35 protein-coding genes, 10 tRNA genes and 1 pseudogene (1 of these 46 running past the window's edge) are annotated in these 57,671 nt (G+C 45.0%); 43 read left to right on the forward strand and 3 right to left on the reverse strand.

Annotated elements, in window-relative coordinates; all coding sequences use genetic code 11:
- Positions 1-4 precede the first annotated feature (4 nt).
- From ACWXW9_RS10510 to yajC, 18 genes are all read left to right on the forward strand, one after another.
- A tRNA-Ser gene (locus ACWXW9_RS10510) sits at positions 5-96 on the forward strand.
- Between the two features lie 17 nt (positions 97-113).
- Positions 114-185: transfer RNA gene (locus ACWXW9_RS10515), tRNA-Glu, on the forward strand.
- A 6-nt stretch (positions 186-191) separates the two neighbouring features.
- Positions 192-267, forward strand: a tRNA-Val gene (locus ACWXW9_RS10520).
- A gap of 32 nt (positions 268-299) precedes the next feature.
- A tRNA-Met gene (locus tag ACWXW9_RS10525) sits at positions 300-376 on the forward strand.
- A gap of 28 nt (positions 377-404) precedes the next feature.
- Positions 405-481, forward strand: a tRNA-Asp gene (locus tag ACWXW9_RS10530).
- Between the two features lie 28 nt (positions 482-509).
- A tRNA-Lys gene (locus ACWXW9_RS10535) sits at positions 510-585 on the forward strand.
- Positions 586-620: 35 nt separating this feature from the next.
- A tRNA-Gly gene (locus ACWXW9_RS10540) sits at positions 621-695 on the forward strand.
- 5 nt (positions 696-700) lie between these two features.
- Positions 701-777: transfer RNA gene (locus ACWXW9_RS10545), tRNA-Arg, on the forward strand.
- Positions 778-790: 13 nt separating this feature from the next.
- A tRNA-Leu gene (locus tag ACWXW9_RS10550) sits at positions 791-870 on the forward strand.
- A 7-nt stretch (positions 871-877) separates the two neighbouring features.
- A tRNA-Pro gene (locus tag ACWXW9_RS10555) sits at positions 878-951 on the forward strand.
- Positions 952-1,068: 117 nt separating this feature from the next.
- Positions 1,069-1,773, forward strand: coding sequence for a BofC C-terminal domain-containing protein (locus ACWXW9_RS10560; RefSeq protein ID WP_494929360.1), 705 nt, complete (start codon positions 1,069-1,071; stop codon positions 1,771-1,773).
- A gap of 236 nt (positions 1,774-2,009) precedes the next feature.
- On the forward strand, positions 2,010-2,513 hold the full coding sequence (gene ruvC / locus ACWXW9_RS10565) for a crossover junction endodeoxyribonuclease RuvC (protein WP_014282985.1): 504 nt from the start codon (positions 2,010-2,012) through the stop codon (positions 2,511-2,513).
- Positions 2,510-3,124, forward strand: a complete 615-nt coding sequence (ruvA, locus tag ACWXW9_RS10570) for a Holliday junction branch migration protein RuvA (protein WP_494929361.1) — start codon at positions 2,510-2,512, stop codon at positions 3,122-3,124. Before ruvC ends, ruvA begins: the two co-directional genes overlap by 4 nt.
- Before the next feature lie 50 nt (positions 3,125-3,174).
- Positions 3,175-4,182: a Holliday junction branch migration DNA helicase RuvB gene (ruvB, locus tag ACWXW9_RS10575; RefSeq protein WP_025681892.1), complete on the forward strand. Its 1,008-nt coding sequence runs from the start codon at positions 3,175-3,177 to the stop codon at positions 4,180-4,182.
- A gap of 276 nt (positions 4,183-4,458) precedes the next feature.
- The gene (locus tag ACWXW9_RS10580) at positions 4,459-6,552 is read left to right on the forward strand and encodes a SpoIID/LytB domain-containing protein (protein WP_494929362.1); all 2,094 of its coding nucleotides are present in this window, start codon (positions 4,459-4,461) and stop codon (positions 6,550-6,552) included.
- 7 nt (positions 6,553-6,559) lie between these two features.
- The gene (gene queA, locus ACWXW9_RS10585; protein ID WP_494929363.1) at positions 6,560-7,588 is read left to right on the forward strand and encodes a tRNA preQ1(34) S-adenosylmethionine ribosyltransferase-isomerase QueA; all 1,029 of its coding nucleotides are present in this window, start codon (positions 6,560-6,562) and stop codon (positions 7,586-7,588) included.
- 20 nt (positions 7,589-7,608) lie between these two features.
- Positions 7,609-8,748, forward strand: coding sequence for a tRNA guanosine(34) transglycosylase Tgt (tgt, locus tag ACWXW9_RS10590; RefSeq protein WP_494929364.1), 1,140 nt, complete (start codon positions 7,609-7,611; stop codon positions 8,746-8,748).
- Between the two features lie 35 nt (positions 8,749-8,783).
- Positions 8,784-9,119 (forward strand): preprotein translocase subunit YajC, encoded by a 336-nt coding sequence (gene yajC / locus ACWXW9_RS10595; protein ID WP_013311574.1) that lies wholly within the window; start codon positions 8,784-8,786, stop codon positions 9,117-9,119.
- An 80-nt stretch (positions 9,120-9,199) separates the two neighbouring features.
- Here yajC and ACWXW9_RS10600 read toward each other — a convergent pair whose 3' ends face one another.
- Complete coding sequence (locus tag ACWXW9_RS10600; protein WP_025681897.1) at positions 9,200-9,589, reverse strand: TIGR04086 family membrane protein; 390 nt, start codon at positions 9,587-9,589, stop codon at positions 9,200-9,202.
- A gap of 206 nt (positions 9,590-9,795) precedes the next feature.
- Between ACWXW9_RS10600 and ACWXW9_RS10605 the strand changes: the two genes are divergently transcribed.
- Entirely contained in the window at positions 9,796-10,575 is a 780-nt protein-coding gene (locus tag ACWXW9_RS10605) for a YetF domain-containing protein (RefSeq protein WP_494929486.1), read from the forward strand.
- Between the two features lie 5 nt (positions 10,576-10,580).
- On the opposite strand, the gene spoVB is transcribed toward ACWXW9_RS10605, so the two are convergent.
- Positions 10,581-12,155, reverse strand: coding sequence for a stage V sporulation protein B (gene spoVB / locus ACWXW9_RS10610; RefSeq protein ID WP_494929365.1), 1,575 nt, complete (start codon positions 12,153-12,155; stop codon positions 10,581-10,583).
- Between the two features lie 307 nt (positions 12,156-12,462).
- On the opposite strand from spoVB, the gene ACWXW9_RS10615 reads away from it, so the two are divergent.
- From ACWXW9_RS10615 to ACWXW9_RS10645, 7 genes are all read left to right on the forward strand, one after another.
- Complete coding sequence (locus ACWXW9_RS10615) at positions 12,463-12,720, forward strand: post-transcriptional regulator (protein ID WP_013311570.1); 258 nt, start codon at positions 12,463-12,465, stop codon at positions 12,718-12,720.
- A gap of 90 nt (positions 12,721-12,810) precedes the next feature.
- A complete protein-coding gene (gene secD / locus ACWXW9_RS10620) occupies positions 12,811-14,067 on the forward strand; it encodes a protein translocase subunit SecD (RefSeq protein ID WP_494929366.1) in 1,257 nt (418 codons plus the stop codon).
- The gene (secF, locus tag ACWXW9_RS10625) at positions 14,057-14,974 is read left to right on the forward strand and encodes a protein translocase subunit SecF (RefSeq protein WP_431087318.1); all 918 of its coding nucleotides are present in this window, start codon (positions 14,057-14,059) and stop codon (positions 14,972-14,974) included. Before secD ends, secF begins: the two co-directional genes overlap by 11 nt.
- A 133-nt stretch (positions 14,975-15,107) precedes the next feature.
- On the forward strand, positions 15,108-16,064 hold the full coding sequence (locus ACWXW9_RS10630; RefSeq protein ID WP_494929367.1) for a cation diffusion facilitator family transporter: 957 nt from the start codon (positions 15,108-15,110) through the stop codon (positions 16,062-16,064).
- 34 nt (positions 16,065-16,098) lie between these two features.
- Entirely contained in the window at positions 16,099-18,495 is a 2,397-nt protein-coding gene (gene recJ / locus ACWXW9_RS10635) for a single-stranded-DNA-specific exonuclease RecJ (RefSeq protein ID WP_494929368.1), read from the forward strand.
- Between the two features lie 69 nt (positions 18,496-18,564).
- The gene (locus ACWXW9_RS10640; protein WP_494929369.1) at positions 18,565-19,077 is read left to right on the forward strand and encodes an adenine phosphoribosyltransferase; all 513 of its coding nucleotides are present in this window, start codon (positions 18,565-18,567) and stop codon (positions 19,075-19,077) included.
- 218 nt (positions 19,078-19,295) lie between these two features.
- On the forward strand, positions 19,296-21,353 hold the full coding sequence (locus ACWXW9_RS10645) for a methyl-accepting chemotaxis protein (RefSeq protein WP_494929370.1): 2,058 nt from the start codon (positions 19,296-19,298) through the stop codon (positions 21,351-21,353).
- A gap of 137 nt (positions 21,354-21,490) precedes the next feature.
- Here the strand turns inward: ACWXW9_RS10645 and uraA are convergent, their stop codons facing one another.
- Complete coding sequence (gene uraA, locus ACWXW9_RS10650) at positions 21,491-22,801, reverse strand: uracil permease (RefSeq protein WP_494929371.1); 1,311 nt, start codon at positions 22,799-22,801, stop codon at positions 21,491-21,493.
- Between the two features lie 269 nt (positions 22,802-23,070).
- Between uraA and ACWXW9_RS10655 the strand changes: the two genes are divergently transcribed.
- From ACWXW9_RS10655 to ACWXW9_RS10735, 17 genes and pseudogenes are all read left to right on the forward strand, one after another.
- The gene (locus ACWXW9_RS10655) at positions 23,071-25,248 is read left to right on the forward strand and encodes a RelA/SpoT family protein (RefSeq protein ID WP_494929372.1); all 2,178 of its coding nucleotides are present in this window, start codon (positions 23,071-23,073) and stop codon (positions 25,246-25,248) included.
- Between the two features lie 138 nt (positions 25,249-25,386).
- Positions 25,387-25,833 carry a D-aminoacyl-tRNA deacylase gene (gene dtd / locus ACWXW9_RS10660; protein ID WP_494929373.1) on the forward strand — a complete coding sequence of 149 codons (447 nt, stop codon included), beginning with the start codon at positions 25,387-25,389 and terminating at the stop codon, positions 25,831-25,833.
- A gap of 41 nt (positions 25,834-25,874) precedes the next feature.
- Positions 25,875-26,099, forward strand: coding sequence for a hypothetical protein (locus ACWXW9_RS10665; protein WP_134913063.1), 225 nt, complete (start codon positions 25,875-25,877; stop codon positions 26,097-26,099).
- 160 nt (positions 26,100-26,259) lie between these two features.
- Positions 26,260-26,766: a type 1 glutamine amidotransferase domain-containing protein gene (locus tag ACWXW9_RS10670; protein ID WP_483872951.1), complete on the forward strand. Its 507-nt coding sequence runs from the start codon at positions 26,260-26,262 to the stop codon at positions 26,764-26,766.
- 62 nt (positions 26,767-26,828) lie between these two features.
- Complete coding sequence (locus tag ACWXW9_RS10675; RefSeq protein WP_494929374.1) at positions 26,829-27,302, forward strand: hypothetical protein; 474 nt, start codon at positions 26,829-26,831, stop codon at positions 27,300-27,302.
- A gap of 437 nt (positions 27,303-27,739) precedes the next feature.
- A complete protein-coding gene (locus ACWXW9_RS10680) occupies positions 27,740-30,097 on the forward strand; it encodes a PEP/pyruvate-binding domain-containing protein (RefSeq protein WP_494929375.1) in 2,358 nt (785 codons plus the stop codon).
- A 296-nt stretch (positions 30,098-30,393) separates the two neighbouring features.
- A complete protein-coding gene (locus tag ACWXW9_RS10685; protein WP_494929376.1) occupies positions 30,394-30,993 on the forward strand; it encodes an acyl-CoA-like ligand-binding transcription factor in 600 nt (199 codons plus the stop codon).
- Positions 30,994-31,446: 453 nt separating this feature from the next.
- Positions 31,447-32,058 carry an antiterminator LoaP gene (loaP, locus tag ACWXW9_RS10690; protein ID WP_494929377.1) on the forward strand — a complete coding sequence of 204 codons (612 nt, stop codon included), beginning with the start codon at positions 31,447-31,449 and terminating at the stop codon, positions 32,056-32,058.
- 318 nt (positions 32,059-32,376) lie between these two features.
- On the forward strand, positions 32,377-35,751 hold the full coding sequence (locus ACWXW9_RS10695) for a condensation domain-containing protein (protein ID WP_494929378.1): 3,375 nt from the start codon (positions 32,377-32,379) through the stop codon (positions 35,749-35,751).
- A 36-nt stretch (positions 35,752-35,787) separates the two neighbouring features.
- Entirely contained in the window at positions 35,788-39,576 is a 3,789-nt protein-coding gene (locus tag ACWXW9_RS10700) for a non-ribosomal peptide synthetase family protein (protein WP_494929379.1), read from the forward strand.
- A 131-nt stretch (positions 39,577-39,707) separates the two neighbouring features.
- Positions 39,708-40,442, forward strand: coding sequence for an aspartate/glutamate racemase family protein (locus ACWXW9_RS10705; protein WP_494929380.1), 735 nt, complete (start codon positions 39,708-39,710; stop codon positions 40,440-40,442).
- Positions 40,424-41,470 carry a methyltransferase gene (locus tag ACWXW9_RS10710; RefSeq protein ID WP_494929381.1) on the forward strand — a complete coding sequence of 349 codons (1,047 nt, stop codon included), beginning with the start codon at positions 40,424-40,426 and terminating at the stop codon, positions 41,468-41,470. Before ACWXW9_RS10705 ends, ACWXW9_RS10710 begins: the two co-directional genes overlap by 19 nt.
- A 133-nt stretch (positions 41,471-41,603) precedes the next feature.
- A complete protein-coding gene (locus ACWXW9_RS10715; protein ID WP_494929487.1) occupies positions 41,604-42,563 on the forward strand; it encodes an acyltransferase domain-containing protein in 960 nt (319 codons plus the stop codon).
- The gene (gene fabD / locus ACWXW9_RS10720; protein WP_494929382.1) at positions 42,557-44,857 is read left to right on the forward strand and encodes an ACP S-malonyltransferase; all 2,301 of its coding nucleotides are present in this window, start codon (positions 42,557-42,559) and stop codon (positions 44,855-44,857) included. The genes ACWXW9_RS10715 and fabD overlap by 7 nt, the downstream gene beginning before the upstream one ends.
- Entirely contained in the window at positions 44,838-47,858 is a 3,021-nt protein-coding gene (locus ACWXW9_RS10725; RefSeq protein WP_494929383.1) for a type I polyketide synthase, read from the forward strand. The genes fabD and ACWXW9_RS10725 overlap by 20 nt, the downstream gene beginning before the upstream one ends.
- Entirely contained in the window at positions 47,834-52,486 is a 4,653-nt protein-coding gene (locus tag ACWXW9_RS10730) for an SDR family NAD(P)-dependent oxidoreductase (protein ID WP_494929384.1), read from the forward strand. Before ACWXW9_RS10725 ends, ACWXW9_RS10730 begins: the two co-directional genes overlap by 25 nt.
- A gap of 512 nt (positions 52,487-52,998) precedes the next feature.
- Positions 52,999-57,671 (forward strand): annotated as a pseudogene (locus ACWXW9_RS10735) (SDR family NAD(P)-dependent oxidoreductase); its annotated part runs 901 nt beyond the window's last position; the annotation flags it as partial.

Consider the following 57,671-nt stretch of genomic DNA (forward strand, 5'->3'; position numbering starts at 1 on the left):
ATATGGAGAGGTGTCCGAGCTGGCCGAAGGAGCACGATTGGAAATCGTGTAGGCGCCAAAAGCGTCTCGAGGGTTCGAATCCCTCTCTCTCCGCCAGATATTATTTATTGTAAGGCCCGTTGGTCAAGCGGTTAAGACACCTCCCTTTCACGGAGGTAACAGGGGTTCGATTCCCCTACGGGTCATAATATGGAGGCTTAGCTCAGCTGGGAGAGCATCTGCCTTACAAGCAGAGGGTCGGGGGTTCGAGCCCCTCAGCCTCCACCATTTATTTCTTATATAGTATTCCCTAATATTATCGCGGGGTGGAGCAGTTCGGTAGCTCGTCGGGCTCATAACCCGAAGGTCGCAGGTTCAAATCCTGCCCCCGCAACCAATTAATTTTCTTAATGGAACATTGTTATGGAACTGTGGTGTAGAGGCCTAACATGCCTGCCTGTCACGCAGGAGATCGCGGGTTCGAATCCCGTCAGTTCCGCCATTTTTACAAAGTTATACTACCCTGTTGGGAGCCATTAGCTCAGTTGGTAGAGCACCTGACTTTTAATCAGGGTGTCGAAGGTTCGAGTCCTTCATGGCTCACCATTCATGAACTCATATGTCATGGATATCATTGTATTGCGGACGTGGCTCAGCGGTAGAGCATCGCCTTGCCAAGGCGAGGGTCGCGGGTTCGATTCCCGTCGTCCGCTCCATATTTGCGCCCTTAGCTCAGCTGGATAGAGCGTTTGACTACGAATCAAAAGGCCGGGAGTTCGAATCTCTCAGGGCGCGCCATTTAACTTCATAAGCCGGTGTGGCGGAATTGGCAGACGCGCGCGACTCAAAATCGTGAGGGAAACCGTGGAGGTTCGAGTCCTCTCACCGGCATGTATTTCGGGATGTAGCTCAGCTTGGTAGAGCACCTGGTTTGGGACCAGGGGGTCGCATGTTCAAATCGTGTCATCCCGATTCAAAAGGAAAGTCGCTTGAAGAAGCGGCTTTTTTGTTGTATTTGTTGTCTTTTTTTGTATAAATCAGTAATCGTCAGGCCACACTAACACAAAAAGTGGGACGGAAGGGATTACTGTGAAGCGATTAAGCTGGAAAAAACAAATTAAACGACGCTGGAAGCAGTGGAGAAGAACGGTGTGGGCCTGTACTATTTTTGGATCGGCTTGTTTGCTGGCAGGTTTCGGTATTCTGTTTTCACGTCATATGCAAACTATGCTGTCACAGCCCCTCGCTACTACCGTTATGGCGGACGTTGATTCGGAGGAGCCTTCACACACGAGTCCGGCCGAAGTGCATTCCTCGCAGGTGCAGTTATTGCAAAGTATCCGTGCTTCGGGCATCAGTAGGAAGGCTCATTTGTTAACCACCTATGTGTGTGGCACAGAGACGCTTTCCTTGGGAATGTTAAGTTCGCAGCAGTTAGAGAGCTTGCTGAAGCAGCATCCCGATTGGAAGGGACGGTTAAATACCAGAGGCGAGGTGTGGCTGGAGCGTAAGGTGGAGGATTTGTCGGAGTTATGCAAACAGCACGCCTACATGGGGATGAGTATGGATGGACAACTTACTTTGTTTGAAGGGCCGCCTAAAAAAGAAAAAGTAATTCGGACTTTCTTTCAGCTGGATGTGGGATCAATGGAGACGGCTCTGCCCGAGGGAGTGTATGAGCAGCTCCAGCAGGGAATCCGTGTGCAGGATATGAACGAATACAACAGTGTGATCTCTACTTTTAGTGATTTTGCAGTGGAGCGAACACAGCGGGTATTGAAGCAGCAATATTGATTATATGCAAGAAAGAGGCGTGTAGGCTTTGCCCGGGGGGGTGAGGCGTATAACGTCTCTTTTTTGTGTTGAACTTAGGATTAAACTTTTTACTCTATTAGATGCAAAGTTTTGTTATAATGAAATGAACGACACATATGTTCGCTTTGTTTAGCATTTGGCAATGATTATGGTTTTGATATTAAATCGTTGATGGCTAGTTAACGCCGTATTTTGGCGATAGGGGAGAGATTTTTTTGCGTTTTCTAGGAATTGATCCGGGTATTGCAATTGTGGGCTTTGGATTTGTGGACAAGATCGGCAGTAAGGTGGTTCCTGTTCAATATGGCTGTATCCAGACGGAGGCCCATACACCGGAAGAAGAGCGATTGCTTCATGTATATGAAGGCATGCTGCAATTGATTGATAAATATAAGCCTGATGCGGTAGCACTGGAGAAGCTTTTTTTTAATCGTAACGTAACTACTGCGATGTCTGTAAGTCAGGCACGCGGCGTGCTGGTACTGGCTGCGAAGCAACGTGGTTTGCCTATAGGGGAATATACACCTATGCAGGTGAAGCAGGCCATTGTAGGGTATGGAAAGGCTGAGAAGAAGCAAGTACAGGAAATGGTAAGAATGTTTCTGAAGCTTCAAGTCGTGCCCAAACCGGATGATGTGGCGGATGCTTTGGCAGTGGCTATTTGCCATGCGCATTCATATGGACTAAATTCAAAATTAAATGAGGTATTGCGAAAATGATAGATTTCTTGCGTGGTTCTGTGGCTCACTTGGAAAATGAATATGTCGTATTGGATGTACAAGGGGTCGGGTACCGGGTATTTTGTCCGAACCCGTATGCCTTTGCTAAAACAGAAGGGCCGATTGTCATCTATATTCATCATCATGTAAGGGACGATGCTACTTTACTGTTCGGGTTTGCGACTCGTGAGGAACAGCAGTTGTTCCGTAAGCTGATTGATGTATCCGGAATTGGGCCGCGTGTGGCGCTTGGTATTTTGGGAGGCGGTACGCCCACTCATGTGGTAACGGCAATCTATCAAGAGAACATCGCGTTTCTCACCAAGCTGCCGGGCATCGGTAAAAAGACGGCGCAACGCATGATTCTGGATTTGAAGGACAAGCTGGACGGCATCGGCTCAGTCGGGATCGCGACCGGATTGTTTGCGGAGCCTGTCGTGGAGGAAGGCGAGGGTTCCTATTGGAGCGAGGCACGAGAAGCACTTAAGGCGCTGGGCTACACAGATGTGGAGCTGGATAAGGTATGGAGCAGAATGAAGAAAGACGCGAAACCTGATGAATCTGCCGATATTTTGATGAAACGGGCTTTGCAACTGTTGTTTGCCGGATAGGGCGATGATGTCCATTAAAAGAAGTCTGGTGAAAAGAGGAGCGATGGAATATGGATGACCGGATTATTTCCGCCAATTTGATGATGGAAGACCAGACGGCGGAGCTAAGCCTTCGCCCCCGTTATCTGAACGAATATATCGGGCAAAATCAGGTGAAAGAAAATTTGAAAATATATATTGAAGCGGCCAAGATGCGTAAAGAGGCGCTGGATCATGTGCTGCTGTACGGTCCGCCTGGATTGGGCAAAACGACGCTCGCCAATATTATCGCCAACGAGCTGGGTGTTAATTTACGCACGACCTCAGGCCCAGCAATTGAAAGACCCGGAGATTTGGCAGCGTTGCTGACCAATCTTCAAGAGGGCGATGTTTTGTTCATTGACGAGATACATCGCCTGCACCGTACGGTGGAAGAAGTCATGTATCCGGCAATGGAGGATTTTGCGCTGGACATTATGATTGGTAAAGGCCCAAGTGCACGTTCAGTCCGTCTGGATTTGCCGCCCTTTACGCTTATCGGGGCTACTACGCGCGCTGGGCTGCTTTCTGCGCCGTTGCGTGACCGATTTGGTGTCATTAGTCGGTTGGAGTTCTATACGACAGACGAGCTGGCCTACATCGTATCAAGGAACGCAGATATTATGGAGATTGAGATTGTCGGGGATGCGGCCGAGGAAATTGCATTGCGTTCACGGGGGACACCGCGGATTGCGAATCGGCTGTTAAAAAGGGTACGTGATTTTGCCCAAGTTGCAGGAGACGGTATTATTCATTCGGAGCTGGCCGCAGAGGCGTTAAAGAGACTGCAAATTGATCCGCGCGGACTGGATGAAATTGATCATAAAATGCTTAAGGCGATGATTCATTCATTCCGTGGCGGACCTGTGGGATTGGATACAATTGCAGCGACCATTGGTGAAGAAAGTCAGACGATCGAGGACGTGTATGAGCCATATTTGTTGCAAATCGGCCTTCTGCAAAGAACGCCGCGGGGTCGGATGGTGACTCCGGCGGCCTATGCTCATCTCGGAATTCCCATGCCAACGGATTCACGGTGAGCAGGGAGTGTGTACTTTTATCACATGAGAACAGGCAGTATCGCCTCATACACAGAAAAATGTAGCTGAAATTAGTTCTTGACGTGGTTACACGGCTATGTACTCGTATGATATTGCTAGACGAATGGTATGGAAAAAGAGTGCGTGAATTAAGATTTGAGCGGGTTCAAGTTTAGGCGTATTTCGCCGATGTATTAAAAGGGACAGGTATGAGTCAAGTTCCCGCCAAATCATGCAGTATGCGTGCTATGACATCCAGAAATGGGGGAGCCAGAAATGAGTGAAAAAGCGTTGAATCGAAACACAATTTTCGGCGTATGGGCGGGTCGGGCCAAACGGGCAGCGGTGGCTATGGTATTAGCTGTAGTTTGCTTGCCTTGGTCTATAACTGTTCATGCCGCTGCCGCCCAAGAGGATATTCGTGTAGTGATCTTTGCGGATCTGGGCAGCAAATATAAAGCGACTGTACCCGCTGTAGCCTTGAAATCATCAGGGGGCCTGAGTGTCGGACAAAACATTGGGGGTAGCTTTCAGTCTTGGACAGGGCTTCCAGACAGTACGGCCCGTTTTAGCGTAGACAGCTATCGGGTGAAGGTACTTGAAGGAAATGAAGCGGCTGCGATAAAAGCAGCTCAAGCATTGCAGAAGACCAATGATAAACCGACGGTTTTTATTGGCTCGAAAAACGGCAGCTCTGTCTATCAGGTGTATGCAGGAATATATGCGAGTGAACAAGCGGCGCAAGCTGCTGTACAGCGTATTTCTACTGCAACGGGAGCACAGGCCGAAGTTACCGGGAATAAGCATTGGTCTACGGGAAACTACGGAAGCGAACAAGAGGCTAATCTCGTTCGAACGACGATTGCTGCCGCAGGTTTTGATGCTTTTACCGTAATTCAATCGAGAGGTCAATATGCTGTGTGGGTTGGTGAAGAGAGTAATGACAGCAAGTTGTCCGCTTTGAAAACAGAACTGGAAAGCAAGCAACCGCGACTTACGCTCTCTAAAGTCGACGCTGCTCAAACCAGACTGATTGTGAGACAGGAAGCAGGAGTAACGACAGGCTCCCAGGTGATGACTCATTACGTGCTGAATGGTTCTGATAATAGCAAGGTAATTGTCAACGGAGGCAACGATGGAATTCAAGTGGTCGAGAGATCACAGCGTACATACCGTGGCGACATGGAGATCGGTATGACGTCAGGACAGCTGGCGCTTGTAAACGAAGTGCCGTTGGAGCAGTATTTGTATTCCGTGGTAGGAGCTGAAGTCTATTCCTCATGGCCGGATGAAGCACTCAAGGCTCAAGCGGTGGCGGCTCGCAGCTATGCGCTTGCCCAAGGCAATCGTTTTCAGATCGGGAACGTGGTGGATGGAACGTTAAGCCAGGCTTATAACGGCAAAGGCTCGGAGCATGCGAATGTTAGCGAGGCTGTAGATGCAACCGCTGGCGAAGTGATTAAAAGTGGTGGCAAGGTGGTCGAAGCTGTATTTTCGTCCAATGCGGGCGGCGTTACAGCGGATGCTTCCGAGGTGTGGAACAGTGGCGGCGAAGCGTTTGCCAGTGTAGATAGCTCAGGGGATATTTCGGCGCAAAAAGGAGCACAGGAGTGGTATCACGTGCTTCTCTCCAGCGGAAAGACAGGCTATATCCGAGAAGATAACGTTAAGGAGCTGGAGGGAGTCACAGAGGCGGGGCTAGACAAGGTCACCGTGACAGCTGAAAATACCAATGTGCGTCCCATTCCTCAAATTCAATCAAACGTGACAGCAGTAGCCAAGGCACAACCGGGTGAAGAAATCATTGTATTGGAAAAGGTACCTCAATCCGGAGACTACGCATGGGTGCGGGGACCCTTTACAGCTGCTCAGCTTGTAAAATCCTTGCAAGGGAAAGTGACAGGCACAGTACCGTCCTCTATTGACCATCTCGATGTCACCAAGCGTGGTCCGTCCGGGCGTGTGCTGGAGGTTGAAGCGAACGGGTCGCCTTTAAAGGTGAAATATCCTGATATGTATCGTTCAGCAATGGGCGGATTGCCGAGCACGCTGTTTGATATTGCGAGTACTGGCAGTTATACTGTATTAGGCGCTGATGGGGCTACTACACATGTAAATGGTGCACAGGGAACTACAATCCTGTCGGCATCAGGGAGCAGCACTTCCAGTGGTAACGGGGTGATCGTCATGAATGAAGATCGTCATGCGCGAGTCATCGATAAAACGCAAAGCTTTATTTTTACAGGCAAAGGGAATGGTCACGGTTTGGGCTTGTCACAATGGGGAGCCAACGGTTTGGCTGATCAGGGGTATGATTACAAGAAAATTTTGCAACACTATTACAAAAATGTGGATATAGTTAAGGACTGACCAATATATGAACGTAAACGACTACGATTTTGAATTACCTGAAACATTAATTGCACAGACACCTTTGCTTGATCGAAGTGCTTCCAGATTACTAACACTGAGCAAGGATAGCGGTGAAGTGGGTCATCATACATTTTCAGATATTGTGCAGTATCTTCAACCCGGCGATACGCTGGTGCTAAATGATACGCGAGTGATTCCTGCACGTTTGTTCGGTATCAAGGAAGACACGGGAGCTAAGGCCGAGGTGTTACTGCTCAAGCAACTGGAGGGTGACCGATGGGAAGCATTGGTAAAACCCGGCAAGAAGCTGAAAAAGGGCGCGGTTATCGTTTTTGGTGATGAGCTGAAGGCGGTCATTGAGGAAGAAGGAGATATGGGCGGAAGAGTGCTCTCATTCTCATATGAAGGTATTTTTCAGGAGATATTGGATCGTCTTGGACAAATGCCGCTTCCACCGTATATCAAGGAGCAACTGGATGACCGTGAGCGTTATCAGACGGTTTATGCCCGGCATGAAGGCTCAGCCGCAGCTCCAACCGCAGGGTTGCATTTTACAGAGGAATTGCTAGATCAAATTAGAGAAAAGGGTGTTTCCATTGCCTTTGTCACACTTCATGTCGGTTTAGGAACGTTCAGGCCCATGTCTGTGGATACGATTGAAGAGCATGTGATGCATGAAGAATATTACTCATTGTCACAGGAAACGGCAGATGTGCTGAACGAAACCAAAACGCGCGGTGGGAGAGTCGTGGCGGTGGGGACAACCAGTTGCCGGACGCTGGAGACGGTGGGCAATACATTCGGTGACGGATTATTACAGGCCAGCAGTGGCTGGACGCAGATTTTTATTTATCCAGGTTATGAATTCCGTGTGGTGGATGCGATGATTACGAATTTTCATTTGCCTAAATCCACATTGGTTATGTTGGTCAGTGCACTGGCGGGCAGGGAGAATATTATGCATGCTTACCAGGAGGCGATTGACCGGGAATATCGGTTTTTCAGCTTTGGGGACGCAATGTTCATTTATTAATTAAGGATGGTAGAGAAAATATGGCACCAGCAATAAGATACGAACATATTAAAACCTGCAAGCAGTCGGGAGCCCGTCTTGGGCGTGTGCATACACCTCACGGGGTTATTGAGACACCAACCTTTATGCCTGTAGGGACACAAGCTACAGTTAAAACGATGAGCCCTGAGGAACTGAAGGAAATGGATGCTCAAATTATTTTGAGTAATACGTACCATCTATTTCTTCGTCCTGGTCACGATATTATTCGTGAAGCGGGTGGGCTGCACAAGTTTATGAACTGGGATCGTCCTATTTTAACGGACAGCGGCGGATTTCAAGTGTTTTCATTGAGTGAAATGCGTAAAATTACGGAGGAGGGCGTTCATTTCCGCTCTCATTTGAATGGAGATAAGTTGTTTCTTTCGCCGGAAGTGGCCATGGAAATTCAAAACTCGCTCGGCTCGGATATTATGATGGCCTTCGATGAATGCCCTCCTTTTCCTGCTGAATATGAGTATGTGAAAAAGTCGTTGGAACGTACCAGCCGTTGGGCTGAGCGTTGTCTGGAGGCGCACGTGCGCCCTCATGATCAAGGGTTGTTTGCCATTGTTCAAGGGGGCATGCATGAAGATCTGCGTAAGCAGAGCGCGGCGGATTTGACTTCCATGGATTTCCCGGGGTATGCTATTGGTGGACTGAGCGTAGGTGAACCGAAGCATTTGATGTATGAAGTGCTGGATTATACGCTTCCTCTGCTTCCTACTAACAAGCCACGCTATTTGATGGGCGTAGGTTCACCGGATGCCTTGATTGAAGGCGCTATCCGTGGTGTGGATATGTTTGATTGCGTACTTCCAACACGAATTGCTCGCAATGGGACAACGATGACCAGCCAAGGTCGTCTTGTCGTTCGCAACGCCAAATATGCAAGAGATTTTGGCCCGCTTGATCCGGCTTGTGATTGCTATACCTGTCGTAATTATTCACGTGCTTACTTACGACACTTGATTAAAGCGGATGAAACCTTCGGGCTCCGACTGACAACGTATCATAATTTGCATTTCTTAATTCAATTGATGCGCAATGTCAGACAAGCGATTATGGATGACAGGCTGCTTGATTTCCGCGATGAATTTTTTGAGCAGTACGGTCTTCATGATAATGATAAAGGCTTTTAAGTTTTTGGGGAGAGTATACGAAAGGGGGATTTAACATGTTTCATTTTGCTACAGCTGCTGCTGCACCCGGTGGAACTGGAGGACTTTTTCAAATGATCTGGCCACTGGCGCTGATGTTTGTAATCTTCTATTTCTTGCTGATTCGTCCGAATCAGAAAAAACAGAAGCAGCGTCAAACGATGCTTCAAGCCTTGAAAAAAGGTGATAAAGTGATTACGATCGGAGGTCTTCATGGTACAATTGTGGAGATTACGGACGATGTGGTCGTTTTACGTGTGAATGATGTTACAAAGCTGACCTTTGATCGCAGCGCGATCAGCAATGCGATTGCAAAAGATACAGCTTCCGAGGAAGTTGTTTCCAAGTCATAGAATATTAGCAGTAACCATGCAAAAAACCGAGCCTTTTCAAAGGCTCGGTTTTTTGTGTTGTTTCGCCACATACATTTTGATTATTTGCTCAGGTTAATTCCAAACATCCCGCCCCCTGCTCCAATGATAAAGGCAATTCCCAGATGCAAAAGATCTTTGGCGTTCATGCCTGCATCCAGCGCCAGAAAACCGACCAGTAGCACGATTAGCCCATACAGGATGCCTGTAATACCGCCTTGATACCAGCCTTTGTTCGTGGATCTTTTACCGGCGACGAAGCCGCCGGATACCATGGCAAATGCATGAACGATGTACGTATACAACGATAAATCCTGTTCCTGCATCTGTGTCAGCCACAAGAGTAGCGAAAGGATAAATGCGCCAAGCAACATCCATGCAAAAGCATAAAACAAGCCGGATAAAATGGGATGGGCCAGACGAAACGAACACCAGCGGCGAATGAGCTCCATTGATAATTCCTCCTGTACCAAGGTTTGAACTATTATCATTCTATGGCCAAGCCTCCCGGCTTAGTACCAAGTCGTAAGCAGTCTTTGTCTTTATTTCAATAATTTAACCTTTTGTTTTTTGTATGGTTGATATGAGGAACGGTCAGAATACGTGTACAATGAACGGCGAATGTCTTGTCGCAAGTGCAGGAGAGGAGGCGGACATGTTGGGTCACGAAATTTTTGCTCATATATTTCGAACGTTGCTCATGTATTTTATTGTTTTTCTGGTGATGCGCTTAATGGGTAAACGGGAGATCGGAAAATTGTCTGTTTTTGACCTCGTGATATCCATTATGATTGCGGAAATCGCTGTATTCAGTTTGGAAGATATAAAACGACCGTTGTATGAAGGGTTGATTCCTTTGGGCGTACTGCTGATTTTGCAGATCGGTATTTCGTATTTCAGTCTTAAAAGTCGTCGCCTGCGGCTGTTGTTCGATGGTAAGCCCAGTGTATTATTCTCCAATGGACAAATAAACAAGGAAGAAATGCTGAAGCAACGCTACAATTTAGATGATCTGCTGTTACAACTTCGGGAACAAAATATCGAAGGCTTGGACAATGTAGAATATGTTATTTTGGAAACAACAGGTAAGCTTACGGTCATACGTAAAGATGATAACGTTGGAGATACTGAATCTGAAAAGCAAAAATCGAATGTAAACCAAACGAATTTGGCAAACAGCGATCAACAGGAAAATAAAGTCCATCCTTCGCCTAAAATCGGCGGGAAGTTTAGATATGAGGGTCTTCCTATTCCGCTGATTATGGATGGCAAGGTGCTGGATCGAAATTTGGAGCGTATGGATATGAATCGTTTTTGGCTTAAAAATCAGATCCAAGCTCAAGGGCATAAAGATTTTAAGGATGTTTTCTTGTGCTCGGTTAACCATAAAGGCGATGTATATATTACGCCACCAGCCTTCGGTGAATCGTCGGATTAAAACTGTTAAGCTTTAAACCATCTTCTCAGAATAGGGATGCGGGTAAGATTGTCCCAGACGATCATTTTGGTCAGAGTCATCAAAAAAAGGTACAGTATAATGCCCAAACCTGCAGCAAAAAGAAATTGCAGCCACATTTGATCGAAAACCGTTAGATGTCTGTAAGCATATAAGACTGCAGCTGCCATGATGATCATGCCCACACCGGTTTTCCAGAAATCAAGCAATCGCACACGAAACCGAAGCAGTCTGCTTACACTGAAGCCATGCAGAAGGGTGACTATGGCGCTGTTGATACAAATGGCAATGACTGCTCCATAGATACCGTATTGGGGCTGGGAAGCAAGCCAGACAATAAGCGCGATTTTGATAACGGCTCCGACAAAGGTATTGAATAAGGCACTTCCGGGACGATCCAGAGCCTGAAGTGCTGCCTGAAGCGGGGCCTGAATGTACATAAAAAGAGCAAAGGGAGCCATGAGCTTAAGCATGCCCGCAATGTCGCCATTATTGTAGAGTAGCAGGCACAGAGGCTCTGCCAATACGTACATAATGACAGCAAACGGGGCTCCTGCAACCAAAGCAAGCCGAAGTGATTGATGCAATCGCTTATGAATCGCTGTGATTTGTCCCTTGGCAGCAGCTTCGGATAAGGAAGGAACGAGGGAAACAGCCAGTGAACTGGTGAGAACACCGGGCAGTAATAACACTGGAATGACCATACCCTGCATGGCCCCGTATTGGGCGGTTGCCACTCCGGTGGCAATACCTGCTACGGCCAGGCTGCGCATACATAGAATGGATTCAAGCAAATAGGACAACGACCCCACAAGTCTTCCGGCTGTTACGGGAACCGATATAGACAGAAGTCGGGACAACACAGACGGTTGTTCGGAATGAGCTGCTGAAGGTGAAGATACCTCCGGTTGTAGGGGGACATGATCTTTTCGCTGGTTCCATTTGTATTGCCATAGAAGCACAATCATGCCGATGAGTTCACCCGCCAGTGCACCGAGCATCGCCCCTGCAGCAGCGTAGGCCACGCCATGCGGAAGGAGCAGGAAAGCAAACCAGATGACGCAAAAAATGCGCATGACAGTCTCGGCAATGGAGGAGCTTGCGGACGGAATCATATTTTGTTTCCCCTGAAAATAGCCTCTGTAAGCAGAGGAAACAGCAACAATGACAATCATTGGACTCATGCTGACAAATGTATAATATACACGGCTGTCTGTCAGCAGGTGGCTTGTAATCCAGGGGGCAAAGAGAAGACAGAGCACCATAGCAAGCAGGCTGAGTGTAACAGTGAAGCGCAGGCTGGTGTGCAAAATACGCCGTGACATTTCGGGTTGACCCGCAGTTTCAGACTCGGCTACTAGCTTGGCTACGGCAAGCGGTATGCCCCCGGTAATAAGGGTTACCAACACGATAAAAAAGGGATACCCCTGTTGGTACAAGCCGACTCCTTCGGGACCGATAATACGCGGGAGCGCGATTCGCGGAATAAAACCCAGCAGCCGATTGATAATTCCAGCTGCTAATAAAATAATTGCTCCATGGATGAATGTCTGCTTTTTCAATCGCAACTCCCTCTTCCCCAAAAATGAATTCCGCGTCTATGTGTTACTGTAAAAGATATGCCGGACCTGTCCATGTTCATGACAAGCTTTTCCGACTGAAAGCAGATGGATCAGGACAACAAGAGGGGGAGTGGTGAATTCTGCTATTGACGATCGAAATGAATGCATATATTGTTGGTTTACGGCTATTTTCGACGAAAAAGAAGGGTTTTCCAGGATCAGGGCAGAAATGTTCTATAAAGCAGTCAATAACCCCGCTAATTGCTGATCTGCGGAACCGGAGTCGCTGGGAGGAGGAACGGCCATCGTGGGTATGGAAGAGCTGGATGAGCAGGATTGGGATGACGCAATTGAGATGCTGTGTCAAAGCAAGGCGGACGAGTTGATTCTCGTAGGCTATGAGCATGTCACAAGCAAGGACGTGTGGAATTGCGTCAGCCATAAATATGAAAAGGAGGGTATTCCTCCGCTGCACAAGCTCGTTAACGATATACTTTCCCTTAAAGCGACGAGCTTTATGAACTATTTGACAATGTCCGCATTACGGGGCTCCACTTTCGAATAGAAGGGGGTCTTTTTTTGCGTTCAAATTGACTGCTTTTTGAGGGGTAGCTATAATAGGAATATTGAGAATGAAAGGGGAACATGGGACGGAATGAAGAGAATTCTAAGTTTCATCGTGGTCGTGCTCATAACCACTGGTGTTATGGTCGGGACAAGCCCGGGCCTGCTGAACAGTTTAAAACTAGGCCTCGATTTAAAGGGAGGCTTTGAAATCTTATATGAAGCCCAGCCTTTGGAAGCCGGGCAGAGTGTAACCAAACAGTCTCTCATACAAACAGCTCAAAGTCTGGAGAGACGGATTAATGCGCTCGGTACGACTGAGCCGGAAGTAACAACGGAGGGTAACAACCGTATTCGTGTGCGGCTTGCGGGTGTCTCCAATGAAGCAGAAGTTCGCTCCATGCTGAAAAAGCCTGCCGAGCTGACGTTCCGCAGTGCAACGGCGGCAGATGCCAAAAAGCCGGGTCAATACAGCAAAATTGAGCTTCGCGGTAACGATTTTGTGGAGAATGGAGCTGTTGTCGGCTTCGACCAGCTGAATCAACCTGAAATTAGTATCAAAGTGAAAGACAAAGCCAAGTTTGCAGAGATCACAAAGCGACTTCTGAACAAAGAATTGGCTATTTTCCTGGATCAGGAATTACTTTCTGCACCTACGGTACGTGGAGAACTGACGGATGGCAGTGCGTCGATCACAGGTAGCTATACTCGTGATGAAGCGAACAAGCTGGCCGATACGATTAACCTGGGGGCACTTCCGCTCAAACTGACGGAAAAATATTCCCAGAGTGTAGGAGCTACACTGGGTCAATTGTCACTCAATCAAACGATCCATGCCGGTTTGATCGGTTCGATCATTATTCTGATATTTATGATTTTTATGTTCCGTGTACCGGGACTGGTTGCCAGCTTCTGTCTCATCGTTCATACCTGGCTGGTGCTTGCCATCTTCTACTTAGGCGGGTTTGTACTCACGCTTCCGGGTATCGCAGCGTTCGTGCTGGGGATCGGGATGGCGGTTGATGCCAATATCATTACGTATGAGCGGATTAAAGAAGAAATCAAGACAGGGAAAACGATTCGTTCTTCTGTTATCGCAGGTAGTAAGGCCTCGTTCCGTACCGTAATGGATGCCAATATTACGACAATTATAGCGGCTGCTGTTATGTTCGGTCTGGGAACAGGCTCGGTTAGAGGTTTCGCTCTGGTGCTCATCGTTGATATTGTCACCAGTATTTTGACGAATATCTTCTTCTCCCGTTTCTTGCTCAATCTGCTGGTTAAAGCGGATGCTGTGAAGAAGCCCAAGTATTTTGGTGTGAAGGAGAGTGATATCAGTGCGCTTTAATTGGGACTTTAAATATATCAAGATGAGCAAGTGGTTTTACACGTTCTCGATTATTATCACGCTGCTTGGTATTTTGAGCTTGTCGATTTTCGGTTTGAATTACGGTGTTGATTTCCGTTCCGGTTCCAATGTGGATGTCAATTTGACCAAAGCAGTTACACAGGAACAGATTCAAACTTTGCTGGACAAGAAGGGTATCGGCAAAGAGGTGGATTATACGCCGGGTAAAGAGCGCTTTGGTATTCGCTTTTCGCAGGTATTGACGGATCAGCAAGTGAATGATTTTAAAACATCTTTTAATAAAGAGCTTGATCCGAAGGCTTCCTTTGAGGTTAATACGGTAGATACGGAAATGGCGCAAGAGCTGGAGCGAAATGCAATATGGGCGATTTTGTTAGCCTGTGTAGCCATTGCTGCTTATATCTCGATCCGGTTTGAATGGCGGTTTGCCATCGCAGCCATTGTTTCGCTGTTGCATGATGCCTTTCTCGTTATCAGTATTTTCTCGATCTTCCGACTTGAGGTGGATTTGACCTTTATTACAGCAATTCTGACGATTGTCGGTTTCTCCATCAATGACACCGTCGTTATTTTTGACCGCATTCGGGAAAATTTACGATTTGCGAAGAAGAAGTCCAGGGACGACTTGGAGCAGGTGGTCGATCACAGTATTGCACAGACGATGACTCGTTCCCTTGCAACGGTGTTTACTGTGTTTGTTGCCTCCTTGTGCTTGTTCATTTTTGGTGGCGAGTCGATTCGGATGTTCTCGCTTGCGATGGTTATCGGTTTGCTGTTTGGTGCTTATTCTTCTATTTTCATTGCCAGCCCGCTGTGGGTGGCCTTGAAAGGAAAACAAAAGTCTCCGTCAGCTGGCGGCGGCGCGGCCAAGATTGCAAAGTCTTAAAATTACGCTTGACATCAGCAGTATGAATTAAAGAGAAAGCCGCGTCTGTATGGGCGCGGTTTTCTAAGGTTTGGAGAATTTGAAATGGAGCATTACCGGGGAATTGTCAGTTCAGGATTGAGGGGGATACGTTGTGAATAGCGAACGCAGCCGATCATTGGAAACTGCGGCGTGGAGCGGGATTATAGGTAATCTTGCACTGGCTGTTCTAAAGGGAACCGTCGGTTATGCGGCAAACAGCAAGGCGTTGATGGGGGATGCGCTGCACACGGCTGCGGATAGTGCTTCTCGTTTGCAGGAGCTTTTGTTCTCCAAAGGTGCAGCAGAGCATGGTATACTGGCACGGTTGCGGAACGGTGAAAAAGTCCGGACTGTTATATCGGTGGTACTGGCTATATTGGTACTGATGAGTGGCCTTCAGTTGGGCATATTGGCTGTTCGCTCTTTAAGCAGCCCAGAGCCACAGGCTCCAGGTCTGTATGCGCTCATTACCGCTTTTGTTGCTCTGGTACTGAGAGAGGTGCTGTTTCAGTTTCAATACCGCTACTCCATTAAACACGGACATAAGACCGAAGCAGATTTGTACGCTAATCATGAACGGTACTCGCTTTATGCGTCGCTGATTGCACTGATCGGTATGATTGGGGCAATGACAGGCGAAGCGATGGATTGGCCTGCATTATTATACCTTGACCCAACTGCTGCGCTGCTGGTAGCCTGTCTGGTGTTGCGTAAAGGATATCTGATGGTACTGAATACTGCTTATCCGGCTCCTGCACAACCTCTGCGTGAGGAAGACTCACAACGCTTTATGGAGACGATTCAGCGGGTGCATGGTATCGTAACAGTTGAGCATCTGCATGCGCAGGAAGCAGGTCATTTTATAACTGTGAATGTAACCATTAGTGTGAATCCCCGGATTACGGTGCAAGAAGCGCAGGAAATTGCTGATCGGGCAAAAAATCTGCTACTGGCGCGGTTTCCGCAGGTGACCTATGTACAGATGCAGTTTGTTTCTTATCAAGCCGGGTATCCTTACAAGTCTAATCATGAACTACCGGATAATGATGTGTCGTCCCTGCTGCAATAATGGCAGGACGACTATGAAAGAAAGGTGAATAGGATTGCTTCATTCGCAGTACCGTTGGAAGACCCCAGAGGTTAACCTGGAGGCGGCTCAGCCGTTGACGGAAGAGCTGGGGATTTCACCATTGTTGTCCCGGCTTTTAGTGAATCGGGGTGTCACTACGGCCGGGGAAGCAAACCGCTTTTTGTACGGAAGTGCAGATGACATACACGACCCTCTTCTGCTCCTGGGCATGAAAGAGGCAGTGCCGAGAATCCGTCAGGCGCTGGAGCGTGGCGAACACATATTAATTTATGGTGATTATGATGCGGACGGGGTATCCAGTACGTCATTGATGATTCAGCTTATGCGCTTCCTGAAATCTTCGTATGATATTTACATTCCACACCGCTCCAATGAGGGATATGGACTGCACAATCATGCCCTTGATTGGGCTAATCAGCAAGGGGTTACGCTGGTTATTACGGTGGATACGGGAATTAGTGCAGTAGAGCAAATAGCTTATGCGGCAACCCTGGGCATTGATGTTATTGTAACTGACCATCATGAGCCTCCTGCTGTGCTTCCTGAAGCGTATGCTCTGATCAATCCGAAGCTACCTGGCTGTCCGTATCCATTCAAGGGCCTTGCTGGTGTAGGCGTGGCACTAAAGCTGGCACAGGCACTGCTGGGTGAAGTGCCTGAGGAATGGTTTGAAATTGCTGCTATCGGTACGGTAGCTGATCTGATGCCGTTACATGGTGAGAACCGGACGATGGTACGTAGAGGGATTCAGTCTATGAGAAGCTCTGCGTTTCCAGGTATCCGGGCGTTGCTCAGTGTAGCGGGCGTGGATATGTCTACAGTGACTTCAGTCAACATCGCATTTGCTCTGGCTCCCCGGATTAATGCTAGCGGACGCCTGGATCATGCAGGACGGGCGGTCTCCCTTTTGACGACAGAGCAGGAGGAAGAAGCGGATCAGCTCGCGCATGCGCTGGATCTGCTCAATCGGGAGCGTCAGCAAGTAGTTGAACGTATTGTAGAGCAAGCCGAGCAGCAGTTGACAGCCAAGCTGAATGGAGGTACGCTCCCGTCTGTAATCGTACTGGCTGGTGAAGGTTGGAATGTAGGTGTCGTGGGGATTGTGGCCTCCAAGCTGCTGGATCGCTATTATCGCCCAACCATTATTCTGGGCATAGATGCAGAGACAGGTATGTGCAAAGGGTCTGCCCGTTCTATTCCGGCCCTGGATATTTACAGTGCTCTGACAGACAGTCATGACTTGATGGAGCATTTTGGCGGTCATCCTTCGGCAGCGGGGATGACGCTGTCTCGCGACAATCTGGCGGCGTTTGAGGAACGGCTAAATCGCTATGCTGCTTCCATTCTGACACCAGACAATCTCGTTCCTGTAGCCGAGGCAGATATGGTTTGTCGTCTGGACGAGGTATCTGTACAGGTGGTTGAAGAACTGGAGTTACTTCAACCCTTTGGTATGGGGAACCCTTCTCCACGTTTCGTGTTACAGGGTCTTCAATTGCGTGAGGCTCGTAAAATGGGGCGTGAGAAGAATCATGTGAAGTTGCTATTGGAGCAGAACGGATTATCGCTGGATGCGATTGCCTTCCGGCGTGGTGATCTGGCTGATTTTTTGCAGCAGCAATCCGAGCTGGATCTGCTGGGCGAACTGTCTGTTAATGAATGGAACGGCAAACGCTCTCTTCAACTGATGATGCAGGATATCCGTGTACAGGCTGCGCAAATTTTTGATTATCGGGGAGTGTCAGACCCTTTTGCCGAGCTGGAGCGGGGTCTTAAGATCTTTCATCCTCGTATAGAAGAACGAAGAAATGACGTTGCGGTTGTGATGCATCCATCGTCCAGGCTTCGTCCGTCTCGTCCAGTGAACGCCGGATCCATATGGGTATATGATAAGGAGGGCGGCGTTACTCCCGGTGATGACCGAAGGGATGTGCAACACTCTGTAAAGTCATTGTTCGTGTTGGAGCCACCGGATACACCGGAGCAGTTGCAGGCATTGTGGTCTACGTTTGAAGATGTAGAGAATGTGTTTCTCCTTCATTCGGTCAGTGAGCGAGGTGGTCGGCTCGTCAGCCCGGACAGGGAGCTCTTCAAGCGTATTTACGTTGTGCTTTCCCGAATGGGGACGCAGCTTGTGGATGAAAAAGCGATGCTGCCCGCTCTTAGCCGCCAATGCTCCTGCTCAGTACGGATGCTAACTAAAGTGCTGGACATTTTCGAGGAGCTTGAGTTTATAACGCGTACAGAAGGACGATTCTGTTTTGTGTCCAATCCGCCCAAGCGGGATTTAACGGCTTCTCCACGGTATCAGGAATTGCATGATATGGCTGAAATGGAGCGTTATTTGCTGGATGCGGATACAACCCAGATGACAAGCTGGATTAAGTCGCTTATGAAGGGTGCGTCTTGAGGCATAGCCTCAAAGCTGATGAAACAGGATCGATATACTAATTAGAAGTTTACAGTAGGAGGAACTAAGTTGGACTACAAAGAATATATTCGGGTGATTCCCAATTTTCCACAACCAGGGATTAGTTTTAAGGACATTACGACCCTGATGAAAAATGGAGAACTGTACCGCAAGGCAATCAATGATATGAAGGAATTGGTATCGGATTTGAAAATTGATCTGATTGCAGGTCCCGAAGCACGTGGATTCGTTGTAGGTGCGCCTCTGGCATATGCACTTGGTGTTGGTTTTATTCCCATCCGTAAAAGTGGCAAGCTGCCTGGTGAGACTATCGAGGAAGCATACGGTTTGGAATACGGCAAGGACATGCTGGCTATGCATAAGGATGCAATTGAGTCGGGACAAAATGTTTTGATTGCGGATGATCTGCTTGCTACAGGTGGAACCATTGCTACATCAGTGAATTTGGTACGTCAGCTTGGTGGAAATGTGGTAGGGACTGCTTTTCTTATAGAGCTGTCTGATCTGAATGGACGGGCGAAATTGCCTGACGTAGATGTGTTTACGCTGATTACGTACTAAGCGTCTAAAGCCGGGGTTTTCCCGGGAAATATTTGAGCATGAATAACCTAAATAGCTCGATGGAACTTCTCTTTTCTTAAAGAGTTGCTCCATCGGGTTATTTTTTTTAGGTGTGTTTTTGGTTGGAAATGTAATTTACATAAACTTTCAATTCATTTACGGAAATCGTTATAAATAATTTGAACAAAATGTCGATAAACAGTTAAAAAGGGGCAGGGGTGGTTATATTGCGTACGATTCAATTTAAAAGCTTACAGGCACGAACATTCTCTACCTTGGTTCCTCTTGTACTTCTGACTTTGATTTTAATCAGTTTATTATCTTACTTTTTTGCCAAGCAAAAGCTGGATGCGGAAATTAGTCAGAATGCTACCCACTCTCTGTCGGGAGTTAAAGCGGATATTACAGCTAATGTGGATCGGCATGCTTTACTGGTCTCCGTGCTGGGCAAGAGTGCAGAGCAGTTGGGGACAGGAACGAAAATTAAAGATTATGGTCATTTGTATGAACAAGAGTTGGCATTGAATGATATGACCTATGGTTTGGGTGTTTTTTTCGCCAAGGACGCGTATGAGCCAGATACGACATATCGATCCAATTATGTGCATAGAGATGGTGAACAGATAAAGCAAACGACTGAATATGATGACCCGCAATATAACTATTTAACACAGTTGTGGTATACAGGGGCTGTTGAGCGTGGTAAAGATATAAACTTTACGGAGCCTTTTTACGATTCCAAGCTGAAAGTAAATATGATTACTGCCGGAAAAGCATTTTACGACCGAACAGGTAAGCTGAAGGGTGTTATTACGGGTGACTTAAGTATGGCGAGTATTCAAGCCTATATCGAACGGATGAAATTCGGTGCTCATGGAAGAGCGGTTTTGATGGACAGGAATGGAGTGATCCTGTCATCGGGGCTACAATCCATAAAAGCAGGTGAGCCGTTAACAAAGGTGTTGACTGCGGAGGCGGCACAAGCTATTCAAAACGGAGCTTCCGGTCAGATATCCGTGTCCATCGGGAATGAGCGATACCGGATACTATATGATACAATACCGCAAACCGGTTGGAAAATTGGGGTGCTGCTGCCGGATTCGGAGTTGAATCGTCCTGCGAACGAAATGCTTAAGCTGCTCCTTATCGTTAGTGCGATCGGAATTCTATTGATCATGGGGGCTTTGCTGGTTAGCAATTCGGGAATGATCAAAGAAATTAAAAAAATAATGCAGATGACGAATCGTATGGCCGTGGGAGATTATACAGTTGAAGTATCTCATAATCGTAAGGATGAGTTTGGTCAAATGGCAGATGGAATCAATGAGGTGATTACTGCTACAAGGGGGATGGCAAGTCGCTTGAGCGAAGAATCCGGCGTGATTACGACGGTATCCTCAACTATTTCCCGGGATATTTCTGGCGCGGCTGAGGATGCGAAGCACAATGCTGAGGAACTGGCTCAGGTAAAAGAAGGCGCAGAACTACAATTGGCTGCTGCGGCAGAGAGTGCGACTGCGATGGAGGAAATGGCTGTTGGCGTTCAACGTATTGCCGAATCCATACAGCAGGTATCTGAAGCCACCACAGGCATTGAACATAAGGCACATCAAGGAAATGAACGTTTGACCGAGGTCACCCGAGGAATGCGCAAAGCGAAGGTATCTATGGATGAAGCAGGCAAGGTAGTAGGTTCGTTGAATGAACGGTCGGCTCAGATTGGCAGCATTATCGGGATCATTCAGGAAATTAGCGGGCAGACCAAGTTGCTGTCGCTGAATGCTTCCATTGAGGCCGCACGTGCGGGTGAACATGGACGTGGATTCGCCGTTGTGGCTTCAGAGATCGGCAAGCTTGCCGTAAATGTCAGCCAGTCTGCGGAGCAAATTACAAGCCGAATCCGGTCCATGCAGGAAGAAACGAAATTAGCAATGGAAGGAATGGAACAGGGCACTCTGGAGATGGATGAAGGAGTGGCAATTTTGCAGGAGGTCGAGGAGCGCTTTGCTGCAATGAATCAAGATATCCAGCAGGTTGCGATTGAAGTGCAGGAGGTCTCATCGGCCTCGGAGCAAATGTCAGCAGGCTCAGAGGAGGTTGCAGCATCTATTAGTTACCTTGCCGATATTGCGAAAGCTTCTGCTGAACGTGCTGGGCAAGCCTCGGAACGGTCCGAACGGCAACTGAAAGCGTTGGAAGGTCTGGATAGCTCGGCCAAGTCGCTTACAGGGGTTTCTGATACGCTCAATCAGGTGGTATCCCGTTTTCGTGTGTGATGTTGTTTGAAAAAACAGCAGTATGATAAAAAAATCGCCGCTCTCCATATGCTGTGGTCAACACGTTTTGCCGTTTGGCAGGTTGTGTTCATTCTCAGCACATGGAGTCGGCGATTTTTAATATGATGAGACAGGCATCAATCCGGTGTTTTTTCTGACAAGGGTTCTTGAGTTTTATCATTGGACCAACCAAGAACTTCAATCAGCTTGAAGAACAGGCTAAGGATAATGCCAATAATCGTAGCCAGTGCCATACCTTTCAGGGTAACAGCGCCCCAAGTGAGTGTAGCACCGCTGATTCCAACAACAAGTACGACCGTAGCAAGCAGCATGTTAGTCGGCTTGGCGAAATCAACTTTTTGCTCCACAAAGATTCTCAGACCGGAGGCCGCAATGACACCGAACAGCAGCAAGGATACTCCACCCATGACCGGAGCCGGGATATTGGAAACAATCGCCGAGAAGGTGCCTGAGAAGGACAGCAGGATGGCAATGACAGCCGCTCCGCCAATCACCCATACAGAGTACACTTTCGTTAAAGCCATGACCCCGATATTTTCACCATAGGTTGTATTGGGCGTCGAGCCGACAAAGCCGGAAAAGATAGTAGAGATACCGTTACCCAGCAGCGAACGATGCAGTCCGGGATCTTTGGACAGCTCGCGTCCGACAATGTTGCTGGTCACAAGCAAATGCCCGATATGCTCCACGATAACCACCAGAGCGACTGGAAGAATTGTCAGCATAGCCGAGGTATTAAATACTGGAGTAGTAATTGCAGGGTGTCCGAAAAAAGGAGCGTCCGCAATTGCTTGCGTATTTACCATGCCCATAAAGTAAGCGAGCACATAACCCACCACGATACCGATCAGAATATGAATGATTTTGGCAAAACCGCGAAACAGTACGGCTCCCAGAACAGTGACCCCGAGTGTAACAAGGGAAAGGATAATGGTTTTGGGATCAGGGGTCCAGGCTTTGGTGGGATCGGCATTGATAATGCCCGCCATGCCTGCTGCAACCGGAACCAGCTCCAGACCAATCAGCGCCACGATGGAGCCCATAACAGCCGGTGGAAATACTACGTCCAGCCAACGGGTTCCGGCATATTTAATGACAAGCGCAACGAGACAGAAAATAATACCTGTAACAATGAAAGCGCCGAGAGCCATGGCATAACCATTGCCACCGGGGTTATTTTTAAGCACGAGACTAACTGGAGCGATAAAAGCGAAGCTGGAGCCGAGATAGGCAGGAATCTTGCCACGGCAGATCCAGATGTACAGCAATGTGCCAATTCCGTTCATAAGCAAAATCATGCCGGGATCGACACCGAAGATATTCGGTACCAGCACGGTACTGCCAAACATGGCAAACAAATGCTGTACGCTGAGCAGGAACCCGGGTCCTGCCGGAAGCTTTTCATTAACTTGAATTTCGCGTTGCAACGCAGTTCACTCCTTAGTTCTTTCAATTATTCTTATATACATTAATTACTTTTCGTATTTTTTTCAATATAATTCGTTTCATTTCGCCAATAATCCTGATTTCATTGAACCGAGTGTGTCGGAATGACACGACAATGCCAAACCTGTAACAGTTGACGTGTGACGTGCTAACCGTCATAATTATAGGAAATCACTTTTAAAAGGGAACCTTTGCGCGACATTGATCGGCGGGTTCCATTTTGCATAGAAAGGACACGGAATAGAGCAGAATGGGGATAGAGCAATTACTTAAAAAGGCCGGGGCCTATACCAGAGAAGCAGATCTTATCCGCATCAGGGAAGCCTATGATTTTGCCGAGCAGGCCCATTCAGGCCAGACTCGCAAGTCCGGTGAACCTTATATTCTGCATCCGCTTGCGGTTGCTGATATCGTCGTTAATATGCAGATGGATACCATCTCCATTATCGCCGCTCTTTTACATGACGTTGTGGAGGATACGACGGTGTCTTTGGCGCAGATTCGCGAGCATTTTGGCGATACATGTGCGATGCTTGTCGATGGTCTGACGAAGCTGGAGCGTATCCAGTTCCGTTCCAAGGAAGAACAGCAGAACGAAAATTATCGAAAAATGTTTATCGCCATGGCACAGGACATTCGTGTTATTGTCATCAAGTTGGCGGATCGTCTGCATAACATGCGCACCTTGAAATACCAGTCCGAGGAAAGCCAGCGCCGGATTGCTTATGAAACGCTGGAAATTTTCTGTCCGATTGCAAATCGACTAGGTATTTCCGCAATTAAATGGGAAATGGAAGATATTGCTCTGCGCTATCTGAATCCCCAGCAATACTATCGCATCGCCAATTTGATGCACAAGAAGCGGGCAGAGCGGGAGCAGTTTATTGATAATGTCATAGAACGCATCGCTGAGAAGCTCGAAGAGATGGGCATTCAGGCTGATCTATCCGGGCGTCCGAAGCATATTTACAGTGTGTTTAAAAAAATGACCACGAAGAACAAGCAATTCAATGAAATATATGATTTGCTGGCGATTCGGATTATTGTGGATAACATTAAAGACTGCTATGCCACACTAGGCATTATCCATACATTGTGGAAACCGATGCCAGGGCGGTTTAAAGACTACATCGCCATGCCTAAGGCCAACATGTATCAGTCCCTTCATACGACAGTAGTCGGTCCGAACGGCGAACCAACCGAGGTACAGATTCGCACGGTCGATATGCATCGAACTGCTGAATTCGGGATCGCGGCCCACTGGGCGTACAAAGAAGGCAACGGATCGAATAATATCAATTTTGAAGATAAAATCACCTTTTTTCGCGAAATTCTGGAGCTGCAAAATGAGGCGAAGGACGCGTCAGAATTTGTGGAATCGCTCAAAATGGACTTTTTCTCTGACCTTGTTTTTGTATTTACGCCAAAAGGTGAGGTTATTGAGCTGCCAGCCGGATCGGTTCCACTGGATTTTGCTTTCCGCATCCATACTGAAGTCGGGAACCGCACAATTGGCTCCAAGGTCAACGGAAGAATTGTGCCGCTGGATTATCGGCTTAAAACTGGCGATATCGTCGAAATTATGACGTCCAAGCATTCTTATGGACCTAGTCAGGACTGGCTCAAAATTGCTCAGTCCTCTCACGCGCGCAGTAAAATCAAGCAATGGTTTAAGAAGGAAAAGCGTGAGGAAAATGTCGAAAAAGGCCGTGAGAATCTGGAACGCGAGCTGAGAAAACGCGATATAGAGCCTTCGGTGTGGATGAGCGACGACAAGCTTCAGGAAGTTGCGCAGAAGTTTTCTTTTAACGATATCGAGGATATGTTGTCTGCGATCGGTTTTGGTGGGATTACAGCAGCGCAGGTCTGCACACGTCTAACAGAAAAGCTGCGCCGGGAGCAAGAAGAGGCACGACTGATTGAGTTGACGTCTGAGGTCAAGGAATATAAACCGCAGGGCGAACGGAAAAAAACACCGACCAATGGTGTCAGCGTCAGAGGCGTCGACAATTTGCTCGTACGTTTTGCACGATGTTGTAATCCCGTGCCGGGAGACGACATCATCGGTTATGTAACACGTGGACGCGGCGTGTCTGTTCACCGCACGGACTGTCCTAACATCCCTTCGGGTACGGGCGAAGATCAGGCGCGTGTGATTGAGGTTGAGTGGGAAGAAGCCGCAGAAGTAAATTACAGCGTCGATATTGAGATTACGGGTCATGATCGTAACGGCTTGTTGAACGAGGTACTACAGGCTATTTCCGAAAATAAAACCAGCTTCTCAGCCGTTACAGGCCGTACAGACAAAAATAAAATGGCGATGATTCACATTACGATACTCATTCGCAATACGGATCATTTACACTCTGTTGTAGAGCGGATCAAACGGGTGAAAGATGTGTACACTGTTCACCGGATTATGCAATAACCCTTGTGGACGTGAAAATAGGTTTACAGCCTTTGTAACGAAGCTTGGGTATAAAGACCCGTTATGTCGCTAAAAGAGACGTGAGTAGCCTGTAGGTGGCTTTTACAGGGCAAGGATAAAGGAGACAGCGGACAGGCGATGAAGATTATTATTCAACGCTGTAAAGACGCTCAGGTAACGGTTAATCAAAAGGTGGTTGGCAAGATCGGAACCGGATTAATGCTGCTGGTCGGTATTGGTCAGGGAGATACGGCGGCCGATGCCGTTTATTTGGCGGACAAAACAGCGGGATTACGTATATTTGATGATACTGAAGGCAAAATGAACGACAGTGTGCTGGATGTTGGCGGAGCTATTTTGTCGGTCTCTCAGTTTACGCTGTATGGCGACTGCCGTAAGGGCAGACGACCCAACTTCATGGGTGCGGCCAAGCCTGAGGAAGCAGAGAAGCTGTACGATTTTTTCAACAGTCAGCTTCGTGCGAAGGGTTTGGAGGTCGAGACAGGAATTTTCGGGGCCATGATGGATGTGTCATTGACCAACTGGGGTCCGGTGACGCTGATTCTGGATAGCGAACGATCATAGTAGAGCTGAGTAGCATAAAATGACCGTTCAGGGGGACGATAATGTCATCCCGGCTGGTGATTAGCCAGGCGGATAGCCTTAAGGGTGACAGGAGAGACGAAGCCATGCGTCAAACCCCAAAAGTGGACGGTTATCGAACCGCTGCACTTCTTTTTCCCGGTAGTATTCAGGAGGCAACCAGCCTCACTCGTGAGAGTGACACGTTATTACAGCATGTTGCAGTAGCTATAGACAAGCCGGGGCGTGGTGCTTTGCCGCGCAGGTAGGGAAGGAGCCGAGAGGCTCCTTTTTCTTTTTCACTGCTTCGAATTGTTATAAAAACAGATCAAGCGGGTAATAACAAAGCGTGGTAGACAAATGAAAATTTGTCACAAACTTAAATTACAACTCATCTTGAGGATAACCGGAAAGGAGATCTGAACGATTATGAGTAAAATTGCGTTTTTGTTGGCTGATCAATTTGAGGATTCCGAAATGCAAGTGCCTTACGATGAATTAAAGAAAGCCGGGCATGAGGCGGATATTATCGGTCTGAAACAAGGCGAAAAGGTGAACGGCAAGCAAGGTAAAGCAAGCTACACCATTGAAAAGGCCATTGGGGATGTGGCATCAAGTGACTATGATGCTGTTGTTATTCCCGGCGGATCATCCCCGGAAAATCTGCGTCTGGATGCGTATGTTCTCAAATTCGTGACTGAAATTAACGAGGCCAAGAAAACGATTGGGGCAATCTGCCATGGTCCGCAAATTTTGGCGAGCGCTGATTTGTTACAGGGACGAACGATTACAGCTTATCCTCCTTTGAAAGATGACTTGATTAACGCGGGTGCCCATTTTGAGGATCGCGAGGCGGTTGTGGACGGTAACTTTATTACGTCTCGTACACCTAAAGATGAGCCTGCTTTTGTGCGTGAGCTCTTGAAGGTGTTGTAATTTTACTGTGAATGCTTCTGTAGATGTATGCCAGTACAATTCCCATTTGAGGAGGATTTGATATGGCAAAGCAGATTCAGGCTTATTTTCGCACGGAGGATGAAGCTGAGGGTGCCAGAGCGTCGCTCCAAGCCTATAGAACGGAACATTTGGAAGTAGGGGCGCTGGATGATGCACCCGGCAGGGACACGCGGGTGTTGATCCCGCTGGTTCCCTATAACAACACTGGTGCTGTGAGCACGTCAGGGGCTACAGGTGCAGCAATACCTGCCGCTGGCGCTTATGGTGATAACATTATTCCAGAGGCGGAGAATGGTGAGGCAGACCGTGGCCCTGCACGAAGGGATTTGAACGAAGACCGGAGCGGGACGACGGATCACGACACAGGTCTACTTCATGCGACAGATGTTTACATTAACGGTGATCAGGATGAATTACGGTATGTGTTATCTGCGAAGGTGAACGAAGCTGACTACGATGAGGTCGTTCATAAGCTTCGTTCCAATCGCGGTTATGTAGCACAATTATTGGATTAAAGCTGAAAAAACCGTCACAAGTTTGTCGATAAATTGAGGAATTCAGATGTTATAGAACGGCTGTAATACAATTGTAATATTCGAAACATCATTCCTTAATATTCGTTGTTTATAATAACGGCATGACCCCCTTTTGATATATCTTTTGAACCTGCGGACCGTTTCCGCAGGTTATTTTCTTTTTATAGGGACTTATTTATAGGGAAAAGAAGATCTTACGTTTACGGTATAGGCTATGACGAGAGACAATTTTTGTTTATTCATCCCTAAATGATGTTAAAAAAGTGAGTGACGATTTAATTTGACATAAACTTTCTTTTTAGATAAAGTATAAAAAGATACTAAGTCCCAAAAAATAAAAAACATAACCATGAAATACATTCACTTCCAATGACGGGACTGAAATATTACAACTGAACAAGTTAGGAAGTGTCAAAATGAGGAATGAAATAAAGTGGTTTGCAGAAATAACTCCTGAACTCCACAAATGGGCTGGTGGCAAAGGTGGCATGCTTGCTAGGATGCTTCATGCTGGTTATCCGGTTCCTGATGGGTTTATAGTTTTTCCACAGGCTTTCCAAGGGGAGATACTTGAGGAAAAGGCATGGAAAGAAATTATAGTTTTTTTGGGAAAGCTACGCACGGATTACCCTAATGTCTCATTTGCAGTAAGGTCATCAGCTTTGAGCGAGGATTCAGCTTCAGCTTCTTTTGCAGGGGAGTTTGAAAGTGTACTGGACGTAAAAACGGATGAGGACATTTTGAAAGCCCTGCATGTGGTTCACCATTCTCAATATAGTGAGAGGGTGCAGGCATACAGTGATGTTAAAGGTTTTGAAGAAGCACACCAAATGGCGGTTGTAATTCAAGTGATGGTTCCTTCCGAAATTTCGGGAGTGCTTTTTACAGCGGATCCTATTACGGGGAACCGTTCAGTGATGTCTGGAAATCTTGTATTTGGATTAGGCGAGCAGCTGGTATCCGGTGAGGGTAATGCTCATTCTTTCTCTTTAGTTAAACCCTCAGGCCAATATGAAGGTCCAAAAGAACTGCTTCCATATACCTCCAAACTATTTCGATATGCATCACGTCTGGAAAAAGAAATTGGGGGACCACAGGATATCGAATGGGCTATCGCGAATGGTAAACTCTATTTTTTGCAAGCACGACCTGTCACCACTTTAAGCCCTGGAAATATGGATACATTTGAATGGAATGATTCTTTAACTGGTGATTTTCTGTGGACGAATACGAATGTGGGTGAGTCCATTTCAGATGTCTTTACTCCTTTAAGTTGGTCTATTATTCGTTCTTTGGATGAAGAACATAATGTTATCCCAGGCCATTATTTAATGTCTGGTAATATTTGTGGAAGAGTATACTCTAATGTGAGCATATCACTTTCTGTTTTTTTTGCATTTGGATGGAAAAAAAATTCATTAATGAAAAAAATGAGCAGTGTTTTTGGGGGAATTCCTAAAGAAATAGAGATTCCTGTATATCATTTTTCCAAAAAGGAACTCATCAAAAAGATGCTCCCTAAAATGCTGTATGCTTTTAAACAGACTCGAAAAGCTGTGAAATTAATACCGCAGTATTTAAAAGAAACAGCAACATGGTGCATTCAAACCTCTGAGTTAATTCGTGACGCCCGGTCCAGAGAAGAACTGATGGGATTATGGAGCGAGCAGCTTTGGCCTAAGAATATTGAAGCTATGTGGATTGCATTGGAAGGGCCCAGTAATAAAATGCAAGATTTTGTTCGTTGGAATGAGAAGCTGGAAAAATGGATTGGGCGCGATGATACGAGCGTTCTTCTGTCTAACCTGAGAGGTAATACAGGTTTGGCAAGTTTGGGGCCAGTTATCGGTATATCTTCAGTAATGAAAGGTGAAATGAGCCAAGAGGACTATTTGCTGGAATATGGGCATCGAGGGCCGCATGAGTTTGAGCTATCGATACCTGATCCAAGAGAGGATGCTCACTGGCTAGAAAAGCAGGTCAAAGAGGCCAAGGAATCTGGAGTGAATGTAGATGACTTATTGCATAAGCAACGTGAACAAAATGAAATAGTATGGGAAAGATTGAGCCAACGTTTTCCGCACAGGGTAAAGAAGCTGAAGCGGAAAATAGCAAAAATTTCTGAGGGACCTCATCTAAGGGAGGCTGTTCGTTCAGAATGGACGCGTGTGTTCAGGCTAAATCGTTCTTTCGCGCTTAGAGCAGGTGAATTGATGGGCATAGGAGAAGATGTGTTTTTTTTGTATATGGATGAGATATTGGATTGGCTTAAGGGAGGAAACCTAAATATAGAATGCATTTCTATTAGAAGAATGAATTATTTAAAATATAAGCAGTTGCCTCCGTTCCCCTCCATTATACGTGGGCGTTTTGATCCTTTTAAATGGAAGGAGGATCCTGATCGCAGAGTAGATTATTATGACCCATATATACCACTAGATAACTCAACCAATTCAGAAATCATTGAAGGAGTTGCAGGGGCGGCAGGCAGAATCGAGGGAACTGTGCGTGTACTCACGAATCCTGAGGATGGATATCAGCTTCTCCCTGGTGAAATACTGGTGGCCTCCACGACAAATGTAGGGTGGACACCGCTTTTTCCCAAAGCGGCCGCGATTGTAACTGATATCGGAGCATCTCTTTCTCATGCTGCTATTGTAGCCAGGGAACTGGGCATTCCGGCTGTTGTGGGGTGTGGAAATGCGACCACAAGGATGAAAACAGGCGACAGGGTTATTGTTGACGGTGGACAGGGGATTGTACAGATCAGGTAAAAGGAACAAGGTTTCGGAAGCCCTCTATGGATCTCAATCCGACCCTATCTATCAGCTTCTGCACACTGTACATTAGCCTGTAAGCAGCTGGTTTTGGAGTGGTCTCAAGTTTTGATGTAATGCTTTGCAGTCAGGAATTTGCGATTCTAGGTATCGTGAAGTACATAGGATCATGATAAACTGAATGTGAACGCAAAATCGGGCAATAGTGTGTATGTAGTCAGAAATATATGCTGAAGCAAATTGCTCGATGAGGAGCGAAACTTGAATGAGCATACTATTGAGGAGTGAAGCAGATGTCACTAGAACACCAACAAAATCTCGGGCTGAGGGAGCGTAAAAAAGCAAAAACCATTGCATCAATTCAAATGCATGCACTACGCTTATTCAGCGAACTGGGATATAATGAAACTACGGTGGAACAGATTGCAGAAGCAGCGGAAATTTCACCAAGTACGTTTTTTCGATATTTTTCGAGCAAGGAGGATGTGATTATTACAGATAATTACGATCCCCTCCTTATATCAGCATTCGAGGAACAACCACCTCATTTAAGTCCACTTCAAGCTGTACGTAATGCTATGTTATCAACAATGTCTGATATGTCTGGCGATGAAATGTCCACTACACGAAAACGTAACCAACTCGTTATGTCAGTACCGGAACTCCGGGCTGCAACTTTAAATAACTTGACTGATACGATGCACATGATAGCTGAAATGGTTGCAAAACGGGTAGGACGGGATTCGGGAGATTTGGAGATTCGGGCTTTTGCAGGGGCTGTCATAGGGGTTAACATATCTGTTATGTTGCACTACGCAGAAAATCCTGATGAAAATTTCTCAGCATTATTATCTAAATCGTTGAGCCTTTTGGAAGCAGGTCTCCCGCTGTGAAATAATTGACCCTAAATTTGAGCAAAAGGTCTCTGCTTGCCTATGTAAGTCCTATTTGGTTATTTTTAAGAAACAAGCTGTAAGCTGTCTTCGGAATCCTGCCGGAGGCAGCTTATTTTATTTCGTAGTGTACATAATGTACAGTTTATATCAATTTATGATTTCTTGCATTGTGATTGAATAACTTTTTTTCATATCTATTCTTTGTTTAGCTAAATTAAATGCATTAATTCAACAAGTATTATTAGTGTAAACCTGCTATATATTCATGATATCGGGGGATGATTTTGGCGGATACAGAACAGGTATATGTCGAAAATTGTATAAAATAAATGGTTGATTAATAGTTTCCCATTTGATATTATCTATTTCATAATAAAACAAAAAAGGAAATAAATATAATGATTAAGAGAGGAAGATTAGACGACTTTACTGAGAGGGGATTATACGGCTATGAGCTGGTATGTGTTGCATGTCGAAACCGGACAAGAAAGTAAGGTTCGAGCGATGATAAGTAAATTCTACAATCCGTCGTCAATGTATGCGATAGTTCCCAAACGTAAGCTGTTAGAAAAAAGACAAGGACACGTTTATGAAGTTTGCCGAACCATGTTCCCAGGCTATGTATTTGTAAATACAGAGATGAATGCTAAAACTTATAACGATCTCAGGCGACTTCCTAAATGTTATCGACTACTAAATAGTTTTAACTATAATTATCACAAGATAGATTCTAAAGGGATAAAAGTTAATTCAGAGGATGTAATTGAATCCTATTCGTTTTCAAAGATAGATGACAAAGAAATGAAGCCGATCCTCCAACTTATTGGCAATGATGAAATTATTGGATATTCGTCGTTATATCTAAGAAATGCAAGGGCAGTCGTATGTGACGGACCGCTGACAGGTGAAGAAGAAAGAATCAAAAAGATTGATGCGCGAAAGAAAAGAGCAAGAATTATCTTAAGGCTGAATGGTGTGGAAAAATGTATTGATGTGGGGATCAATATTGTCTCAGTACCAGAAAATGATCCAGTAGAGCATCCCTATAAAAAATCAGAGTGAAGCCAACTGATGCTTCGGTACATTGGTGTAGCGCTGAGGTCATATATAGTAGCTATATGTGTAGTCTATGCAAAAGATAGATGAGTGGGCGAAGCTATGTCCTTTCCCAATATGTGTACAGCTGATATGTAATGATTTTCTAACCGTTGACTTCTTATAATAACTGCTTAATTTTATTATATTTAGCTTTTACGCTTACAAAAGGCTAAAATGGATCAAACAGGATATAGGCATACTCAGAGGATGCGGAGCATCCTTTTTATTATATTCAGAGGTTGAACAGGGTACATATTTTGAAGAACAGGAGATGTGAGGTGTATGCAAAGTTCTGAGAATCTTCATGGAAAACAAGATGATATAGCCATTATAGGTATTTCCGGGTTATTCCCTCTCGAATCTTCAGTAGAACAGCTCTGGAATCATCAAAAAGAAGGGATACCGTTTATCAAAAATTTATCTGAAAAACGGCAGCAGGATTTGAATTTCTATCTGAATCGGATCATAGGGAACGAGACGGAGAAAGCCATTACATTTACACGTCAAGCCTTTTTAGAGAATGTTGATCGTTTTGATTACCCTTTTTTCCATATTTCATCTGAAGAAGCATGCGTGATGGCCCCTTCACTACGTTTATTGTTGCAGGTAGTATGGCATACGCTGGAAGAGGCAGGATACGGTGGTCATACGTTGTTTGGAACCAGGACAGGTGTGTTTTACGGAGAAAGTGATCTGCCGGAATATTCATATGCTCAGATGGTCGCCGATGTTAATCCTGTTCTGGGAGACCTAAGTATGACGGAGAATTTATCTTCGCTGATCCCAAGTCGAATCGCCTATATCATGGATTGGCGCGGTCCGGCTGTAGTAACAAACGCTTCAGATTCTTCATCTTTGATTGCTGTGCATCAGGCTTGTCAATCCATACGAGCAGGAGAGTGTGAACAGGCCTTGGTAGGGACGTCCCGAATTAATCTGTTTCCAATACAATCAGGTGACGCTCAAGTAGATTGTGGAGAAGGAGTTATGGCTATCCTGATCAAACCCTTAAACAAGGCGTTACAAGACGGAGATCATATTCATGCTGTTATAAAGGGCTCGTCGATGAATCATCACGGACGGGTACGTGATAGCAGTACATATAAAGATTTACTTGTACAGGCATGGAAAAATGCAGATATCAATCCTTCGACCATTTCATTTATAGAAACACATAGCATTGAAGGTAACTCAGAATACATCAGGGAAAGAGAGGGAATACAGTCTGCATTTTCATATTCGACAAGAGAAAAGAATCAGCTTCTTTTAGGGTCTGTAAAATCTTCTATAGGCCAGTTGCATCATGCTTCCGGTCTGGCAGGGCTGATTCAAGCTGTTATGGCATTAAAGTATAAAGAGCTGCCGTCAACAGTGTACAAGCAATATGGAGGTGCCGATATCACATCTGGTAATCCTACTGTAGGTGATAACGGGATTATCCATCTTTCAACAAATAAAGATGCCTTGCGGTGCGGTGTTAGTTCCTTTGCCAGGGGAGGAGCCAATTGCCATATCATTTTGGAAAGCTTTTCGATGGCCCCTATAGAAAACTCAGATCCTGAGTGGGAGATGCTGGCACTATCAGCCCAAAGCAAAGCAACGTTGCAGGATTTGATATACAGTTACAAAGAATGGATAGTAAAACCCAGGAATTTCCAGTTGGGTGATTTGTGCTATACCGCCAATGTTGGCCGTAAACACTTTCAATATCGATTGGCTATGGTAGTTCGGAGCAAGGAGGATTTGAAGGATAAGCTCACGGCGCTATGTGCAACAAATCTAGGATTGTCGGAGGTATCAGGAGTATATTATAGCGAACTGGGCGGATACGAAGGTGCTACTCAGACGGTAACAAAGAAATTCTCGGAGAAATACGGGGTAGAGCATGAAAAAGTCATGAACAAGCTTGGCCGGTTGTATGCACAAGGGGCTAAGTTTGATTGGAATGAAATATATAAAAATTGTAATTATAAAAAAATTAGCCTACCCGTATATCCATTTGCAAAGCTTCGTTGCTGGATAGATACCTCGGTCCTATCCTTAAATGACATCGGTGCTGAAAGGCAGAGCAAAGAGGATATCGTATTAGAATTATTTAAAAAATACCTTGGCTTCTCTCACATCAACAAGGAAGACAATTTTTACGAAATGGGCGGAGACTCTATTACAGCTATTAAGATTGTGAATGAATTAAATGCCATATTGCATACCAATTTAAAAGATGTGGATGTGCTGAGAAACCCGTCTGTTGCACAGCTGACTGAATTGTTGAGGAATACTAAAGGGATGGTACACAGTTCAAACAGCACTATATTAAAACAACCCTCAAAACCTTTTTATCCGTTATCGTCCGATCAAAGCAGGATATTTGTAATGATGCAGTATAATCCTGATTTTACGATGTATAACAAGCCTTTGGCACTGGTTGTAAATGGGAATATGGATTTTGACAGATTACAAACGGCCATCGATCGAATTGTGAAGAGGCATGAGGCGTTACGTACCTCATTTGATGTTTTGGATGGAGAACCGATACAAATTATTCATGACGATGCAAGACTTGAAATGAAATTTTATCCTTCAATATTACAAGAAGATGAATTGGAAGAGATGCTGAAAAATTTCACAAATCCGTTTAATTGGAGAACGGCCCCATTGGCGAGGGGAGCTCTAGTCCGGCTAACCACTGGCAAGCAAGCATTGGTCTTTGATTTCCACCATCTAATCTCGGATGGCACTTCGTTATTAATTTTTTTCAAAGAGCTAATCCATTTCTATAAATCTAATCAGGAGCTGGAGCCACCTACCGTTCAATTTAGAGATTATGTGGTATGGCAAAATGAACGAAAAAATTCCCCAGAGCAGGAGCGGATGCAACAATTTTGGATGTCCAAATGCGCCGCACCGCTCCCGCAATTGAATTTGCCGACAGATTTTAAAAGGCCAGCCCATAAAACTTATCAGGGCTCGCAAATAAGTTTACCAATGAATCCGGAGTTGGCAGAGAGCATATATCGTTTTGCTAAGGAAACAGACTCAACGATATACGTTGTGCTGCTCGCCGCCTATCATTTACTGCTGGAGAAACAGAGCGGACAAAACGACATTATTATTGGCTCTGTATCACAGGGAAGACCCCACAGAGATGTAGACCCTGTAATTGGTATGTTTGTACATACCATAATCATGCGTAACTGTTCCAGCAAAGAGGCCACGTTTAATGAATTTATCAATCAGGTTAGGGCAAATACTCTGCAAAGTTTTGAGCATCAAGACTACCCGTTCGAGGATTTGGTGGCTGCGTTGCATCATCATAGAGATAGAAGCCGCAATCCTTTATTCGATGCGGCATTTATTCTGCATAACATGTATACATCTTTGAAAAGTCCGGATTTTTATGAAATTTATAATTATCCATTTCATAATGGAGTTTCACTGGTCGATCTAGCTTTGGAAGTACACGAGACGGGAGAGGGACTTTCTTGTAATTGGGAGTACAGCACTTCGCTGTTCCAGCAAGAAACCGTTCAAGCATTAGGAAAAGAATTTCTTGATATCTTGGCACAGGTTATCCATCGGCCAGATATTCCACTTGGTGAGTATCCTTGCTTACACAGAAATGTGAACATCGTAGAAGATGTTGAGTTCTTGTTTTAGATAGCTGAACTTGAATTGGAAGTAGGAGGGAAAAGAATGGAGATCATATCCAAAGAAAAAATAAAACAAACTTCGGATCAAGTGGGTTTGGACTTTTGGAGCCGTACTTTGGATAAAAGAATAGATATAACTGGGTTTCCCCATGACTATACTGGACAAGAAGCGGAACCGCATAAGGCGTCGAATACCCATATGTTTTCTGACGAAGTCAAGACTAGATTATATGAGATGACCCGTCACTCGCATCTAGGTGTTTATATGATTTTGGTATCCGGTGTAAAGTATCTGTTGTCCCGGTATACTGGCTTGCGCGATATCGTTGTGGGGACACCCGTTTTGAAAATAGAAGAGCATGCGAGAACAGCTAACCCATGGGTGCTGCTTCGCAGCAAACTTACCCCGGATATGACGATCCGTGATTGGATCAACATGATGAAGGAAACAATGACGGAAGCATTCCGCCATCAGGATGTACCGTTTCATGGTATAGCACAGCGAGCCGGGCTTGAATACTCTGATGACACTGGACCGCAGGTGAAAACACTTGTTCTATTCGGCCCCATTCAGTCAAGGGAAAATGTAGATGATATTCGCTCCGAGGTCATTTTTGATTTTGACATGATCGAGGGAGACTTATCCCTGACAATTAAATATTCCCCCCAATTGTTTTCTGTTGAAACGATAGAGCATTTGACAGATGCATTGTTTCTATACTATGCCTACATATTGAAAGATACGAAAACAATTCTGGATGAGCTTGAACTACTCTCAGAGAGCAGCCGTCATCAGATACTGCATCAATTTAACAAGCCGCAAGAATTACATTCCAGTGATGCTAGCACCTTTCAACAATTATTCGATAAACAGGTTCAAATACAGCCTGAGAACACAGCTCTAATTTTTGAACATCAACACTGGACTTATCAGGATCTGAATGATCAGGCCGATCGTCTGGCTCATTATCTGGTAAAAAAACATCAGCTACTTCCTGAAGAAGCAGTTGCCGTATACATGTACAGATCTCCTTATGTATATATAGCCATGTTAGCGATTTGGAAAGCAGGTGGCGTGTTTATTCCTATAGATCCGGCGGTTCCGCTGGAACGTGTTATAGACATTCTTAGGGAAGGGGATGTACGTATTGCACTTACAACAGCTTCTAACAAGCAAACTTTACAGGAGATAAAGCCAAAATGCGAATTGCTGGAATACATGTTTTGCATTGATACAGATGATTTTGGTGCTGAATCAACAGAGCGCTTATCAACGATTAGCTCCGGTGGATCATTGGCCTATATCATTTTTACATCCGGATCAACGGGAAAACCCAAAGGGGTAGAAATTGAGCATCACTCTGTCGTCCGATTCTTACATGCCATCGACCAAGTAATTAGCCCGGTTTCACCTCAAGTCATTCTTAATGCTGCCAGCATATCCTTTGATTTATTTATATCCGAAGCCTTGTATGGTCTTTTCAAAGGGATTCAAGTCGTTATTGCCAATGAACGGGAACATATAGATTCTGCCGAATTAGGGCGTTTGGTAGAAGAACATCATATCGATGTTATGATGATCACACCATCGCGTCTGCAACTGATGATGCTTCATAAGAAGTCGGCGAGAGCGCTACAACGTATGAAAATGTTTCTTATTGGCGGACAAGAATTGAAGGAAGGGTTTCTGCATGAGATTCAACAGTTGACCGAAGCTTATATTGTAAATGTCTATGGACCAACGGAAGCTACGTGCCTGGCTACAGCTGCTGTATTGAATGGAGCATCTCAAGTCACGATTGGCCGCCCGCTGGATAATTATAGATGCTACATTGTAGATGACAAGAATCGTTTACAGATGATCGGTGCAATTGGTGAGTTGGTAATCGCCGGAACAGGAGTAGCACGGGGATATGTCAACAATCCGGTGTTGACCCAAGAGAGGTTCATTGCAGATTTGTTGTATGAGGGGCAAAGAATGTACAAAACAGGCGACTTGGCACGCTGGTTGCCGAATGGAGAAATTCAGTATCTAGGACGGATTGATAATCAGGTCAAAATAAGAGGATATCGAATTGAAACCAGTGACATTGAAACCGCTTTATTATCTCACTCGGATATTCGTGAGACGATAGTACTTGTTAATCAAGGACCCAATGGCATGGGGGAACTGGTAGCTTATCTGGTTAGCGATCAAAAGTTGAGCTTTAACACCCTATATGATTTTTTGAAGCTGAAGCTACCTGAATATATGGTTCCAGTACACTATGTTCAGGTCCCTGCTCTGCCCTTGACGGTAAATGGGAAGATTGACAAGTCAGCTTTGGCAAGTATGGATCATCTGAAGTTGTCCGGCGGCACATTTTACCGGGCACCCATGAATGATGTTCAGAGAGTCTTAGTTGAAGTGTGGCAGCAATTGCTTGGAATTGAGCGGATCGGAATTGATGATAACTTTTTTCAAATCGGAGGAACCTCCTTGTCGGGGGTCAAAATGGTTGCGTTGCTGAGTGACAGGTACACAATCTCCATTAATGACATCTTTGATTATCCGACAATTGCTCAACTGTCTCTTCAGGTAGTCGAACATGTAGGATACTTTCATCATTTGCTTGAGGTGATGAAGCCTTCGGCCATCCATTCGGATGCGGATGCAGTTGCGTCACTCGCATCAAGAGAGGAAGTTTTACAGACATACCGGACAAAAGCGGAAACTTGGCGGGATCGGGATCTCACGCTGCAAAAGCGCTACAAGCATATCTTGTTGACGGGTGGTACAGGATTTTTGGGTACTCACCTTCTGCAGGAGCTTCTCAATAGAACGAATGCCCGAATCACCCTTCTGATAAGAGGAGAGTCACCAACATTATCAAGGGATTATCTCCAAGAAAGATTACAATATTATTTGTTAGCGGGCCATAATGAAATGGGATGGGCAAGGGTGTCCGTTGTCTGCGGTGATATAACACTGCCGAAGCTGGGATTGGGATCTACAAAATATGAAGATTTGGCTGAGGACGTGGATTGTATCTTTCATACGGCATCACTGACCAAACATTATGGGACAGCAGAGGAATTTGAAAAAGTGAACACCGATGGTACTCGACATATACTTCATTTTGCATCCTTCAAGAATATTAAGGACATCCACTTCACGTCTAATATGAGTATTGGTACGGGAAGTAATGTTCAGTTGTTTGACGAGTATGTTGAAGAAGTTGGACCTATTAATGCGGAAATTGATAATCACTTTCTAAGAAGTAAAATGGAAGCCGAAACACTACTACGGAGTGGTAGAGACATGGGGCTGAGCTGTACAATTTATCGCTTAAATTCTCTTAATAATAATACTCGAACAGGGAAATTTATGATTAACAAGGAGAGCAATGCATTTTATTCCTTTGTAAATGCTCTGAACAATATCGGTCTGTTTCCGGATTTACATGAGCCGATTTTGGATCTGACAGGTGTGGATCAGGCTGCAAAAGCTATTGTCACTCTATTCGATCGGCCTGCACTGCATAATCAGAATCACCATGTATTTAACCCTCATCGAATCAGTTGGGGACAGTTTGGGCGTGAGCTCCAATCTATTAATGGGAATATCGAAGTGGTTGACTACCAATTGTTTATAGATATACTAACGCAAAAGTTCAATGACCCTTCTACCCGCAAAGAAGTCATTAATGTCATTCTCAATCTTTTTTTACTCCGCAATACTGAATGGCTGGATTATTTGCGAGTATGTGACCGGACGGAAATCATACTTCAGTGCCTTGGATTTGAATGGGGAACTATCACGAAGCAACAGGTGGAATGTTACCTCAGCTGATAATTATTGATCCTTATAAAAATACGACATAAGTATAAGGGGGTGTAACGGGTGGTCTTAGTCTGAAGTTAGCTGCGGCGTCGCCGTCTTTCACTAATTAACTGATAAATCATTGAAGGAGGAGACGGGAAATGAGGACAATTGGGCTAGTTGGTGGTTTAAGCTATGAATCGACGTTATTTTACTATAAGTATATTAACGAGCGTGTCAATCAGCAGCTTGGAAAAACTAATTCGGCTAAGCTGATTTTAAACAGTTTGAATAACGAGGAAGTTTTGTCTCTTGTAAATGCTAATCGCATGAAGGATGTCACGGAGATATTAGTCAATGCTGCAATCGTAGTTGAGAGAGCTGGTGCTGATTGCTTGCTGATATGTTGTAATTCTGTTCATCAAGTAGCCGAAGAGGTACAGCGTCGTATTCATATTCCCCTTCTTCATATATCAGATGCGGTTGCAGATAAAGTATCCGAAACCGGCGTTAAGTGTGTTGGGCTTATTGGCACCAACTTTACAATGAGCGAGACATTTTATAAGCACAAGCTGGAGGCTCGGGGGATTGATGTTATGCTTCCAGATCAGCTTGACCGCAACTATATACATCAAGTGATCTTCAACGAATTAGTGTTTGGCCTATTTACCATTGAAGCCAAGCGAAAATTTCAGAGCATTATACTTAAATTGATCTCTGAAGGTGCTCAGGGAGTCATTCTGGGTTGCACAGAGATTCCGCTACTTATTAATCAAAAGGATGTCAACGTTCCTGTATTTGACACTACTTCTTTGCATGCAGACAGAGGAATTGATTTTATTTTTGAAGATTTGAATAGCAGAGAGGAGTTATCGCTATGGAAACATCAAATGTAAACAAAATTGAGGTCAAGCCGGATTCTATACCACCACAAGCTATTGTAATGGGGTATATTGGAAGTTATTTCTTTTCGTTTGTGATCAAGACTGCAACGGATCTGGGTGTGTTTAAAGGATTGCAGGAAGGGAAAAAAACAAACGATACGTTAGCGGCTCATTTGAAGCTAGATCCGGCTTCTTTACGAAGATTGTTAAGAGCACTAGTTGCTATGGATCTCCTTAAGCTTGATGCATCTGGCAATTACGAGGTAACGGCGTATGGAGCGACGTTGCAACCTGGTATAACACCTCAATCAATTGAACCCATTGCAAATTATCTGCTCGGTGACTTTATTATTGAACCTATGATGAATTTGGGTCACAGCATCAGGACAGGACGACCTTCATTTGACAATTCCGCATGGTTTGAAGCAGGAAAAATAAATGTTGAGCAGCAGCAAGTGGTCAACCGTGCCATGGAAGTGTATTCAAAAGTAAGCTTACCGACAATACTGAATTCATATTCGTTTGCTGAGTTCGATGTCATAGTGGATGTTGCAGGGGGCCTAGGACAAATATTGACTGGAATTCTGAAAAATCATATTAATAGCCGCGGTATTTTATATGATCTGCCATCTACGATTGAGCGGGCAAAGGAATACATAGATTCCGTAGATATGACGGATCGTTGTGTATTAATTGGTGGAGATATGTTTGAATCAGTTCCGACCAGTGGAGATCTATATATTATCAGTAAAGCGTTAAACGACTGGGATGATGAGCATGTTCTGTCTGCACTCAGCAATATACGCTCAGCCATGTCCAGTGACTCTAAATTAATTATTATAGAGATGCTTGTTGATGATGAGCATCCGACAAAAGAAGAGGTGATTCGGGATTTACTGTTTTTGGCCGTTACTCCAGGCGGGGGCGTTAGAACCCAATCGGAGTTTGAGGTACTGATACAACGATCCGGTTTACAAGTTACACGTGTTATTCCTACTCTGGATCAATTCTGCATCATTGAATGTCAGCGAGAACTCTAATTACTGAGTATTAGCTTTTATCGATAATCTAAAGTCCATTTTGTAAAGTTATGTTCATAAACAGATGAACATAACTTTTTTCATATGCATTTGCAAGTGGAGGCGATGTGTTATCAATCAGCCAATTGTGTTTATGTATCCGGGGCAGGGGTCACAGTACTACCACATGGGAATTACGTTGTACCAACATTATGATGTGTTTAGAGTATGGATGGACGCATTAAACGACCAGGTGTACGGACTCATTGGGGAATCAGTACTCGATGTAATTTATGATCCAGGCTGCAAGGTAGGCGATCGTTTTGACCGTACGTTATACACTCACATTGCGATCTTTATGGTGGAATGCTCGCTTACGAAGGTATTTCTGAGTCGTGGAATCGAGCCGGATGTTGTTATAGGGACAAGTCTGGGAGAATATGCAGCAGCGGTAACCGCAGGAATATGGAGTATGGAAACGGCTCTTCAGGCAGTGGTTCGACAAGCAGAATTGCTTGAATTAACCTGTGATGCAGGAGGAATGCTGGCTATTCTGCACAATTTGAATGTATATTCGTCTGATCCGCTGTTGAGTGAGCTCTGTGAACTTGCATCTGTAAATCATCAATCACATTTTATTGTATCAGGTAGTGTCAGGAATATTGATCGTGTAGAGCAATTGCTTAAAAGTAGGGGAGTTGTTTGCTTTCGGCTCGCAGTTTCACATGGGTTTCACTCTTGTAGTATTGATCCCGCTGAGAAACCATACCTGAACTATGTGCAGCAGCAACTTCTACAAGAACCTATGATTCCTTATGTGTCAAGCGTCTATGGTACAACCATTGGACGGCTGGAACCGGATTATTTTTGGAAGGTTGCCCGTTACCCGATCCGGTTCGCTGAGGCAGTAAGTTATATAACTCAGGAACAGAGAGAAGGTATCTATATTGATATGGGCCCTTCCGGTACGCTGGTAAATGTCATGAAAAATTTGCCTATATATGATCATAAACAAACGGCTTTATCAATTATGACACCTTTCCATAAAGACTCTAATCAATTGGATGACATTATACGGCGTTATGCTGATTCAAAGGAGAATGGTGTATGTTAGCATTTGTTTTCCCTGGACAGGGCTCGCAGCGTAAAGGAATGGGCGAAGGATTATTTGAGGAATTTCCTGAGCTTACACGGCAGGCTAATGCCATTCTTGGTTATCCTATAGAAGAATTGTGTTTGGTGGATGCCCACAACAAGCTGCAGAATACGGAATTTACACAGCCTGCTCTATATACTGTCAACGCATTGATGTATCTAAAAACGATGCAAGTAAGTGGTGTTTCTCCCGAAATCGTAGCAGGACACAGTCTGGGTGAGTACAATGCATTGTTTGCGGCAGGTGTCTTTGATTTCGCCACAGGCTTGAAGTTGGTGAAAAAAAGAGGAGAATTAATGAGTCTTGCCGACGGTGGCAAAATGGCAGCCGTTATAGGGATGGATATGAACAATATTCGTCAAACACTAACGCAGAATAGACTGAACGGCATAGATATAGCTAATCTTAATTCTCCACAACAAGTGGTGATATCCGGATTGGAAAAAGACATGGTGCGGGCTCAGTCGATTTTTGAGGAGACGTCTAGTATCACCTATATTCCACTCACTGTGAGTGGCGCGTTTCATTCCAGATATATGGAGGAAGCCGGACATAAATTTGCAGCCTATTTAGACGCATTTTCATTTTCCGATTTGAACATTCCGGTTATCTCCAATGTCAGTGCCAGACCTTACACGAAAGTAGAATTAAAAACCAATCTGGTTCGACAAATGACAAGTTCCGTAAAATGGTGCGAGACCGTCCAGGTTCTCCTGGGACTGGATCCTATTGAGATCAGAGAAATCGGACCAGGTCATGTATTGACAGGATTGATCCAGAAAATCAAACAGGGTGCTGCTCCTATCACGTTGTCTCAGGAAGAATGGAACCGTGAAGAGTCTGAACGAAACCAGGTTGCCAATGAGGATGAGGCGCCTACTAGGCCACTTGTGTCCGGAATCACAGCAGAGTTTCTCGGTTCTGAAGAGTTTAGAAAGGATTATGGAGTCAAATATGCCTATTTGACCGGGGCTATGTTCAAAGGGATATCAACCAAAGAGATGGTAGTCAAGATGGGTAAAGCAGGAATGATGGGTTTTCTGGGTACCGGAGGTTTGTCTATTCCTCAAATTGAATCTGATATTCAATACATTCAGCAGGAGTTGGATGAAGGACAAGCTTACGGAATGAATTTTCTGCATACACCCGGTAAGCTTGATAGAGAGAGGGAACTTGTAGATCTCTATCTCAAATACCAAATACGTACCATAGAAGTTTCCGCATTTATTAATATAACAGAGTCACTAATTCGCTATCGTGCTGCTGGTTTATCCGATAACCCGGATGGAACGGTAGCGGTCAGCAACCGTATTCTCGCCAAGGTATCCAGACCGGAGGTTGCGGAAAGCTTTCTGAGCCCGGCTCCTGCATTTTTAGTGGAGAAAATGGTCCAAGCCAAGCAAATTACGCAAGAACAAGCGAGAAGGCTGGCAGAGGTCGCAATGGCGGATGATCTATGCTTGGAAGCCGATTCCGGGGGACATACAGATGGCGGAGTAGCTTATGTATTAATGCCTGCTATCACGAAACTGCGTGATGATATGATGAAGAAATATGGATACAAGAAAAAGGTGAGAGTTGGCGCAGCAGGGGGTATTGGTACCCCTGAGGCTGCCGCAGCTGCATTTATGCTAGGTGCCGATTTTATAGTTACTGGTTCTATTAATCAATGTACTGTGGAAGCTGGCACTAGCAATGATGCTAAAGATATGCTTGAACAGATCAATATTCAGGATACGACCTATGCTCCAGCGGGAGATATGTTTGAATTAGGGGCCAAAGTACAGGTTTTGAGAAAAGGTGTGTTCTTTCCAGCCCGGGCTAGCAAGCTCTATGATCTATATCGTCAATATAATTCATTGGACGAGATTTGCGACAAGGATCAGAAGCAGATTCAGGAAAAATATTTCAAACGAAGTTTTGAAGAGATATACGAGGAAGTTAGACGGCACTATCCACAGCAGGAGATTGAAAAGGCGGAACTAAATCCCAAGCGTAAAATGGCTTTAATTTTCAAGTGGTATTTTGCTTATTCGTCGTATTTGGCGTGCAGCGGGGAAGCGGACAATCGGCTCGATTATCAGATTCAGTGCGGTCCGGCCCTGGGCTCATTTAATCAGTGGGTTAAAGGAACAGAATGGGAACACTGGCAGCATCGTCATGTAGATGACATTGGCATCAAGATCATGACAGAGACAGCCCGGGTGCTGAATCAGAGATTTGCCGCATTTCATGGAGCAGTTCATAAGTAAAGTTCAATCGGGAAGAGTGAGGCGGATGAGGTCAAAAAAGGCGGATATCGCAGTGGTAGGTATGTCATGCCGTTTTCCTGGCGCATGTGATTACAACCAATTTTGGAATAATCTCGAAGCAGGTATAGACTCTGTTCAGGAAATTACCCCTGATCGATGGGATGTAAATACTTACTATACAACGGATATAGACAAACCTGGTAAAAGCATAAGTAAGTGGTGTGGTTTATTGGAGCAAGTTTATGACTTCGATCATCAATTTTTTAAAATATCCCCTCGTGAAGCTCTTTGTATGGATCCTCAGCAAAGACTAATGCTGGAGGAGACTTGGCATTGTATTGAAGATTCGGGTATCTCTTTAGCCACACTTCAGAATAAACGGACTGCTGTCTATGCAGGTGTTATGACGACGGATTATCGCCAGAAGCTGATGGATGAAGAGCGTGGAATGGACGGTTATGCATGTCTGGGCAACTTTGAAAGCCTGTTGTCTAATCGCATTTCCTATACGTTTCATCTTCAGGGAGCCAGCCAAACTATTAATGCTGCTTGTGCATCTTCGCTTGTCGCTGTGCATGAAGCGAAGCAAGCACTAAGGCTTGGAAAATGTGACTATGCGTTGGTTGCCTGTGTAAATCTGAACCTTCATCCATGGAAATATGTTTCTTTTTCCAAGTCCCGCATGCTAAGCCCTGATGGTGTGTGCAGGGCTTTTGATATCAATGCTAATGGTTATGTGCCCGGGGACGGGGTGGCTGTTCTTTTGCTGCATCGATTAGATGAGGCTGTTAAAGAAAAAAACCATATCTATGGAATTATCAAGGGTTCTGACGTAAACCATTCAGGTAAAAGTCAGTCGATCACGGCTCCACGTATGCAGGCACAGCAGGATGTCATCAGAAATGCGTACCAAGATGCAGATTTGCGTCCCGACATGGTCAATTATGTAGAGGCTCATGGGACCGGCACTTCCTTGGGAGATCCCATAGAACTGGAAGCCTTGACCCGGGCGTTCCGACATTTTACAAATGAGAACCAATTTTGCAAGATCGGATCTGTCAAAACCAATATTGGCCATCTGGAAAGTGCTGCAGGACTGGCAGGTATGATTAAAGTCTTAATGATGATGAAGCACAGAAAAATTCCTAGAACGCTCCATCTGAAGACTCCGAATCCCATCGTGGATTGGGCTAACTCACCGTTTATTCCTGCAAAAATCTTATCATCCTGGGAATCAGCCGAGGAGGGCGGTCCATTACGTGCCGGTATCAGCTCTTTTGGTTTTGGTGGAGTCAATAGCCATATATTGCTTGAGGAGTATCAGGAGGCTGGGACAGATGAGGCTCCCGATTCAGACAAAAGTGAATTCTTTATTTTATCTGCAAAGAGTCAAGAGGCACTGGGAAATTTACAGGAGACATGGAGAACATTTATTACTACTTCCGATTTTAAAGCTTACCGCCTGAGTGATATAAGTAGCATATTGCTTGTGGGCAGAGAGGCGTTCCCGTACCGTTGTGGCATACTGGCACACCATAAAGAAGAACTGAAAGTGAAACTGCAGATCGGTCATTTGCCTCAAATAAAAACGGAGAAATGCTCTTGGGAACTGAACATTAGTGATCTCCCTTGGGGGAGTTATGCAGATATTGAGCCATTGTATGAAGAATGCAGTGTATTCAAGCAGGCTATCGATGATGCCATGAAGACATTAAGAAGCTTGCATGTAGGCCGAAGAATATGTAGTGGTTTCTTTCAGGAGTCTTGGACTGGTCTGGAGAAATCACTATATCAATTAATCACAGGGTATGCATACGCATCCACACTCGTATCTCTGGGGGTAACTCCATCTGCCGTCACCGGACATAACGACGGCTGGTGGGTTGCGATGGCTATAAGCGGTATTCTGACATTGCAGGACATACTCGCCGTGAAAACGGGAAAACGTGAGCTAAAAGACGTAATGGTTTCTTGTCCTGTTATTCCTCTTCGGGAGCCGGTAACAGGTTATATTCATATGCCACTACAGTGTAATGAAGCTTACATCCGCGATCTAATCAGTTTGACGGTACGCGGAGTGAAAGAACAAACAGGTTCTCAAGTTCCAGGATCACTGATTGATAACGGGTTGCAATCATATATCGAAAAATCAAGGTTATTGTACCCTGTCCAGCATACCTTTAAAGGATACATTGACGATTGGGAAACCGTTATTCAAAAAGAGACACGTTTTGGTATTGTCGGAATGTTATGCGATGAGCAGCTTTTTAAGTCATGGGACGTAAACCCCGATCTACTCTTGATCGTGCTTGCAAGTTCCTTGAGAAAACTATATCGGAAGTGGAATTTGGAAGAGCAACAGTTCATTATTGAATCACGATTGGAAGAAATATTGGACTTGCTGGACGAGGGGATATTACCCAAAGAAACGCTTGTACGAATACTGACACAAAACAATACAGTAGTAACGGCAGTTGCAATTATAAACAGTAATCTGATAAAGATTCATTCTGATCGTAAATATGCTTTAATGAAAAAATACTACCGGGATGAACTGGAAGCAGCCATGAATCCTGAATGGATCCACAGGGCAGAAACTGCAGATAATGGTTTGTTAAGCCAAGCGGATATGGAGGTTGTATATGTGGGCAACTGCAATCCCACTTCTGATCTTGGCATACATTTTGGAACAGTAGGTGATACGGTTACAAGGTTTTACGAAAGTGTTCTTCAGCTGTGGTTAAAAGGTGCGTCAATACGTTGGAATCGATTATTTCAAGGAAAGTCATATTGCAAAGGTGGCTTACCGGTATACCCATTTGATCGAAATACGTTTCAGATCAATGAACGAAAAGGGCAATCAGTTGCAAGCAATACTCTTGAATTAGAGGACCGGAAGCTTAAACAATTGCTGCAAAGTCTTGAGAAAGGTGAGCTTGAAATTGATGACATCAAAAGGGAAATGGGGGATGCGTGGTGTCAGACGATCAATTCACAATAGATGCGATTTTACATTTGATTAAAGAGGGCAAAATGACTTCAGACCAAGGATTTGAGCAAATTCGTAAAATCAGAGAGTACACATCTTCCCTAAAATCGGCGGAAAGAACAACTATATATTATCAGCCGCAGTGGAGAGAATGTCTTCCCAATTCCGCCGGAGGAATTCCCGAGCAGGTTGTAGTTTTCGATACGGATACCTATCTTTGGACTGGTTTGAAAAACTGCGGAATTAAGGCTGTGCTTGTACAGCCAGGGGATACTTATCGATCTGTACAAAAAGACGTCTATGAAATAGACCCTTTAAATCCGAAGGACTACGGGATGTTGTTCAGTGCTTTAAAACAAAACAAGCAGAGTGCTAAAGCCCTTATTCATGCTTGGTCGAATCAACGATTTGTCCCCGAGAAAGAAGGATTGCAGGTTCAGCTCGAACGTGGAATTTATTCTTTATTATACATTAGTCAGGCATTAATGAAGGAAACTTTGTCCAAACGATGTAAGTTACTTTACGTTTATCAAGGAAGCGATCAGCCTCAATACGCCGCAGTGTCTGGATTTGCCAGAACACTTCGAAAAGAAAATCCTGCACTGATATATGCTACAGTGGAACTGAGTGAGTCAGCCGAAGCATCTCTTGACCAATTGTTAAGTGAATTTTCTGCGGATGATGAAGAGGTTGAAATTCGTTATCAGCAACAAAAAAGGCTTGTTCGTTATATGTCACTTATAAATGAATTTGGGACCTCTGCTATTCCATTGCGGGAAAAAGGAACTTATATGATTACTGGAGGTTTTGGAGGATTAGGCTCCATTTTTGCCGGATACTTGGCCAATAAGTACAAAGCTCGTCTAGTTATCGCGGGGCGTTCGCCGCTTACAGCTGAACATGAGCAAAAGATAAAGCGATGGGAGCATAGCGGGGCAAGTGTTTTGTATGTGCAGGCAGATATTTCAATGCGTGAAGAATGCGCCGCAGTGGTTACCAAGGCAAAAGAAAGATTTGGTGACATCCATGGGGTGATACACACGGCAGGCGTGCTGCGGGATGACTATATTTTCAGGAAGTCTGTCGATCAAATAGAGGAAGTGCTGGCTGCCAAGCTGTATGGAACTGTATGGCTGGATGAGGCGACCTGTCATGAAAACCTGGACTTCTTCCTAATGTTCTCTTCCATTATGTCGGTCATAGGGAATGCAGGCCAGTGTGATTATGCATACGCAAATGCTTTCATGGACTATTATGCCCATCGACGCACATCCTTGTTGCAGACGGAGGGAAGGGGAGGGAAGACTTTACTGATAAACTGGCCGCTCTGGAAAGAGGGGGGGATGACGGTAGACGCACCTACTCTTGCTTTCATGGAGAATTCAATGGGTATTATTCCCATCTCCACCGAAGAAGGTATTACAGCATTTGAAGATGCGCTACATATGCCGGGTCATCAGATGATTGTTTTAAAAGAGAATCCATTAAAAAAAATGAAGTTGTTTAATTCTAATTCTAATGGGAGAACCCCTACGCAGAGGCAACTCTCTGAAGCGGATGAACAAATGCTTTACCATCGCTTGTGCGAGGACATCGGAATGATTACTTCGGAAATTCTATTTGTGGATAAAGATACGATCGAAATGGATGCAGACCACAGCGATTACGGATTTGATTCCATTTCTACCACCGATTTTATTAACCGGATCAATCAAAAATTTCATTTGGAACTGACTCCGCCTATATTCTATGAATTTGTGAATATGGGTTCTTTTGCTTCTTATTTAAAAGATAACTATACAGAACGAATGACTTCTTTATATGGTGCTGATTCTTCCTCATCTCCGCTCCATACGGCTGAATCCGTGAAAAAAGTTGTAGTGGAGCCAGCGACTGTTCCATTAAACACTCAGGCTCAAGCCGCTGAGAACACAATGGAACCGATTGCTATCATCGGCATCGCTTGCAAAATGCCCCAGTCCGATAATCTTGAGGAGTTTTGGCTGAATCTGGAGGCGGAAAAGGATCTAATCACCGAAATTCCGCCAGATAGATGGAATTGGAAAGATTATGATGGAGATCCAGCTAAGGAAATGGGGAAAACGAATATAAGATGGGGTGGTTTCATGAAAGACATCGATGCTTTCGATGCTTTTTTCTTTGGGATTTCCCCCCGAGAAGCGGAATTAATGGACCCGCGTCAGAGAATTTTTTTGGAGACCGTCTGGAAAGTAATTGAGGATGCCGGTTACAAAGCTTCAGCATTATCTGGTAGCAAGACGGGGGTATTTGTGGGTGCCGGAAGCTCAGACTATGACGATCTATTGAAAGAGCAAAAGATAGAAATGCAGGCATACACACCAACAGGACTGTTCAACTCCATTTTAACCAATCGGATTTCTTATCTGTTGAATTTTCATGGACCCAGTGAACCTATTGATACGGCTTGTTCAAGTTCTTTGGTTGCTATACATCGCGCTGTGGAAAGCTTGCGTAATGGTGAATGCGAAGTTGCTATTGCGGGCGGTGTGAACGTACTGGCAAGCCCCAATCTGTATATTGCTTTGGCCAAGGCCAGTATGTTGTCTGAAGATGGAAGATGCAAGACTTTTGATAAGAAAGCGAACGGATATGTTCGGGGTGAAGGTAGTGCTGCGGTAATGCTAAAGCCCCTCTCACAAGCCAGACAGGATGGTGACCACATTTATGCGGTGATCAAGGGGACGGCAGTCAATCATGGAGGTCGTGCGAACTCGCTCACAGCACCCAATCCAAACGCTCAGGCAGATTTAATCGTGGATGCATGGACCAAATGCGGGCTGGACCCTTCTACGGTGAGTTATATAGAAGTACACGGCTCGGGCACACCATTGGGTGATCCGATTGAAATTAACGGACTGAAAAAAGCTTTTCATGAATTATATACCGCTTGGGGCAGACAGCCATCGGGTAAAGCTCATTGCGGAATAGGTACAGTAAAGACAAATATAGGTCATTTGGAATCAGCGGCCGGCATCGCAGGTCTAATCAAAATGGTACTGTGCATGAAACATAAAAAGTTGCTTAAAACATTACATTATGAAGAACTTAATCCATATATTCAGTTGGAAAACAGCCCGTTCTATATTGTACAAAGTACAAGAAATTGGGAAAAGATGGGGCGTGATATTCCTCGACGTGCAGGTGTAAGTTCTTTTGGTTTTGGCGGGGTAAATGCTCATGTAATTGTAGAGGAATATGAGCATAGCTCAGATCGTAACGAACAAAATGAACCACAAATATTCTTGTTTTCAGCCAAGAGCAAAGACATACTTTATCGCTATGTCGAGGTGATCCGTACATTTTTATTAAAATCTGAGGCAAATATGAGCGACATAGCTTTTACGCTCCAGATCGGTAGAGAGGCTATGGAGGAAAGACTGGCTGTAGTTGCAGGGAGTATTGAGGAGCTGGCGGGGAAACTGGATCTCTATCTTCAAGAGAAAGGTAACATGGAAAATGTTCACACAGGAAATGCAAAGTCAAATAATTCCTCTTTGCAAATCTTAATAGAGGGAGAAGAGGGAATGGCTTTTATGAAACTACTTCTGAGCAATAAGAAACTGGAGAAGCTTGCGCAATTATGGGTGAGAGGCATGGAGGTAGAGTGGACATTATTGCATCCTCATACTAGACCACAGCGAGTATCGTTGCCTACGTATCCTTTTGAAAAACAACGATATTGGGTTCCTATCACAAAAGTGGAAGAAGGTAAGGATGAGGCAAATATAGCCCGCCTCCATCCATTACTGCACGAAAATACCTCCATCTTATCGGAGCAGCGATTTTGCACATCTTTTACCGGACAAGAATTTTTTGTAAAGGAAGAATCGGGTACGAATTATAAGCAGGTTCCTGGAGCGGTGCTGGTGGAAATGGTAAGAGCGGCCGTAAAATGGTCAACTGATACCCAACTGGAAGAGCATAAATATATTCAATTGAAAAACAACGTTTGGGGAAGCCCGATTTTAATTCACTCGGGAACTATTCAAGTAATCACTGCACTTTATGCTGAGGATCATGATGAAATCAGCTATGAAATCTATCAAGCTGGACAGCAAGGTCAAGAAATGCAGATATACAGTCAAGGTTACATTGCTCTGAAAGATAGGGTTAACCATAATTATGTTGATTTACAGACCTTGCGTATGGATTGCAATCAGCAATTGTTGTTGTCTGTCGATCATCTGCCGGAAATTGAAGAGGTCTATGCAGGCGTGGACATAATCCTAGTCAAGTTATCGCTATCTCACAACCTGTCTGAATCCATGCAGCTATATAAGGTACATCCGAATTTGATTCATGCAGTTATTGAGGTTTCTGCCTTATGGCAGACTCACATTGAAAATAATCATACACATGCGGATATATCATATCACCCTGTATCCATAAAGGAACTGGACATCTATGATTTTTGCACATCCAATATGTGGGCCCAAATTAAATATGTTCCTAATAGAGGGGCTGAGAATTATACACCATCATTGGATGTAGATATGTGCGACGAGCAGGGGAAGGTCTGCATACGTATCAGGGGTCTGGTAGCGGCACCGAATGAACATCTGCTATTCAGAGCGGATTCTGATTATGTTCTTGGATGAATTCAATTATAGAAGGGGTTTTGGTCATGACGAGTACAATGACGCTTGAGCCGACATGGAAAGAACAGCCCATCACAGAGCAAATACTGCTGCCGGGATATTTTCGGCATGTTGTTGTGCTTTGTGAACTGGATCAAGCTTGGTGTGAATCTATAGATGCTCAGTTCAACGGAACAACTTGTATTTCTCTGCAGTGCGAACACACTTCCATGGAACAGCGATTTCAGGCTTATACCATTCAGGTGTTTGAAATCATCAAGCAGTTCATTCAAGATCAAGCCTATCAGGATATCCTTGTTCAAATTGTAGTTAGTCATCAAGGTGAAAGCAGGCTCTTCGCGGGGCTTGCCGGGATATTGAAAACGGCACAGCTTGAATATCCAAAACTGGTTGGGCAACTGATTGAAGTGGGGGCGGATGAAGAAGTGAGCCGCTTAATCCAAAAACTTTCAGAAAATAAGAACGCTCCGTCAGATAGCCGTATTCGTTATGTAAATGGGAAAAGGAAGGTTATGCACTGGGAGTTCATACTGGAAGACGAAGGTGCCCAAGATCAGTCGAAACAGATTACGCCATGGCGAGACGGTGGTCTGTATTTAGTGACAGGTGGTGCCGGAGGGTTAGGAATGATTTTTGCTAGGGAGATCGCGGAGCATACTCAATCCTCAACTATCATTCTGATGGGTCGTTCCCCTCTGGATGAATATATAGAGAACAGGATCCGTGAGCTTCAGAAGACGGGGGCACATGTTATTTATAAAAGCCAGGATCTGAGCAACAAAGAAGGAATAGTTAAATTCATTAATGCCATTCAAAGAGAGTTTGGTCCTGTGAACGGCATTATTCATAGTGCCGGGATCATTCAAGATCATTACATTATTAATAAAAATTCGGAAGAGTTCAGAACTGTCCTTGCACCCAAAGTGTCCGGATTACTGTATTTGGACGAGGCCACGAAAGACATGCATTTGGACTTTGTTATATTGTTTTCATCGGTGGCTGGTGCACTCGGTAACCCCGGTCAGGCCGATTATGCTACAGCGAATGCATTTTTGGACGCCTACGCAGGTTACCGGAATGAACTGCGGGCTCTTGGGTTCCGGCATGGTCGGACGCTTTCTATAAACTGGCCGCTGTGGAAAGAAGGTGGTATGCAGATTGATGAACCTGTTGCAAAAATATTGGAACAACGTACAGGTATGTGCCCCATTTCAACTGAAACAGGCATTCGGGCCTTCTATAAAGCATTTAATCTTGGTCAGGAGCAATTAATGTTGGTTGAAGGAGATATGTTGAAGATAGGTAATTATGTAAAAAGACACAGCAATGAGTCATCTACGGTTTCGGTTATGAAACAGACAGTGGAAGTGGATCATGAACGTTTAATGGAAAAAATGGTGTCTAAGCTCAAGACGTTGCTTGCAGAGGAAATAAAATGGGATGAAGAACGTATTGATATTTTTGAACCATTAGAAAGCTATGGGATTGATTCTATCCTCATCTTGCAACTAAATCAGAAGCTGGAACGCATCTTTGGGGAATGCTCAAAAACCATTTTTTATGAATGCAGGACGTTACAAGAATTAACTTTTTATTTCGTATCTAATTTTCAGGACGCTTGTATATTGTGGACCGGACTGACTTCCGAATATAGAGCTCCAGAGGATTCTGTGGGGACAGCAAGCGATGTCCGTCAGAGAGAACAGGTTCTGGTGCCGCGCCATGCAACGAAGCGAGGATCCCGGCTCCAATTTCTGTCAGAAACTAAAAAAGAGACGGATCCAATTGCCATTATCGGTATAAGTGGTCACTATCCACAAGCAGATCATTTACAGGAATTCTGGTCCAATTTGGAAAGTGGGAAAGATTGCATAACGGAGATGGATGGAGAACGGTGGGCGATGGATTCCTTTTATCAGCCGGATCGGGAAGAAGCTATCCTTCAAAATAAAAGCTACAGTAAATGGGGTGGTTTTGTTCGGGGATTTGCTGACTTTGATCCGTTGTTCTTCAATATTTCTCCCCGGGAGGCCATGAGCATGGATCCTCAGGAGCGCTTGTTTATACAAGCTTGCTGGGAAGCGCTGGAGGATGCAGCTTATACACGTGAGCAACTGAAGGTACATCACCAAGGAAGAGTGGGTGTTTTTGCAGGGATCACCAAAACGGGATTTAATCTGTATGGACCCGATATATGGCGACAGGGAGAGACACTGTTCCCCCATACATCATTCAGTTCAGTAGCGAACCGGGTGTCTTATTTGTTGAATTTGAATGGGCCTAGTATGCCGATTGATACAATGTGTTCATCATCTTTGACAGCTATACATGAAGCTTGTGAGCACCTTCGCCATGGTCAATGTGAAGTAGCCATTGCAGGAGCCGTTAATCTGTACCTTCATCCTTCCAGCTATGTACAGCTATGCGGGCAGCATATGTTATCGATGGATGGAAAGTGTAGAAGCTTCGGCCAGGATGCCAACGGATTTGTGCCTGGAGAAGGAGTGGGCGTATTTATATTGAAACCGTTGTCCAGGGCGATAGCAGATAAAGATCATATTTATGGCTGTATCCGTGGAACAAGTATTAATCACGATGGTAAAACGAATGGGTACACGGTTCCTAATCCATCTGCGCAAGCTGAGCTTATTCGGACCGCTATGGATAGAGCTGGTATAGACGCCCGGGCCATCAGTTATATCGAAGCTCATGGAACTGGCACTATTCTGGGAGATCCTATTGAAATTACTGGACTTACCCAGGCGTTTAGGACATATACGAAGCAATCAGAATTTTGTGCAATCGGCTCCGTTAAAAGTAATATTGGTCATTTGGAAGCGGCTGCTGGTATGGCAGGCATGACTAAAATACTTTTACAAATGAAACATCGAAAAATTGCTCCCACTTTGCATGCGGAACAATTGAATCCTAATATTCCTTTTTCCGAAACTCCCTTCGTGGTTCAAAGGCAATTATCGGATTGGAATCGGCCCGTAGTGGAGATGGATGGGCAGCGAAAGGAATATCCCAGAATCGCTGGTATTTCATCTTTTGGAGCGGGTGGGGCCAATGCACATGTTATTTTGGAGGAATATACAGTTTCTGTTGAGTCCACAGGTTCTTTTAATGTGAACTCAGGTGAAAAAGCCATCATTGTATTATCCGCTAAAAATGAAAACAGACTGGTCGCAAGGGTCAATCAGTTGCTGGCTTTCATAGAGGAGGAGCAGATTCAAGATGACCAATTAGGGGACTTGGCCTATACACTTCAGATAGGAAGAGAGGCTATGGAGGAGCGTTTGGGTTTGATGGTCGGTTCTGTAGGGGAGCTGCAAGAAAAACTCAGAGCATTTTCCGGGAACAAGGAAGATTCTAAGGATATTTATAAGGGGAGAAGCAAGCGCAATAAGGAATCCATGATGTTGCTGTTAGCCGATGAGGATATGCAGAAAGCTGTAACGGCATGGATTCAGAAGAAAAAGTACACGAAACTCCTGGATCTTTGGGTAAAAGGAGTGGATATCGATTGGATTCGAATATACGGAGCGAACACCCCTAAGAGAATGAGTCTCCCGGTATATCCGTTTGCCAAGGAACGCTACTGGATATCCGAATGGTCCCGAACGACTGTGAAGGACATATCATATTCTCCAGCAGCAGGATCGGTCTATATTCATCCGTTGCTTCACCGGAATACATCAGACTTAACTGAGCAAAGATTTAGTTCCACATTCACGGGCGAGGAATTCTTTTTGACCGATCATCAGATCAGGGGGCGTAAAATTCTTCCGGGTGTGGCGCATTTGGAAATGGCAAGGAAAGCAGCAGAGTTGGCGACATGTATGTCTTCAGCAGATCAACTCACCGTCAAATTAAAAAATGTAGTGTGGGCCAGTCCGGTGATGGTGGATACGCTTCCTGTTGAAGTACATATCGGATTATACATGGAGGATGGGGGGGAGATTGGTTATGAAATCTACAAGAAGTCTGAGGATGGATCGGGGAATTCTGTAAACAGTCAGGGCCGAATTGAAATATGCAAGAACATGACCATACAACCACTGGATATCCTGAGTCTGCAAACAGCCTGTAATCAAACTAGGATGACCGCCTCCGCTTGTTATGAAGCTTTTGAAAAAATGGGCTACTCTTACGGTGAAGGACACCGAGGAATTGAAGTTCTGTATGCAGGAACTGATCAGGTTCTGGTGAAGCTGCGTATGCCGTCGGTGACGAGTGATTCTGGGCAAGCTTATGTTCTGCATCCAGGTGTGGTAGATTCGGCATTGCAGGCGTCCATCGGATTGCTTAATCAGCGGCAGACCGAGAATAGTCCTCTTTTGCCATTTGCCCTGCAAGAAATTCATATCTTACGGCCCTGCACTTCTACAATGTGGGCAAACATTCGTTACAGTGAAGGATACGATGCAGTGAGCTCATTGTTAAGGCTTGATGTGGATATCTGTGATGAAGCGGGAGATATCTGTATCCGGATGAAGGGACTTACTTCAAGAATTTTAACGGAAGAAGCGACGGATAAGTTAAATACTTCTACATTAATATTGGCACCCGTATGGAAAGAGCAGACCATTGAACAAGCTGAGTCCGCTACGGAATATGCAAAACATGTAGTTATGCTTTGTGAACCTGATGAAAGATGGATAGGGTCAATAAGAGAAGGACTTCACGGAGCAGCATGTATTCCTCTACTTTCCAAGGCGGTACATGCGGTAGAGAGGTATCAGGATTATGCTTTACAGGCATTGGGGGAAGTACAAAGGATTATTCGAGATGGAGCAAATGGACAGGTAATCGTGCAGATTGTAGCTTTCAATCTGTCAGAACGCTACGTGTTCACAGGTCTGTTAGGTTTGCTCAAAACCGCCCAAATTGAAAACAGCAAAATCATAGGACAAATGTTGGAGATCAATGGAGTAGAAACGCCAGACCAACTTATCCGGATGATTACTGAAAACGCTCAATGCTCGCCGGGTCAGCATGTTCGCTATCATGCGGATAAACGGTGGGTCTCAGAGTGGGAGGAAATCGGTGTAAAGCCAGAAGCAGCCATGCCTTGGAAGGATAACGGTATATATCTGATTACTGGTGGGGCTGGAGGATTGGGACTTATTTTTTGCGAAGAAATGGTCCGAAACTCTCATTGTCCCACTGTGATTCTCACTGG

Source organism: Paenibacillus sp. LT-B23 (genome assembly GCF_059417685.1).

What these genes read in the sequence shown, in the direction of transcription:
- ruvA (WP_494929361.1), top strand. Translation starts at nt 2,510, where the DNA reads ATGATAGATTTCTTGCGTGGTTCTGTGGCTCACTTGGAAAATGAATAT.
- ruvB (WP_025681892.1), top strand. Translation starts at nt 3,175, where the DNA reads ATGGATGACCGGATTATTTCCGCCAATTTGATGATGGAAGACCAGACG.
- ACWXW9_RS10580 (WP_494929362.1), top strand. Translation starts at nt 4,459, where the DNA reads ATGAGTGAAAAAGCGTTGAATCGAAACACAATTTTCGGCGTATGGGCG.
- queA (WP_494929363.1), top strand. Translation starts at nt 6,560, where the DNA reads ATGAACGTAAACGACTACGATTTTGAATTACCTGAAACATTAATTGCA.
- tgt (WP_494929364.1), top strand. Translation starts at nt 7,609, where the DNA reads ATGGCACCAGCAATAAGATACGAACATATTAAAACCTGCAAGCAGTCG.
- yajC (WP_013311574.1), top strand. Translation starts at nt 8,784, where the DNA reads ATGTTTCATTTTGCTACAGCTGCTGCTGCACCCGGTGGAACTGGAGGA.
- ACWXW9_RS10600 (WP_025681897.1), bottom strand. Translation starts at nt 9,589, where the DNA reads ATGGAGCTCATTCGCCGCTGGTGTTCGTTTCGTCTGGCCCATCCCATT.
- secD (WP_494929366.1), top strand. Translation starts at nt 12,811, where the DNA reads ATGAAGAGAATTCTAAGTTTCATCGTGGTCGTGCTCATAACCACTGGT.
- ACWXW9_RS10655 (WP_494929372.1), top strand. Translation starts at nt 23,071, where the DNA reads ATGGGGATAGAGCAATTACTTAAAAAGGCCGGGGCCTATACCAGAGAA.
- dtd (WP_494929373.1), top strand. Translation starts at nt 25,387, where the DNA reads ATGAAGATTATTATTCAACGCTGTAAAGACGCTCAGGTAACGGTTAAT.
- ACWXW9_RS10665 (WP_134913063.1), top strand. Translation starts at nt 25,875, where the DNA reads ATGTCATCCCGGCTGGTGATTAGCCAGGCGGATAGCCTTAAGGGTGAC.
- ACWXW9_RS10670 (WP_483872951.1), top strand. Translation starts at nt 26,260, where the DNA reads ATGAGTAAAATTGCGTTTTTGTTGGCTGATCAATTTGAGGATTCCGAA.
- ACWXW9_RS10675 (WP_494929374.1), top strand. Translation starts at nt 26,829, where the DNA reads ATGGCAAAGCAGATTCAGGCTTATTTTCGCACGGAGGATGAAGCTGAG.
- ACWXW9_RS10680 (WP_494929375.1), top strand. Translation starts at nt 27,740, where the DNA reads ATGAGGAATGAAATAAAGTGGTTTGCAGAAATAACTCCTGAACTCCAC.
- ACWXW9_RS10685 (WP_494929376.1), top strand. Translation starts at nt 30,394, where the DNA reads ATGTCACTAGAACACCAACAAAATCTCGGGCTGAGGGAGCGTAAAAAA.
- loaP (WP_494929377.1), top strand. Translation starts at nt 31,447, where the DNA reads ATGAGCTGGTATGTGTTGCATGTCGAAACCGGACAAGAAAGTAAGGTT.
- ACWXW9_RS10695 (WP_494929378.1), top strand. Translation starts at nt 32,377, where the DNA reads ATGCAAAGTTCTGAGAATCTTCATGGAAAACAAGATGATATAGCCATT.
- ACWXW9_RS10700 (WP_494929379.1), top strand. Translation starts at nt 35,788, where the DNA reads ATGGAGATCATATCCAAAGAAAAAATAAAACAAACTTCGGATCAAGTG.
- ACWXW9_RS10705 (WP_494929380.1), top strand. Translation starts at nt 39,708, where the DNA reads ATGAGGACAATTGGGCTAGTTGGTGGTTTAAGCTATGAATCGACGTTA.
- ACWXW9_RS10710 (WP_494929381.1), top strand. Translation starts at nt 40,424, where the DNA reads ATGGAAACATCAAATGTAAACAAAATTGAGGTCAAGCCGGATTCTATA.
- ACWXW9_RS10715 (WP_494929487.1), top strand. Translation starts at nt 41,604, where the DNA reads ATGTATCCGGGGCAGGGGTCACAGTACTACCACATGGGAATTACGTTG.
- fabD (WP_494929382.1), top strand. Translation starts at nt 42,557, where the DNA reads ATGTTAGCATTTGTTTTCCCTGGACAGGGCTCGCAGCGTAAAGGAATG.
- ACWXW9_RS10725 (WP_494929383.1), top strand. Translation starts at nt 44,838, where the DNA reads ATGGAGCAGTTCATAAGTAAAGTTCAATCGGGAAGAGTGAGGCGGATG.